At 53.4% G+C, this 57,671-nt stretch carries 47 protein-coding genes (2 of these 47 cut by a window edge); 20 read left to right on the top strand and 27 right to left on the bottom strand.

What is annotated here, in order from left to right; all coding sequences use genetic code 11:
- On the top strand, nt 1-558 hold the 3' end of the coding sequence (locus CX650_RS16260) for a LysM peptidoglycan-binding domain-containing protein (RefSeq protein WP_229799924.1). Its footprint begins 996 nt before the window's first position; the window shows 558 of its 1,554 coding nt (coding positions 997-1,554); its start codon lies beyond the left edge, outside the window; it ends in the stop codon at nt 556-558.
- Nucleotides 559-722: 164 nt separating this feature from the next.
- The gene (locus tag CX650_RS16255; RefSeq protein WP_101096426.1) at nt 723-2,273 is read left to right on the top strand and encodes a methyl-accepting chemotaxis protein; all 1,551 of its coding nucleotides are present in this window, start codon (nt 723-725) and stop codon (nt 2,271-2,273) included.
- Between the two features lie 191 nt (nt 2,274-2,464).
- On the opposite strand, the gene rnd is transcribed toward CX650_RS16255, so the two are convergent.
- From rnd to tsaB, 7 genes are all read right to left on the bottom strand, one after another.
- Nucleotides 2,465-3,574 carry a ribonuclease D gene (gene rnd / locus CX650_RS16250; protein ID WP_071476600.1) on the bottom strand — a complete coding sequence of 370 codons (1,110 nt, stop codon included), beginning with the start codon at nt 3,572-3,574 and terminating at the stop codon, nt 2,465-2,467.
- Nucleotides 3,575-3,645: 71 nt separating this feature from the next.
- Nucleotides 3,646-5,319, bottom strand: coding sequence for a long-chain-fatty-acid--CoA ligase FadD (gene fadD, locus CX650_RS16245; RefSeq protein ID WP_101096425.1), 1,674 nt, complete (start codon nt 5,317-5,319; stop codon nt 3,646-3,648).
- 204 nt (nt 5,320-5,523) lie between these two features.
- Nucleotides 5,524-6,417 carry an alpha/beta fold hydrolase gene (locus CX650_RS16240; RefSeq protein WP_039033215.1) on the bottom strand — a complete coding sequence of 298 codons (894 nt, stop codon included), beginning with the start codon at nt 6,415-6,417 and terminating at the stop codon, nt 5,524-5,526.
- A gap of 21 nt (nt 6,418-6,438) precedes the next feature.
- Nucleotides 6,439-7,284, bottom strand: a complete 846-nt coding sequence (locus CX650_RS16235; RefSeq protein ID WP_101096424.1) for a class I SAM-dependent methyltransferase — start codon at nt 7,282-7,284, stop codon at nt 6,439-6,441.
- A 126-nt stretch (nt 7,285-7,410) separates the two neighbouring features.
- Nucleotides 7,411-8,115: a M50 family metallopeptidase gene (locus tag CX650_RS16230; RefSeq protein ID WP_039033216.1), complete on the bottom strand. Its 705-nt coding sequence runs from the start codon at nt 8,113-8,115 to the stop codon at nt 7,411-7,413.
- Nucleotides 8,102-8,404 carry a hypothetical protein gene (locus tag CX650_RS16225; RefSeq protein WP_157823064.1) on the bottom strand — a complete coding sequence of 101 codons (303 nt, stop codon included), beginning with the start codon at nt 8,402-8,404 and terminating at the stop codon, nt 8,102-8,104. The genes CX650_RS16230 and CX650_RS16225 overlap by 14 nt, the downstream gene beginning before the upstream one ends.
- Before the next feature lie 59 nt (nt 8,405-8,463).
- The gene (gene tsaB / locus CX650_RS16220) at nt 8,464-9,180 is read right to left on the bottom strand and encodes a tRNA (adenosine(37)-N6)-threonylcarbamoyltransferase complex dimerization subunit type 1 TsaB (protein WP_071476593.1); all 717 of its coding nucleotides are present in this window, start codon (nt 9,178-9,180) and stop codon (nt 8,464-8,466) included.
- Nucleotides 9,181-9,349: 169 nt separating this feature from the next.
- On the opposite strand from tsaB, the gene CX650_RS16215 reads away from it, so the two are divergent.
- From CX650_RS16215 to hemB, 4 genes are all read left to right on the top strand, one after another.
- The gene (locus CX650_RS16215; RefSeq protein ID WP_101096422.1) at nt 9,350-10,645 is read left to right on the top strand and encodes an MATE family efflux transporter; all 1,296 of its coding nucleotides are present in this window, start codon (nt 9,350-9,352) and stop codon (nt 10,643-10,645) included.
- A gap of 160 nt (nt 10,646-10,805) precedes the next feature.
- Nucleotides 10,806-11,741: a zinc dependent phospholipase C family protein gene (locus tag CX650_RS16210; RefSeq protein WP_101096421.1), complete on the top strand. Its 936-nt coding sequence runs from the start codon at nt 10,806-10,808 to the stop codon at nt 11,739-11,741.
- Nucleotides 11,742-11,785: 44 nt separating this feature from the next.
- Entirely contained in the window at nt 11,786-12,220 is a 435-nt protein-coding gene (locus tag CX650_RS16205) for a hypothetical protein (RefSeq protein ID WP_101096420.1), read from the top strand.
- Between the two features lie 150 nt (nt 12,221-12,370).
- Nucleotides 12,371-13,381, top strand: coding sequence for a porphobilinogen synthase (gene hemB, locus CX650_RS16200; RefSeq protein WP_101056902.1), 1,011 nt, complete (start codon nt 12,371-12,373; stop codon nt 13,379-13,381).
- A gap of 113 nt (nt 13,382-13,494) precedes the next feature.
- Here hemB and CX650_RS16195 read toward each other — a convergent pair whose 3' ends face one another.
- Nucleotides 13,495-15,435: a DNA repair helicase YoaA gene (locus CX650_RS16195; RefSeq protein ID WP_101096419.1), complete on the bottom strand. Its 1,941-nt coding sequence runs from the start codon at nt 15,433-15,435 to the stop codon at nt 13,495-13,497.
- A 573-nt stretch (nt 15,436-16,008) separates the two neighbouring features.
- Here CX650_RS16195 and hisG point away from each other — a divergent pair.
- From hisG to hisIE, 8 genes are all read left to right on the top strand, one after another.
- On the top strand, nt 16,009-16,905 hold the full coding sequence (gene hisG / locus CX650_RS16190; protein WP_101096418.1) for an ATP phosphoribosyltransferase: 897 nt from the start codon (nt 16,009-16,011) through the stop codon (nt 16,903-16,905).
- Between the two features lie 3 nt (nt 16,906-16,908).
- Nucleotides 16,909-18,297: a histidinol dehydrogenase gene (hisD, locus tag CX650_RS16185; RefSeq protein ID WP_101096417.1), complete on the top strand. Its 1,389-nt coding sequence runs from the start codon at nt 16,909-16,911 to the stop codon at nt 18,295-18,297.
- A 5-nt stretch (nt 18,298-18,302) separates the two neighbouring features.
- Entirely contained in the window at nt 18,303-19,406 is a 1,104-nt protein-coding gene (gene hisC / locus CX650_RS16180; RefSeq protein ID WP_101096416.1) for a histidinol-phosphate transaminase, read from the top strand.
- Between the two features lie 43 nt (nt 19,407-19,449).
- Entirely contained in the window at nt 19,450-20,517 is a 1,068-nt protein-coding gene (hisB, locus tag CX650_RS16175; RefSeq protein WP_101096415.1) for a bifunctional histidinol-phosphatase/imidazoleglycerol-phosphate dehydratase HisB, read from the top strand.
- Nucleotides 20,517-21,179, top strand: coding sequence for an imidazole glycerol phosphate synthase subunit HisH (gene hisH / locus CX650_RS16170; protein ID WP_101096414.1), 663 nt, complete (start codon nt 20,517-20,519; stop codon nt 21,177-21,179). Before hisB ends, hisH begins: the two co-directional genes overlap by 1 nt.
- Nucleotides 21,176-21,913 carry a 1-(5-phosphoribosyl)-5-[(5-phosphoribosylamino)methylideneamino]imidazole-4-carboxamide isomerase gene (gene hisA, locus CX650_RS16165; RefSeq protein WP_039033226.1) on the top strand — a complete coding sequence of 246 codons (738 nt, stop codon included), beginning with the start codon at nt 21,176-21,178 and terminating at the stop codon, nt 21,911-21,913. Before hisH ends, hisA begins: the two co-directional genes overlap by 4 nt.
- Nucleotides 21,895-22,668, top strand: a complete 774-nt coding sequence (gene hisF, locus CX650_RS16160) for an imidazole glycerol phosphate synthase subunit HisF (protein ID WP_101096413.1) — start codon at nt 21,895-21,897, stop codon at nt 22,666-22,668. Before hisA ends, hisF begins: the two co-directional genes overlap by 19 nt.
- Nucleotides 22,669-22,805: 137 nt before the next feature.
- Nucleotides 22,806-23,456 (top strand): bifunctional phosphoribosyl-AMP cyclohydrolase/phosphoribosyl-ATP diphosphatase HisIE, encoded by a 651-nt coding sequence (gene hisIE, locus CX650_RS16155; RefSeq protein WP_039033228.1) that lies wholly within the window; start codon nt 22,806-22,808, stop codon nt 23,454-23,456.
- A 198-nt stretch (nt 23,457-23,654) separates the two neighbouring features.
- Here hisIE and CX650_RS16150 read toward each other — a convergent pair whose 3' ends face one another.
- Nucleotides 23,655-24,401 (bottom strand): DsbA family protein, encoded by a 747-nt coding sequence (locus CX650_RS16150; protein WP_101096412.1) that lies wholly within the window; start codon nt 24,399-24,401, stop codon nt 23,655-23,657.
- The gene (locus CX650_RS16145) at nt 24,395-25,258 is read right to left on the bottom strand and encodes an MBL fold metallo-hydrolase (protein ID WP_101096411.1); all 864 of its coding nucleotides are present in this window, start codon (nt 25,256-25,258) and stop codon (nt 24,395-24,397) included. Before CX650_RS16145 ends, CX650_RS16150 begins: the two co-directional genes overlap by 7 nt.
- Before the next feature lie 109 nt (nt 25,259-25,367).
- Here CX650_RS16145 and CX650_RS16140 point away from each other — a divergent pair, with 109 nt between their 5' ends.
- Nucleotides 25,368-26,246, top strand: a complete 879-nt coding sequence (locus tag CX650_RS16140; RefSeq protein WP_101096410.1) for a LysR family transcriptional regulator — start codon at nt 25,368-25,370, stop codon at nt 26,244-26,246.
- Nucleotides 26,247-26,296: 50 nt separating this feature from the next.
- Here the strand turns inward: CX650_RS16140 and CX650_RS16135 are convergent, their stop codons facing one another.
- From CX650_RS16135 to CX650_RS16075, 13 genes are all read right to left on the bottom strand, one after another.
- Nucleotides 26,297-26,830: a cell division protein ZapC gene (locus CX650_RS16135; RefSeq protein WP_039033231.1), complete on the bottom strand. Its 534-nt coding sequence runs from the start codon at nt 26,828-26,830 to the stop codon at nt 26,297-26,299.
- 186 nt (nt 26,831-27,016) lie between these two features.
- Nucleotides 27,017-28,036, bottom strand: a complete 1,020-nt coding sequence (gene pyrD / locus CX650_RS16130; RefSeq protein ID WP_039033232.1) for a quinone-dependent dihydroorotate dehydrogenase — start codon at nt 28,034-28,036, stop codon at nt 27,017-27,019.
- A 61-nt stretch (nt 28,037-28,097) separates the two neighbouring features.
- The gene (locus CX650_RS16125; protein WP_101096409.1) at nt 28,098-32,945 is read right to left on the bottom strand and encodes an NAD-glutamate dehydrogenase; all 4,848 of its coding nucleotides are present in this window, start codon (nt 32,943-32,945) and stop codon (nt 28,098-28,100) included.
- 265 nt (nt 32,946-33,210) lie between these two features.
- Nucleotides 33,211-35,520 (bottom strand): efflux RND transporter permease subunit, encoded by a 2,310-nt coding sequence (locus tag CX650_RS16120; RefSeq protein WP_101096408.1) that lies wholly within the window; start codon nt 35,518-35,520, stop codon nt 33,211-33,213.
- Between the two features lie 12 nt (nt 35,521-35,532).
- On the bottom strand, nt 35,533-36,573 hold the full coding sequence (locus CX650_RS16115; RefSeq protein ID WP_101096407.1) for a WD40/YVTN/BNR-like repeat-containing protein: 1,041 nt from the start codon (nt 36,571-36,573) through the stop codon (nt 35,533-35,535).
- 87 nt (nt 36,574-36,660) lie between these two features.
- A complete protein-coding gene (locus CX650_RS16110) occupies nt 36,661-38,028 on the bottom strand; it encodes a DUF1329 domain-containing protein (RefSeq protein WP_101096406.1) in 1,368 nt (455 codons plus the stop codon).
- A gap of 13 nt (nt 38,029-38,041) precedes the next feature.
- The gene (locus tag CX650_RS16105; protein ID WP_101096405.1) at nt 38,042-40,096 is read right to left on the bottom strand and encodes a DUF1302 domain-containing protein; all 2,055 of its coding nucleotides are present in this window, start codon (nt 40,094-40,096) and stop codon (nt 38,042-38,044) included.
- Nucleotides 40,097-40,411: 315 nt separating this feature from the next.
- Nucleotides 40,412-40,627, bottom strand: a complete 216-nt coding sequence (locus tag CX650_RS16100) for a DUF2835 domain-containing protein (protein ID WP_039033238.1) — start codon at nt 40,625-40,627, stop codon at nt 40,412-40,414.
- Nucleotides 40,628-40,635: 8 nt separating this feature from the next.
- On the bottom strand, nt 40,636-43,221 hold the full coding sequence (gene pepN, locus CX650_RS16095; RefSeq protein ID WP_101096404.1) for an aminopeptidase N: 2,586 nt from the start codon (nt 43,219-43,221) through the stop codon (nt 40,636-40,638).
- 125 nt (nt 43,222-43,346) lie between these two features.
- A complete protein-coding gene (gene prc / locus CX650_RS16090) occupies nt 43,347-45,410 on the bottom strand; it encodes a carboxy terminal-processing peptidase (RefSeq protein WP_101096403.1) in 2,064 nt (687 codons plus the stop codon).
- Between the two features lie 30 nt (nt 45,411-45,440).
- Nucleotides 45,441-46,097 carry an RNA chaperone ProQ gene (gene proQ, locus CX650_RS16085; protein ID WP_039033241.1) on the bottom strand — a complete coding sequence of 219 codons (657 nt, stop codon included), beginning with the start codon at nt 46,095-46,097 and terminating at the stop codon, nt 45,441-45,443.
- A 263-nt stretch (nt 46,098-46,360) separates the two neighbouring features.
- Entirely contained in the window at nt 46,361-46,819 is a 459-nt protein-coding gene (locus CX650_RS16080; RefSeq protein WP_101096402.1) for a GAF domain-containing protein, read from the bottom strand.
- 13 nt (nt 46,820-46,832) lie between these two features.
- On the bottom strand, nt 46,833-47,120 hold the full coding sequence (locus CX650_RS16075) for a YebG family protein (RefSeq protein WP_039033243.1): 288 nt from the start codon (nt 47,118-47,120) through the stop codon (nt 46,833-46,835).
- A gap of 195 nt (nt 47,121-47,315) precedes the next feature.
- Between CX650_RS16075 and CX650_RS16070 the strand changes: the two genes are divergently transcribed.
- Genes CX650_RS16070 through CX650_RS16060 form a run of 3 tightly spaced genes read left to right on the top strand, consistent with a single transcriptional unit; the run spans nt 47,316 to nt 51,190 of the window.
- Entirely contained in the window at nt 47,316-47,963 is a 648-nt protein-coding gene (locus CX650_RS16070; RefSeq protein ID WP_039033313.1) for a paraquat-inducible protein A, read from the top strand.
- Entirely contained in the window at nt 47,953-48,591 is a 639-nt protein-coding gene (locus tag CX650_RS16065; protein ID WP_101096401.1) for a paraquat-inducible protein A, read from the top strand. The genes CX650_RS16070 and CX650_RS16065 overlap by 11 nt, the downstream gene beginning before the upstream one ends.
- Nucleotides 48,569-51,190 (top strand): PqiB family protein, encoded by a 2,622-nt coding sequence (locus tag CX650_RS16060; RefSeq protein WP_101096400.1) that lies wholly within the window; start codon nt 48,569-48,571, stop codon nt 51,188-51,190. Before CX650_RS16065 ends, CX650_RS16060 begins: the two co-directional genes overlap by 23 nt.
- Before the next feature lie 63 nt (nt 51,191-51,253).
- On the opposite strand, the gene CX650_RS16055 is transcribed toward CX650_RS16060, so the two are convergent.
- Nucleotides 51,254-52,480: a nucleoside recognition domain-containing protein gene (locus CX650_RS16055; RefSeq protein ID WP_101096399.1), complete on the bottom strand. Its 1,227-nt coding sequence runs from the start codon at nt 52,478-52,480 to the stop codon at nt 51,254-51,256.
- Between the two features lie 71 nt (nt 52,481-52,551).
- On the opposite strand from CX650_RS16055, the gene rsmF reads away from it, so the two are divergent.
- Together rsmF and CX650_RS16040 are read left to right on the top strand one after the other, a co-directional pair.
- The gene (rsmF, locus tag CX650_RS16050) at nt 52,552-53,955 is read left to right on the top strand and encodes a 16S rRNA (cytosine(1407)-C(5))-methyltransferase RsmF (RefSeq protein WP_101096535.1); all 1,404 of its coding nucleotides are present in this window, start codon (nt 52,552-52,554) and stop codon (nt 53,953-53,955) included.
- A gap of 476 nt (nt 53,956-54,431) precedes the next feature.
- On the top strand, nt 54,432-54,851 hold the full coding sequence (locus CX650_RS16040) for a secondary thiamine-phosphate synthase enzyme YjbQ (protein ID WP_101096397.1): 420 nt from the start codon (nt 54,432-54,434) through the stop codon (nt 54,849-54,851).
- Between the two features lie 130 nt (nt 54,852-54,981).
- Here the strand turns inward: CX650_RS16040 and CX650_RS16035 are convergent, their stop codons facing one another.
- The 3 genes from CX650_RS16035 to CX650_RS16025 form a co-directional block, all read right to left on the bottom strand.
- Nucleotides 54,982-56,196 carry an RsmB/NOP family class I SAM-dependent RNA methyltransferase gene (locus CX650_RS16035; RefSeq protein WP_101096396.1) on the bottom strand — a complete coding sequence of 405 codons (1,215 nt, stop codon included), beginning with the start codon at nt 56,194-56,196 and terminating at the stop codon, nt 54,982-54,984.
- 220 nt (nt 56,197-56,416) lie between these two features.
- On the bottom strand, nt 56,417-57,334 hold the full coding sequence (locus CX650_RS16030) for a pseudouridine-5'-phosphate glycosidase (protein WP_039033250.1): 918 nt from the start codon (nt 57,332-57,334) through the stop codon (nt 56,417-56,419).
- On the bottom strand, nt 57,328-57,671 hold the 3' portion of the coding sequence (locus CX650_RS16025; RefSeq protein ID WP_039033251.1) for a PfkB family carbohydrate kinase. 748 nt of this gene lie beyond the right edge of the window; only the last 344 of its 1,092 coding nucleotides appear in the window; the start codon falls outside the window, past its right edge; the stop codon is at nt 57,328-57,330. Before CX650_RS16025 ends, CX650_RS16030 begins: the two co-directional genes overlap by 7 nt.

Raw genomic sequence — 57,671 nt, 5'->3', positions numbered from 1 at the left:
TACAAGATCCGCAAGGGTGACTCTCTTGGAGTAATAGCCAAGAAGCATCATACCAGTATCGATGTTATTCGTTCGGTCAACGGCATTAGTGGCAACAATATTGTCGCTGGCAAGCACCTGTTGATCCCGGTCGCCCTCAAGGACGCATCGGCCTACCCGCTCTCCAAGGAGCAACGCCTGGGTCAGAATAAGTCCGGCAAGAGCAAACGCAGCTACCTGGTCAAGTCCGGTGATTCCCTGTGGCAGATAGCCAAGGATAATGGCGTCAGTGTCAACGAGCTGGTGAAATGGAACGGGATCTCGACCAAAACGCCGCTGCGTCCCGGCAAACAACTGACCATCTGGACTAAAGCTTCCGGCAAATCCCAGAGTGCCAACGCCGTAATGCGCACCGTGAAGTATAAGGTTCGCTCCGGTGATTCGTTGGCAAGAATCGCCAGCAAGTTCAATGTCAGTGTGAATGATCTGCTGGAATGGAACCAGCTCAAAGCCAGTAAGTACCTGCAACCCGGACAGATGTTGACCCTATTCGTGGACGTGACCCGGGTCAAGACCTGATAAAAACTCCTACTCAAGCGGCACCCAAGGTGCCGCTTATGATCCCGTTCAAACTTTTGCAAGTTATTATATTACAATCATAATCCATTCGTGCCCTGTCACAAATTTGACACTTCTCTTTGTTGATAATCGTCCGCTGTATTAATCCAGCTTAAACAAACACGATGAACAGAGATTTGCCCATTACCGACATTGAAACACCTGTGACGGAAGATGCCCGCATTCTATCCACCACAGATCTCAAAGGGCGCATCACCCATATCAATCAAGAATTTATTGATCTTTGCGGCTTTTCTCGTGAGGAACTCTTGGGGCATGGTCACAACATAGTGCGCCATCCTCATATGCCCAAGGCGGCGTTTGCCGATCTCTGGCATCAAGTCAAAAATGGCAACAGCTGGATGGGCTTGGTTAAAAATCGCCGCAAAGACGGCGGTCACTACTGGGTCAATGCCTACGTCACCCCGATTCGCCGCAAGGGTAAAATAGTTGAGTATCAATCAGTACGTACCAAGGCGAGCCCTGATCTTATCGCCAGAGCCGAAAACTGCTACCAGGCCATCAATCAAGGAAAATCGATACTGCCACGCTTTCGAATAGGGCTAACGGCAAAGCTAGCGCTCTGTTGGGGCGCATCACTGCTATCCCTGGTGACCCTGCCCTGGCTAAGCGGTCTCTGGCTACTTGTGCCGGTCAGCGCAGCGGCAACTTTGATGGGCTGGAGTCTTTTCAGGCTCAAACAAAGGTTAAATAATGTCAGTCAACTCAGCCGCGGAGTACAGAATAATCCACTGATGCAGGCTATTTACTGCAACAGCACAGATGAACTCGCCGAGCTGGAATTGAGTTTGAGAATGCAGCAGGCCGAGATATTCGCCATCACAGGACGGATAAAAGACAGCGGTGAGATCCTCGATAACAGTTTAAGTGCCCATCAGGCCGCCGTCGATGCCAACTACCGCGAACTGTCACAGCAAACCGGTGCTCTGAAACAGCAAGGTGATGCCATCAACGAGCTCAGAGGTGCCGTGACCGAGATTGCTGATACATCAGCCGAAACGGCCAACGAGGTGACTGAACTTGAACAAAGCAACCGCCACACTCTAGAAGCTCTGGTCGCCAGCCGCGCCGCCAACAGCGAAGTCACCGCTCTGCTTGCGAAGGTTGAAGCACAGTTGCTGGCATTGGACAAACGCTGCAGTAGTATAAACACTGTGCTGGAAGTGATTGAACAACTTTCTGATCAAACCAATCTGCTGGCGCTCAATGCGGCTATCGAAGCGGCCCGAGCCGGTGAAGCCGGGCGCGGATTTGCCGTAGTGGCCGATGAGGTACGTAACCTTGCAATGCGCTCCTCTGAATCCGCCGGTGAAATACATCAAATTATTGCCGAGCTCAGTCTGCAAAGTCGCCAGACAGTGACCGAGATGGAGCGCAGCCAGCAACTGACCAAAGAAAGTCTGCAACTGGAGCAAAAGTTGGCGCAACGGTTGGACGAAGCCACCAGTGCACTGGGCCGAATTGCCGCCCATAGCCAGCAAATAGCCGTTGCCACCGAGCAGCAAGCCTGTGTGGTAGAACAGTTACACCGCCATTCAGAACAGTTACAACAGGGCGTTGGCTGTTTAACCGATAACAGTGAAGCCGCAAGCCATCACGGAAAGGAGCTCACCAGGCAAAGCGAACGTCAAAAAGAGCTCATCGCCCAGTTTTGACAACAAAGCAACGGCGTTATTTTTCCAGGTAGGCGCCATTTGCCAAAGCGTGTAAAAACACCTGTGTTTATCTATGGCATTCCCCTCATGGAAACCGCGCTAAAACATACAACGCGGCTCCCTGAAGGGAATGCCAAAAATTTACCAGTCAAGTGTATCTAAGTACCAAAGTAATATAAGTCAAACCTGGATCAGAGAGCCAATTTCGCCAATTTATCAGCTACAAGTTGGCCGCGCCATCCCAGCAACACCAAGGGAGTGGGTCCCTGTTTACCGTCCCATATCCACTCAAGATATTCATGAATATGGCGCTTGGAGCCAAGCAACTCCATAGGCACACTTTCGGATTCTGCAACCTCGCTCAAGCACTGCTTAATGCTCTTGAAAGCGCTCTTGTACCCTGGTTTGAGCGCCAGCACATCCAAGGGCTCAGGTAGATTACTCATATCCGCCTTGGCCATAACCTTGAGCACGTCTTTGGCGTAAAGACGCTTTTCATGATCCGTCAGCTCTTTCATGGCAAGCACGTCATTGATCCCTCTGGGCTGGCGTTTGGCCAAACCGATAAGGGCATGATCTTTCATGACAAAACCCAGCGCCATATCCTTTGCCAACGCCTTACGCAAACGCCAGGCCGCCAGTACCTTGAGCACAGCCAATTGGGGTGTACTCAACTGAAAGGCGTTCTTGACCCTAAGATAGGCCGTGTCTTCATCCGGCGGATCCAGACGCCCTTCGGTCATGCGTTGACTCTCTTCCAATGCCCACTCAATCCTGCCCTGCTGCTGCAGTTTCTGCTGCAACTGGGGATAGAGTTGGTAAAGATAATAGACATCATTGGCGGCGTAGCTGAGCTGCGCCTCTGATAACGGCCTTTTCAGCCAGTCAGTACGGGACTCGCCCTTGTCAAGCTCCACTCCCAGACATTCATGTACCAGCTTGGCATAACCCAAGCCATGACCCAGGCCGGCAATGGCCGCCGCCAATTGGCTGTCAAACAAAGGCTTGGGCTGGCACAAGCCCTGGCGGGCAAACACTTCCAAGTCTTCACTGCAGGAATGCAACAACTTGGTGATCTTCTCATCGGTCAACAAGGCCCAGAAGCCCGACAGATCCGAGATGGCCAAAGGGTCTATCAGCGCCAGAGTCTTGCCGTCATAGGCCTGAATAAGCCCTAAACAAGCATAATAAGTGCGGGTGCGTACAAATTCGGTATCCAGCACCAGCAGTTCAGCCTCACGGTATTGAGCTACCAACTGTGCCAGGGTGGCGTCATCTTTTACATACAGGTAATCTTGCAACTTCAACTCCCATCCTGCGCGAGTTTCCAGGTCTCGGAAACACAAGAGCCGGCTGGCGCCGGCTCTCTATATTATGCAGATTTGGCCTCATCTCTGAGTTCTCTGCGCAGGATCTTTCCTACATTGGTTTTCGGCAATTCGTCCCTGAATTCTATCAGCTTCGGCACCTTATATCCTGTTAAATGATGGCGACAGTGTTTGATAAGCTCTTTCTCGGTCAAAGATTTGTCTTTTGCAACCACAAAAATCTTCACCAGTTCACCACTGACCTCATGTGGCACACCCACGGCGGCTACTTCAACCACCTTGGGATGCAAGGCCACCACCTCTTCCACTTCATTGGGGAAAACGTTGAAGCCGGAAACCAGGATCATGTCCTTCTTGCGATCGACAATATAGAAAAAGCCTTTTTCATCCATATAGCCGATATCGCCTGTGGCCAGCCAACCATCCTTGTCGATCACCTTGGCCGTTTCTTCCGGACGTTGCCAGTAGCCAAGCATCACCTGAGGCCCTTTGGCAAAAAGTTCGCCCGTCTCCCCCTGAGGCAACACCTGACCATCATCGCTACGCACTTGAATTTGTGTCGAGGGCGCAGGCAAGCCGATAGAGCCGTTGTAACCGGCCAAATCATAAGGGCAGCAAGCAACCAGAGGTGAAGCTTCGGTCAGGCCATAGCCTTCGAGCAAGCGGGTCTTGGTGATGTTCTGCCATTTGTCGGCCACGGCGCGCTGCACCGCCATACCGCCACCAATCGAGAGTTTGAGGCGGGAGAAGTCCAAAGCAGCAAACTCTTCACTGTTGACCAGGGCGTTAAACAAGGTGTTCACCCCAGTGAGAGCAGTGAAAGGTGTTTTCTTGAGTTCGGCCACAAATCCCGGGATATCCCTGGGATTGGTGATCAGTAAGTTGTTGGCGCCTTTATGCAGGAACAGCAAACAGTTCACAGTTAAGGCGAAAATATGATAAAGCGGCAAGGCGGTTACCACAAACTCCTTGCCGTCGTTGAGCAAAGGGGCATAGGCACCGTTGGCCTGCAATACGTTGGCAACTATGTTGCCATGGCTGAGCATGGCCCCCTTGGAAACGCCTGTAGTACCACCGGTATACTGCAAAAAGGCGATATCGTCACTCTTGACCACAGGCTTGACGTATTGCGCCTTTTTACCCGCCCGAAGCGCACGACGCATGGATATGGCGTGTGGCAATGAGTATTTGGGCACCAGGCGCTTAATATACTTCACCACAAAATTAACCAGGGTACCCTTTGGGGTACTCAAAAGATCGCCAAGCCCAGTGATAATCACGTTTTTGACCGGAGTTTGATCGACCACTTGCTCCAGCGTGCTGGCAAAATTGGACACTACCACTATCGCCTTGGCGCCAGAATCGACCAACTGATGCTTGAGTTCTCTCGGGGTATAGAGCGGATTGACATTGACCACAACCATGCCTGCTCGCAACACACCAAACAGAGCGATGGGGTATTGCAGCAGGTTTGGCATCATGATCGCCACCCGATCGCCCTTCTGCAATTTGAGATCATTTTGCAAATAGGCGGCAAAGGCACGACTGCGCTCTTCCAGTTTTCGGTACGTCAGGGTTACGCCCATATTAACGAAGGCGGGTTGATCGGCGTAAGTATTGACCGCTGATTCCAACATCTCCAGCAAGGAAGCATAGCGGCTGGTATCAATTTCGGCAGGCACGTCGGCAGGCAAACTGTTAATCCAGGGCTGGTCCACAAATCTCTCCTAAAATTCCGTCTTCAGCGGAAACGACTCTCTCTGTCGTTAAAGCCCGCAGCGTCTGCGGGCAAAGCACTGAGTATTTTTATAAAGTTCTTATTAAGGCCTTGGGCCTCGACTCTTGGTAGTTAACTTTCGCGCCGCAAAAATCATACGGGCGTTTAAAATTTTGATCATCATCACATAAAAGCTTTTATTTGCCTAGTCCCCCGGATTGGATTTTCTACCTTGGAGAAATCCGGCCAGAGTTTGCGCTACCTCATCGGCATTCTCCATATGCAGATGGTGATCCCCTTGGAGTTGCACTACTTGCAACTCGCTGTACCAGGCGCGGGCCTGGGGTAAACTCTGCACCAATCCGGGAAATCCTTGCTCACCCGTGATAAGCAAGCTTGGGATGGCGATTCCCTGCATCAGGGATGCTACCTGCTCAAAACAAAGTCGCATCGGCGAGTCGAGCCTTAGCCTTGGGTCGCTGCGCCATCTGGCGCCGTATGCATCAATTTGCATATTGCGCGTCACCAATAATCTGGACCAAGGCTCGGCCAGTCCAGTCAACTGCACTCTGGCTTTGATGGCCGGCTCAATACTGTCATAAACCACTTGGCTACGTTTGCTGCCGAGCATACGCTTATGGGCAGCAAAGCTCTTTCTCAGCCTGGGTTTAGCCTGCTCCACCGCCTCATAGAGAGGAGCAAAGGCTTCAATCAACAGTAACTTATCGACACGCTCAGGAAACGCTGCGGCATAAGCACTGGCGACAATCCCTCCCAGCGAGTGCCCCAACAAAGTGACTGGCGCATCACCGGCCAAGCTGCCCAGCAGCAGCTCAAGATCATACAGATAATCAATCCAGTGCAGCGGATAACGCCCTGGCCTGTGATCCGATAAACCATGTCCCGGCCAGTCGATGGCAAGAATACGATAATCATTCATCAGCTTCTCGGCCAAAGGGGCAAAGCTGTTACTGTTATCCAGCCATCCATGCAATGCCAGTAACAGCGGCTTATCCTCCGCTCCCCAGCATTGTGCCGCCAGCGTGAGGTGCGGCAGCGGGAGCTTCAGTGCTTTTACGGGGGCGGAAGGTTGCCACATAATGCCTCTGTTGTCAGTGTATCAGTTCGCTTTTTTGATAAATTTGAGTGTCATACGGTCACTTTCTCCTATCTTGAGATAAGTGTCCCTGTCCTGCTCACCCAATCGCAATGTCGGCGGTAAGGTCCAAACGCCTTTAGGGTAATCCTTACTGTCCTTGGCATTGGCATTGATCTCACAGCTGGCTTCCAAGGTGAAGCCGACCTTTGCTGCCAGTGCTATCATCTCATCCTGCATCATGTAACCGCTGTCAGGGCCATTACCGGCTTTGCCCCTGTGCTCAACCACTCCAAAGACGCCGCCATCTTTAAGCACATTAAAGGCAGCCTGAAACACGGTTTGCAGTTGCCCCTGACTGGCCCAGTTATGCAGGTTTCTGAACGTCAGTACCGTATCGGCGCTGGCATCTTCTCCCAGTTTTACCTGTGCTGGAGGATCCAAAACCACCTGTTTGATTTTGCCGAGCTCTTTGGGGTGAGTTTGCAGCCATTCAAGATAACGCTTGCCCGCTTTGGCCCGATAACGGCTGCCCGGGGTGTCCTCTTGCGGCTCTGTGTTAAAACCGGCGGCAATATACTGCCCCTTATCCGCCAACATGGGCGCCAGGATTTCTGTGTACCAACCGCCGCCTGGCCAGAGTTCAATCACGGTTTGCTCCGCCGTGATCCCGAAAAAAGCCAGCGTCTGCTCTGGATGACGATATTGGTCGCGCTCGACATTGGCTTCCCGACGAAAGTCACTGTTAACCGCCTCCAGCAACGCCTGTTCGCCGGCCTGCGCCGCACCGCTGCCAAGCAGCATGCCTGCCAATAGCCACGCCTTGCCAAGCGGCGTTGCCAGCTTACGATTGAATTGCTTGTATTCCATTTCCCTTCTCCTTTGAATCTGGACTTATGCTGCGGCAACAGACCCGCCGACACGACTTTTTGGCACGCACTGGTGCCAAATAAGATTGGAGTTCAAGCTAACAGTGAGCGGCAGACTTGCCAAGGATCAGTTTGATTTTCCATCTATGCGGCGCCAGCAAAGCAGCAGCGCCAATAAGCCGGAAGCGAACCACAGCAATACCCAGACGAACGCAGGCACCCAACTGTGCTCGGCCAACAATACCGCATCCCCCCTGTCGTCCAGCCCCAGCAACACGGCAGGGCTGGCGAGCGCATTGAGCATCACCATCAAGGCCACCAGGCGCAGGCTACCGCTGAGCAGTCGGTTGCCGCCAAATTTCAACGGCAGCAGAAACAATACACTCAGACTAATGAGAATACTCAGGGTAAGTAAGTCCCGCCCCCACAGCAGTATGGTGAGCAGCACCAAGGCGCCGATAAAGGCAAAACTTACACGGATCCCCCGCGGCCAAGTGGCCAGGTGGTAAAGCAGGCAGCCCCAAAAGGCCGCGCCCAAATAACCACTGAAGCCGATAAGGAGCGGCCAACCGCCCTGACTGAAACAGAAACCGGCGCCATTCGGAAAGAGTTGGATATGGCTGACAATCCCGCCGCTCAACAGCGTTGCCAGCGCATGGGACAACTCATGAAAATAGCTTTCCAGCCATTTGAAAGGCACTGAGACATAGGGCAAATGAGTCAACATCAAGGCCAGCAAGAGTTCCAGCAGAAACTGGCCTCTTCCCGGTAATTGCGCAGAATGGCAAGGTTTTACAAACGCGTTATCGGCGGGGCTATCAGGCGTAGACATCTATGCCCACCATGGCTGAAATAGCGTCACGCTGCGCGGCGTGTTGAGTATGGAGATAGAGGGCGATTGCGTCTGAATAACCGGCAGTTTCCCGCTTCAGTTGCTCTCTTTGCTGGTATTTGTCATTAAGGGCTTGGCTGTCAAACTCGAGCAACTGTCTGGATGGGCTGACAAGGATTTCATTTTGAGTCTCAACGGTTTGCTGGGCACGCTCCGGAGGTCTATTGCCGGCTACCGCCTGCGACAGACTTTGAACTGCACCCGGATGTCCCGTCTGCTTGATCATCATGATACTGCTTTGCTCTCCGTTTGCCCCAAGCCCATGAGGCAGTTAACCCGCCTGAAGCCCTATTCCCTTCCCGGCAGTTTTTTCCAGGCAACTGTATCTCGCAAGTACACAGGCGCCAGCTCATCGACCGAGGTGGCCTGTCCTTGTTGCCAGCCAAGGCTTGCCAAAGCAAGCATAGCACTGGCTTGAGGATATTTCACCGCATCAAGCAAGGTCAAGTTCTCGGCATGTTGTAACAGTGCCGGGTAGGCGTCAAACCCTGTGCCACAGCAATACACCTTATCCGCATTGGCAAAGGGCGAGGTCATTGTCTCAGGGGCGCTCACTTGCTCTATGCCCACCAGTTTGGCCAGGCCGGATTCCTGTTCAAACGCCGCCCAATAGATTTCGCCCATGCGGGCATCTATGGCACAAATCACCTGCTGCGCACCATGTTCGGTTATCGCTTGCTGCGCCATGGCGGCCAAGGTAGAGATACCGATTACAGGTACATCCAGCCCCAGCGCCAGCCCTTGAGTCATAGAGGTGCAGATGCGGATACCGGTGAAACTGCCTGGCCCTCGGCCATAGGCGATAAGACCGATATCCTGCATCTTGAGCCCGGATTGGCTCAGCAAGTTCTCTATCATGGGCAGCAATCTTTGGCTATGTTCACGGGGAGCATCGACAGATTCGGCAATACTGCCACCTTGCCATGCCAGCGCCGCTGAGCAGAGTTCGGTACAGGTATCCAGAGCCAGAATAACAGGAGAATTGGCAAGTGTAGTCGATGTCATGGTTTAAACCTTGATAAGCGAAGGTATAGCCTTCGGCGAGTTAATAGCGGCGGGATCATACCATCAAATACGCCGAAACCAAGCCCGGATCTGCCCTTGTGATCCTTATCATGGACAATGAGAACAGTTCTCAACTAATATAGAGTCCCCTTTTCGGTTAGCGTCTGTTATGTCCAGCCTCTCTCAGTCTTCCAATGAAACCGCAGTTTCGCGGTTGAAACGTGCCTTTGTCGCCGGTATTTGGGCCACGCTCATCAGCATAGCAATCGGGTTTTCCTTTAAAGTCTGGCTCGCAAGCTGGGTTCCCAAGGCGGATCTGGCTATCTACCACACGGTTATCGATATCATCTCGCTGTCACTGATCCTGATGACAGGCTTTCGCTCGTCTATGGTGGTGTCTTACAGCCAGACCCGCAACGACAGGGATATCATCAATATTTTCCGCTATGTGCTGATCCTTGTAGTACTGCTGACCTGGGGCATCATACTGCCCTATATCAAGCACAAACTCGCCATAGATGTGGAGTACCTGCAACTGGTGGGCATTATAGTCAGCATGGGGCTCAAGGTGTACTTTACCAACCTGGTTGCCATGTATCGTCTCTATGAAATCAGCAACAAGGTAACCTGGATGGAGCCGCTGTCTTTGGTGCTGGCCTTTGCCATCTGTTACTACGGGCTGAGTATGGCGCCGCTGGGGGCACTCTTTTACGCCACGACGCTATCGTCTCTGATTATCGCGGCCTTTATGTATCTGAGAAGGCGGCGTCAAATCGCCACCGCGCCACTCGCCAAGGTCAATCTGGAGCCGGCGCTGAAAAGTTTTATGAAGCGCAGTGTCACCGCCTCGCTCGAGGCAGGCTCCAGCATTCTGATGATCTATATTACCGTACTGCTGACCATACGTTATTTCAGCGTCGAAGAGCTGGGGGATTTCCAAGTGGTGGTCAGGCCGGTATTTACCTATATGACCTTGCTGTTTGTATTCCCCATCTACCGCTTCGTATTGCCGGAATTGGCGGTATGTGTTCGCGCCCGGGACAATGAACAGATCCGCGCCATCAAACACTGGCTCTACAAGCTGGCGCTGATTGTCAGCATCAGTTTCTTTGTTGTCATGCTGCTGGGCGGCGAGAGCCTGTTCAGAATGCTGTTTCCGCCCCAGTATCACGGCGCCGTCCCGGTACTGTTGCACTATGCCATTTTCTTCATCTTTCTGATGCTCAACGGTTATCAACTGGCCTATATCAAGGCCGAAGGCTACTTCAATGCCAGTTTGCTGATCCGCCTGGCCGGCATCATTACTCTAATAGGCGCTTTCTTCCTGCTCAGGCAATTGACGGCCAATGTGGTGGCGGTGATCCTCGCTCTCGGCTGCGGTTACTTGATGATGTACCTGATAGGTGCTCTGGTGGAGCGCCATATCCGCCGCAGTAAAGCACCGGCTTCAGCGGCCATTTCCTAAGGAAGGTTTGCGTGTATCAACCAAGGAAAGCGGCCAGTCTGATTTACTCGTGAGTAAATTGTGCTTGATAGTAGCTTCGGGCTATGGCCGTTGTCACCTTAAGCGGCTAAGGTTAACCCCAAGGAACAGCACGCAATAGCAAAGGATTGGAGGCCAGGGAATGCCAGGCGCCTATGCACACCTCACAATGGTCAACAGCCTCAGACAGCCACTTGAGCTCGAGGCTGTTCCCCATATGCCCAAGGCCGCTATTCGCGCTTTACTGAAACACTTCAAGTACTGCGAGCTTGGGGCGGTCAGCCCGGATTATCCCTATCTTGCTCTCAATGATCGCCAACAGGCCAAAAGCTGGGCCGACAAGATGCATTACCAGCATAGCGGCGAAATGCTCAAAGCCGGCGTGCGTCACCTGGCATGCTGCGAAGGGGAAGAACGTGACAAGGGCCTGGCCTGGTTGCTGGGCTATTGTGCCCATGTGATCACAGATGTCACTGTCCATCCGGTTATTGAGATGAAGGTAGGCCCCTACGAAGACAACGCCGATGCCCACAGGCATTGTGAAATGCATCAGGATGCCTACATCTATCCCAAGCTCAATCTCGGGGCAATAGGTCTATCCGAACACCTGGATTCCGGCATTGCCGCCTGCTGCGATGCCACAGGCCAGAAGCTGGATCCTGTCATAGAGAGATTGTGGGACAACTGCTTCAGAGATGTTTATATCGAGGAATGGGCCAGTAACCCGCCGGCCATCAATGACTGGCATAAAGGCTTTATCACTGTGGTGGACAAAATTGCCGAGGAAGGCAACAGACTGCTGCCGTTTGCCCGCCACCTGGGCGTCAAGTTCGCCGTCCTCTACCCGGAGCAGGAGCAGATTGAAAAAGCGTATTTAACCCTAGCTACCCCTGAGGGCGAGATGCATTATGACGAGATTTTTCTGCGCGCCAGAGAAAAGGTCAAACACTTTTGGCAACTTATCGCCACTGGCGTGCTTGAGCAAGACAGCGCGTACCTGGAAAGTATCAAAAACTGGAATTTGGACACGGGCCGGAATGCCGCCGGTGAGCTGGCGTTTTGGCAGGAACAGACCTAACAGGAACTAGCGCCGACCTACTATTTATAGATAAGGATTCAAGGATGAAATCAATTTTCCATCAAGGCCCAATCGTTTGCCTGCTGCTGGCGCTGCTACCGACACTTGGTGGTTGCGGTCTTGGTGACAGGCATGATCAGGACTACCAACAACTGGCACCGGCACTGACCAAGGTAACCAGCGCCGCCGAAGCCACCATACGTTATGAAAATCATCCGGCCAATCTCGACGGCCAAACTTTATTGGCGTTGGCCACAGCCCATGACGCCTCCCTGCTCGAACCATTCAATCAATACCAACTGCACCTGTTTCGTATCGAAGATCATGCCCTCTTGTTGCTGTGCAGCGCAGATGGTGAACAGGCATTGATGGAAGACAGTGGCTGCACCGCCAAGCTCGACAAGCAGCAATGGCAACAAGGCACAAGTCCCTGTGAGACCAGTATTGCACCTGCCAACATCTGCCTGGGTGAACTGTGACCCCCGTCATAGTATCGCGTTTCCTGCAAAGGGTATCCTAGGCGCACTTGGGCGCTTGCGCCCTTTAACCTCAATAGCTTAGTGCTGGTTACCGAGTCTTGAGACAGTATTTGGCAACCACGCATCCGCCATAGCAGTAAAGGAACTCTCATGTCAGACAGTCATTGCCGTCACGGCAGCTTCACCAAACCTCTTCGTCGTCTTCGCCGTCTTCGCAGCTCAGAAGCCATGCGGGATCTGGTTCGCGAGCAGCAAGTTTCCCTGACAGATCTGGTGCACCCACTGTTCATCGAAGAAGGCATTACAGAGCCTGTGGCCATCAGCACCCTTCCCGGGATCAGCAGATTGCCCGAAAGCATGCTCGCAGCAGAGATCCGTGAACTGAAGGCCCTCGGGGTTCGCTATGTGATGCCCTTTGGTATTTCACACCATAAAGATGCCATCGGCAGCGATACCTGGAACGATGACGGGCTGTTGGCTCGGATGATCCGCACCATCAAGCAGGAAGCACCCGAGATGCTGGTGATCCCGGATATCTGTTTCTGCGAGTACACAGATCACGGCCACTGCGGTGTGGTCGAGCACAATGAAGTCTGTAATGACGCGACTGTGGAAAACCTGGTCAAGCAGTCTGTCTGCGCTGCCCGCGCCGGTGCCGACATGCTGGCTCCTTCGGCCATGATGGACGGCCAAATTCGGGCCATACGTGAGGGCCTGGATGCGGCCGGTTTTGAAAATGTCGCCATTTTGGCCCACTCGGCCAAGTTTGCTTCCTCTTTCTATGGCCCATTCCGGGCGGCGGTAGATTGTGAACTCAGCGGCAATCGTAAAGGTTATCAACTGGATAGCGCCAATGGCCGGCAAGCGCTGTTGGAGGCCCTGCTCGATGAAGAGGAAGGCGCCGATATTCTGATGGTTAAGCCAGGTACGCCTTATCTGGATGTGTTGTCACAATTGAGAGAGCGTACCGAGTTACCTTTGGCGGCTTATCATGTGGGCGGTGAATATGCCGGGATCAAGTTCGCTGCTCTGGCCGGCGCTCTGGACGAAAGGGCCGTGGTTACCGAAAGCTTTGTCGGCTTCAAACGCGCCGGTGCCAGCTTGATTGTCAGCTACTACACCAAGCAATTTGCTTCCTGGCTGGCCGCAGATCGCGGCTAATCGCTAGTACAGAGAGCAAAAAGGCGCCTGAAAGTAGGCGCCTTTTTGCTATCAATTTATTTGTCCCAAAAATTTGATAAACACTATCAATAACAGTATCCAACTGTTTTTAATCAATTTATACCTTCAAGAAAAGACAAGGCAGATTGCAAATTGCGGGTTCTGTACATGGGCGGCAAGGAGTTGAGAAATGCCTGACCATAGCTGCGATTGACGATGCGATTATCACAGAGAATTAGCACACCGCGGTCGCTCTCATCACGAATGAGCCGTCCAACACCCTGCTTGAGTGCTATCACCGCCTGGGGCAAGGCCAACTCCACAAAGGGGTCACCCTGTCGCTTGTTGATCTCTGCGGCTCTGGCGCGATAGAGATTATCGTCCGGAGACACAAAGGGCAGTTTGTCGATTATCACGCAAGAGAGTAACTTGCCGCGCACATCCACACCTTCCCAAAAACTGCCGGTGCCCAGCAGCACGGCATTACCCAGCTGACGAAACTTTTTCAGCAAGGTCTGCTTACCGGCGCTGCCTTGCACCAGGAGTGGATAACGACTGCGACCATGAAGCGCCTGCGCCACCCGTTGGAGCATCCTGTGACTGGTAAACAAAATAAAGGTTCGGCCCTTGGCCGCATTAATCGCCTGCTCACACACCTCAAGCAGGCGCCGAAACTGATAATCCCCTTCAGAGCGCACATCCCCAAGCTCCCTGGGGACACACAAAATTGCCTGGCGCCGATAGTCAAAGGGGCTGTCCAGAATAAGCTCCCTGGCCCCCTTAAGTCCCAATGTCCGGCAAAAATGGCTCAGGCTGCGATTCACCTGTAGCGTTGCCGAGGTAAATAGCCAACGGGTTTGCACCTCAAACAGCGCCTGACACGCCTTGGCAACATCAATAGGCGCCATTCTCAGCGTCGGCAGACGACTGCCCTGCTCTATGCTGTAAGCCGCACTTTGATCTTCACAGTTGAAAAACTGCTGCAGCAGCCCGCAGTAATCGAGCCATTTTTCCAGGCAATCATCCAGTTCATCACTGCGGCCGATATTGGCCAGCATCACCCGCTCCAGCGCCCGAAACTCTTCGAGCAGCTGCCAGCATTGCCTTGCAAGTTCTTTATCGGCCAACAAGGGACGCCAGTCGCTTTGCCCGGAAGCCTGGGTCATCTGCGCCCAATCCGCCAGGCGGGAGCCGCAGCGCCTGGCGAGATCGCTCAGTTGTGAAGTATCCCTGAGTTCCTGTTGATATACCGCTTCCACCCGCTCCAGCACTCGCTGCATGGCCGCGAGCGACAGCTGGCGCCCAAAGTAGGTTACGGCGATATCGGCAAGCAGATGAGCCTCATCGAAAATCACCGCATCGGCATCGGGCAATAACTCGGCAAAGCCGGTATCCTTGAGGATCCTATCGGCAAAAAACAGATGATGGTTAACCACGATAATCCTGGCTTCCAGGCTTTTCTGTCTGGCCTTGCGGGTAAAGCAGCTGTCATAGAAGGCGCAGCGCTTGCCGGTGCAGCGCTCTTTCGAAGAAGCCACCAGCGCCAGTGCCGGCGACTGCTCGGAAACCGTGGCCAGCGTGCCAAGATCGCCATCTGTGCTGGCCGCGGCCCATTGATTTATCCTGAGCAGATCATCAAGCACTTCCGGGCTGCGGCTCTGGGCACCATCCAACTGCTGCTCCAGCAATAACTGACACAGATAATTGTTGCGCCCTTTGAGCAGCGCCACCCGAACTTGCAGATCCAGCATCTGCAGCAAGGCCGGCAGATCTTTATAAAACAGCTGTTCTTGCAAGTTCTTTGAGCCGGTGGAGACAATCACCTGCTTACCGGAGAGCAGCGCCGGGATCAGATAACCGAAGGTTTTGCCAACCCCGGTGCCGGCTTCGAGCACCAAAGGCACTGCAGCACCGCTTGGGCCATGGAGTAACTGGGCCACTTCGCGGGCCATCTCCAGTTGCGGTTCTCTGGGCTTGAAGCCCCTGATATTGGAGGCCAAAGGGCCGCCCGGGGCGAAGGCCAGTGCCGTTTCGCTGACGAGTCGATTACGCATTGTGCTCCATTTTGCCCTGGGGTATGGCGTGCATTATCACTATTTGAGTGACGGATACAAGGGACAAACCTTATCGCCAAGCCGCTCTAGCCAACAGAATTGGCATTGATATAGTTAACATAACCACTTAAACCAAACTCTTCAGGCTAAGGATTCGCAAACTTATGCTCAAGCGGGACCGTAAGCCGACGCAGAGCACACATGGGACTTGTTCGCCCCTTCCCTTGATGAATCCTTTTCAAGCAGCAGATATTTTTTTGATTTTGGGTGTTGCAAATTCCTGCCAAAGGGATTAGCTTAAAAACACACCAGCCGAATCGGCTCAGAATTGAATGTTTATGCGCTGCCAAATTACAGCGTGAAATCACAGGATTTATTACATGACACAGCTTCGCAACGCTATCCATCATCACCACCACGAGCGGTAGCCTTCGGAGCTGACTGCCGAAGGTTCATTCCTTCTGGCGGTTGATTCATAAGATCTGAAAACCCCTGGAAGGAATTCCGGGGGTTTTTCGTTTCCGGATTTGAGTTTTTTAACCAAGATTGAATTGACCAACAGGAATGACCACTATGACTTCAAATCGACTGCGCATCGCCATCCAGAAATCGGGCCGGCTTTCGAAAGAATCACAACAACTGCTGAAAAACTGCGGCGTAAAATTCACCGTCAACGAACAGCGTCTGATAGCCCACGCCGACAATATGCCACTGGATCTGCTGCGGGTGCGTGATGACGACATTCCCGGCCTGGTCATGGATGGCGTGGTCGATTTGGGGATCATTGGCGAGAATGTGCTGGAAGAGGAGCAGATAGAACGGCAGACACTGGGCAAACCTTCGGCCTGCAACAAACTCAGACAACTGGACTTCGGCGCCTGCCGTTTATCGCTGGCGGTACCCAGTGAGTTCCCTTATCAGGACGCCGCCTCACTGGAAGGCTTGCGAATTGCCACCTCCTACCCCAACCTGCTTCGCCGTTTTATGCAAAATAAAGGCATAAGTTATCGCGACTGTATGCTCAAGGGCTCAGTAGAAGTCGCTCCCCGCGCCGGACTCGCCGACGGGATCTGCGATCTGGTTTCCACCGGCGCTACTCTGGAAGCCAATGGCTTGTACGAGACCGAAGTGATCTTTCGCTCTATGGCCTGTGTCATCCAATCACATCAAACCCAAACCCCGGCCAAACAGGCCTTGATCGACAAGCTGATGAGCCGGGTCAACGGCGTCATCCGCGCCCGTGAAAGCAAATATATCCTGCTGCACGCTCCCACTGAAACCCTGGAGCAGATTGTTGCCCTGCTGCCCGGCGCGGAGAACCCCACAGTGTTGCCGCTCAACGATGACAGCAACCGGGTCGCCATCCACGCGGTCAGCACCGAAGATCTGTTCTGGGACACAATGGAAGAGCTGACCAAGCTCGGTGCCAGCTCGATTCTGGTAATGCCAATTGAAAAGATGATGGGGTGAAGCATGCAGTATCTGGTATGGGACAAACTGAGCGAAAGCGAGCAGGCCGCCGCGCTCCAGCGCTCCTCCCTGGTGAGCAGCAAAGCGCTCGAGCAGAGCGTCAGCGAGATCATTGAGGCCGTCGCCGCCAAGGGGGACCAAGCCCTTAGGGAGTACAGCGAGCGCTTTGATAATATCCCCCTTGAGAATATCGCCCTCAGTCAGGCGCAAATAAAAGCCGCTGCCCAGGACGTTAGCCCTGAGCTCAAAGAGGCCATCAAGACCGCCATGGCCAACATAGATGTGTTCCACAGCGCGCAGCAGCCCCAGGCTTTGGATATCAATACCCAGGCCGGAGTGCGCTGTGAACTCAGAAGCGAAGCCATAGACAGCGTCGGCCTCTACATACCGGGCGGCAGCGCGCCGCTGATCTCTACGGTATTGATGCTGGCGCTGCCGGCCCGAATCGCCGGTTGTCGCCGCCGGGTCTTGATAAGCCCGGCACCGATAGACAGCGCCATCATCTACGCCGCCAGCGAATGCGGCATCGAAGAGATTTACCAATCCGGTGGCGCCCAAGCCATTGCCGCGCTGGCATTGGGCACGGAAACCATAGCGCCGGTGGACAAGATATTTGGCCCCGGCAACCGGTATGTCACCGAAGCCAAGCGCCAGTTGTCCCAGGATCCCAGGGCGCGAGTCAGTATCGACATGCCGGCGGGGCCATCCGAAGTGCTGGTCATCGCCGATGAGACTGCGAGTCCAGCCTTTGTGGCGGCCGATCTCCTGTCACAGGCCGAGCACGGTCCCGACTCTCAGGTGATACTGCTCTCTAGCTGTGAATCGCTGGCAAAAGCCGTCATCCAAGAGCTGGACAAGCAGCTTGCGGCCCTGCCCCGCGCCGACATTGCCCGCCAGGCATTGGCCGAAAGCCGTATTTTACTGCTGGATTCACTGGATAAGGCTGCAGCCGTTTCCAATCGCTATGGCCCCGAGCACCTTATCATCCAGACCCGTAGCCCAAGAGCGCTGCTGGCACAAATCCGCGCCGCCGGCTCTGTGTTTCTCGGCCCCTACACCCCGGAATCTGTGGGTGATTACGCCAGTGGCACCAACCATGTGCTGCCCACTTACGGCTACAGCCGCTCGGTATCCAGCCTGTCACTGGCGGATTTCTGCCGCCGCTTTACCGTGCAGGAGCTGAGCGCCGAAGGTCTGTGCGCCTTGGGGCCCTCGGTAATGACCCTGGCCCAGGCAGAGCAGCTTGACGCTCACAGCAATGCCGTTGCCCTGCGTCTGGCCTCTCTTGGGGTATCCGGCCCCGAAGGTTCAACAGAGAGTGTTTCATCCCCAAGTGCTTTCTCCGAGAGAGTTTCATCACCGAGCGCGCCGCCCGCGAGTGTAGAGGAATAACAACCATGCCTGCAGCCATCAATAGCCCCACAGCGGATCTCAAGAAGGTTACAGCAGCCGTTACCCGGCAAAGCCGCGAGCTTGCCGCCACTCTGGCTCGCCCCGAGCTTTTGGCACTCGAACCCTATCAAAGCGCCAGGCGCCTTGGCGGCCAAGGGGAAGTTTGGATCAACGCCAACGAGTCTCCCTTCAACCATACGGATATCGACCGGGTTAACCGCTACCCCGAGTGCCAGCCGCCAGAGGTGATTGCCGCCTATGCCGCCTATGCCGGAGTATCAGATTTGCAGCTCATCTGCGCCCGCGGCGCCGATGAAGCGATAGAGTTGCTGATCCGCACCTTTTGCACCCCGGGGGCAGACAGCATCGCCCTCTTTGGCCCCACCTACGGCATGTACGCCATCAGTGCCGCGACCTTCAATGTCGAGGTCAAGGCGCTGTCGTTGGATGACAACTTTCAGTTGCCCAAAGCGTTAACCCAGGCTCAAGGCGCCAAACTGCTGTTTATCTGCAACCCCAACAACCCCACTGGCACCTGGGTAAGCCGGGATGAAATCCTGCGGGTGCTCGAGGCCATGCCAGACACGCTGGTGGTAGTGGATGAAGCCTATATTGAATTCAGCCCCGAGCTGAGCGCCGCCGCTTTGCTCAAGGAGTATCCCAACCTGGTCGTACTGCGCACTCTCTCCAAGGCGTTTGCCCTGGCCGGAGCCCGCTGCGGCTTTATGCTGGCCAATGAAGGCATTATCGAGATGGTAAAACAGGTGCTGGCCCCCTACCCGGTACCTGTCCCTGTGGCACGCTTGGCGGCTTTGGCGTTAAGCCCTGAGGGCATAGCCAGAATGCAGGCCGATGTGGCGCAGCTCAAGACCCAGGGACAAAGAGTGGCTGCGGCGCTGGAAAGACTCGGAGCCCGGGTACTGCCAAGTGGCGGCAACTATTTGCTGGCGTATTTCGCCGATGCCCCCAAGGTGCGTGAGCAGTTGCAGCGCTTTGGCATAGTCGCCCGCAGCTACCGGGATCCGCGTCTTGTTGACGCCATACGTTTCAGTTTCAGCGATGACTCAGATACCGAGCGGTTGCTCGCCGCCCTGAGCCAGGTGCAATAACGATAATAATCAGCCCGGCAGCGGCCGGCACAAGGAAACATCAATGAGCCAGAAAATACTCTTTATCGACCGCGACGGCACCCTTATTGAAGAGCCGCAAACCGACAAACAGGTGGACAGACTGGATAAGCTGGTGTTTGAACCCGGCGTTATTCCGGCGCTGCTCAAACTGCAAAGCGCCGGTTACCGTTTGGTGATGGTCTCCAATCAGGATGGCCTGGGCACTCCCTCCTTCCCGAAAGAAGACTTCGATGCCCCCCACAATCTGATGATGCAGATTTTTTCAAGCCAGGGGGTCAACTTCAGCGAGGTGTTGATTTGCCCTCACTTCAACGATGAAAACTGCAGTTGCCGCAAACCCAAACTCGGGTTGGTAAAAGCGTTTCTGACCCAAGGTCTGGTGGATTTCACCCGCTCGGCAGTTATTGGTGATCGGCAAACCGATATTGCCCTGGCCGAGGCCATGGGCTTGACCGGCTATCGCTATGACAGGGAAAAGCTCAACTGGGGCGATATCTGTGATGCCCTCTTGAGCCGGGGTCGCCAGGCAACTGTGGTGCGCACCACCAAAGAGACCGATATTCGGGTCGAGGTAGATCTCGACCGCGCCGGCAACAGCGACATCAATACCGGCATAGGCTTTTTCGATCACATGCTGGATCAGATTGCCACCCACGGCAATTTCAAACTGGCAGTCAAGGTTGACGGCGATCTGGAGATAGATGATCACCACAGTGTGGAAGATACTGCACTGGCGCTGGGCGATGCTTTACGTCAGGCGCTGGGCGATAAACGCGGTATTGCCCGTTTCGGCTTTTCCCTACCCATGGATGAAGCCCGCGGCGATTGCCTGCTGGATCTCTCCGGCCGTCCCTTCCTCAAGTTCAACGCCGAATTTAAGCGGGAAAAGGTCGGGGAGCTGGCCACAGAGATGGTAGCGCACTTCTTTCGCTCCTTTGCCGACGGCCTGCGCTGCACCCTGCACCTTGGCTGCGAGGGCGACAATGACCACCACAAGGTAGAAGCGCTGTTCAAGGTGCTGGGGCGCACTCTGCGCCAGGCCATCAAGGTTGAAGGTGATGCCTTGCCTTCCAGTAAGGGAGTGTTGTAATGACCCAAGCCGTTGCCAAGACAGTGATAATAGATACCGGCTGCGCCAACTTGAGCTCGGTGAAATATGCCTTCGAGCGTCTCGGCGCCGACGTTTGTATCAGTGATGATGCCGAGGTTATCCGCAGCGCCGAAAGAGTGGTGCTTCCCGGAGTGGGCACAGCCAGAGCCGCCATGGCGGCGCTCACTGAAAAACAGCTAATTCCTGTTATCAAGGCGCTGAAACAGCCGGTGCTGGGAGTGTGTCTCGGTATGCAGCTCATGTGTGACAGCTCGCAGGAAAGTGGCGAGGATGCCGATGAATGTCAGTGTCTTGGGCTGATCCCGGGCACTATACGTTCACTCGACTGTAAGGGGTTGCCCAGTCCGCATATGGGCTGGGATCAACTGAGCCCCGTACTTGATGCAAACGGCCAAGCGCACCCGCTGTTTACCGGTATCGATGAAGGCAGCTACTGCTATTTTGTTCATTCCTTTTGCGCCGCGCCTTCGGCGGCCACCATAGCCGAATGCTGTTACGGCGAGCGTTTCAGCGCCGCCATTGCCAAAGACAACTTTATGGGAGTGCAGTTTCACCCGGAAAAGAGCGCCGCTATCGGCAGCCTTATCCTGGCTAACTTTCTCACTTTGACCCAGGATGATTTTAACGGAGCCGCAGCATGATTATACCGGCAATCGATCTTATAGAAGGTCAGGTAGTGCGCCTGTTTCAGGGCGATTACCAACAGGAAACCCGCTTCAATCTGCAACCTGAGGCTCAACTGCTCGCTTATCAGGCCCAGGGCGCTTCACTCTTGCATCTGGTGGACTTGACCGGCGCCAAAGACCCTGAGCGCTGCCAGAGCAGCCTGATAGCTTCGCTCGCAGCCGCCCTGGATACACCACTGCAAGTGGGCGGCGGCGTACGCAGTCAGCGTCAGCTCGATGAACTATTCAAGGCCGGGGTTTCCCGGGTAGTGATAGGTTCATTGGCGGTGCGTGAGCCCAAACTGGTTGGCGCCTGGCTCGAGCAATACGGCCCGGAGGCCATCTGTCTGGCGCTGGATGTCAATATCAATGCCACGGGCGAGAAAATAGTGGCGGTTCACGGCTGGCAGAGTGGCGGTGGTAAAACCCTGGAATCTCTGGTGGCCCAGTTTGCCCCTTTGGGCCTTAAACATGCCCTGGTCACCGACATCAGCCGTGATGGCACCATGACGGGGGCCAATACGGCCCTGTATCGCGAGTTGGCGCAGACCTTTCCCGATATCGCCTGGCAGGCTTCCGGCGGTATCGCCAGCCTGGATGATGTCGCCGCAGTCAGGGATTCCGGCGCCAGCGGCCTGATTATCGGCAAGGCCTTGCTCACCGGCGAATTCAGCGTAGAGGAGGCGATCGCATGCTGGCAAAACGTATAGTCCCTTGTCTCGATGTACGGGACGGTAAGGTGGTCAAAGGCGTGCAGTTTCGTAACCATGAAACCATAGGCGATATCGTGCCGCTGGCGGCCAGATATGCTGCCGAAGGCGCCGATGAACTGGTGTTCTATGATATCACCGCCAGCGCCCACTCGCGGGTGGTGGATAAGTCCTGGGTCAGCCGGGTGGCGCAGCAGATAGACATCCCCTTCTGCGTGGCCGGCGGCATCAAGACCCTGGCCCAGGCACGCGAGCTGCTGGCATTCGGTGCCGACAAGATCTCCATCAATTCACCGGCACTGTCGGATCCCAGCCTTATTCGCAGGCTGCAGGATGAATTCGGCCGCCAGTGCATAGTGGTGGGTATCGACTCTTTCTTCGATGCCAATGACAACAGCTATAAGGTGAAACAGTTTACCGGCGATGAAGCAGCGACCCGCGACACCCAATGGCACACCTTGGATTGGGTCGAAGAAGTGCAGCGCCAGGGCTGCGGCGAAATCGTGCTCAATGTGATGAACCAAGATGGGGTGCGCCAGGGTTATGATATCGAGCAGCTCGCCAAAGTGAGAGCCGTCTGCGATGTGCCGCTTATCGCCTCCGGCGGCGCCGGTACCATGGCGCACTTTCTCGAGGTCTTCGCCAAGGCCAAGGTCGATGCCGCACTGGCCGCCACCGTATTTCACAAGGGGATTATAGAGATCCAGGCGCTGAAAGCCTTTCTCAAGCAAAGCGGCGTCGCCATTCGCAGCTAAGGAAGGCTTCTTGCAAAGGACTAGGGCCATTTGCTGCGAACCACGCCTTGCATCCAGGCCCGTAAGCCGGCGCAGAGCACACATGGGACTTGTTCGCACCTTCCTTAATGCCCCACAACCCAATACAGGTATTTGATATGACAACCGAGACAAACAATGCCGACTGGCTCAAACAGTTGGACTGGGATAAACAACAGGGATTACTGCCGGCCGTAGTGCAGGACTTTCACAGCGGCAAGGTGTTGATGCTGGGTTATATGAACCGCGAAGCCCTGGATGTCACTCTGAGCAAAGGCCTGGTGACCTTTTACAGCCGCAGCAAACAGCGGCTGTGGACCAAAGGCGAAAGCTCGGGCAATCTGCTGCAATTGGTCAGCATAGGAGTTGACTGTGACAACGACAGCCTGCTGCTGCAGGCCGCGCCCTTAGGCCCCACCTGCCACAAGGGGACTGACAGCTGCTGGGATAATCCGGCCTGCGGCGAAGTGCACCCCTTTATCAATCGCCTGCAAAGCCTTATCGCCTCCCGTAAGGAAGAAGACCCCAACGAGAGCTATACCGCTTCGCTGTTTCAGCGCGGTACCAAGCGCATTGCCCAGAAGGTGGGCGAAGAGGGTTTGGAAACCGCGCTGGCGGCGGCCACTCATGATCGCGAAGAGTTGGTGAATGAAGCCTCGGATCTCCTCTATCACCTCTTGGTACTGCTGGAGGATCAGCAGCTGTCCCTCGATGATATCCATGCCAACCTGGCCAAACGCCACGCCCAGGCCAAAGCGGCACAGGAGTAGAGCAAAGCCAACATAAGGAAGTGGTAAAGCAGCAACCAATAAAGGCAAAAGCGAAGGGAATGAATGCAACTAACAGGTGTTCATCCCCTTCTGCTGTCAGCTTTTATCGCATCTTAGGATGCTCATTTTACTCAAGCCAAGACTAAGATTGCAGCCCCTTTGAACGCCCTTAAGCCCCCTCTAACCCATGCGGAAAGCTTAATCGCAGTCGCCTCCCCGGATACAAGCCGCCGGAGCACTTGGCACGGCTTTCGTATTATCCCTTTTGGCATCAATCCCAGAGAGCTGTTTGGCAAAACTTGAGTCAAACCAACCCAGCATTGCCTCTGTCTGGCCGTAGAAGCGGTGCAAAGGCACAGGGTGCCACTCACCGATTTCGCTTTCCAGAACCAGTGACGGAAAGCCTGCCAATCCGAATTTTGCCATCATGGCCCGGCTCTGGGCGATATGACTCGCCAGCGGCGAAATCTGCCCGGCTGAGTTTACTTCCATAACCGCCGTCAGATCGCTAGCCAATTTCTCGTGCCCCAGTGCCTGGAGACTTCTCAGCTCCATCAGCAGTTGCAGTAACACTTCAGGCTCGGCAAGCCTTAAACCTTGAACATAATGGCCACCCTGCAATATCTCCAGCAGCGCCAATCCCTGCCCTGCCACCTTTTCGGCGAGCAGGATAGCGGCAATGGCCGGTCCCGAGTCCAACACAGCGTCAGGGCATTGCAGCAAACCCTGAGTGTAACCGTCACCAAAGGGCTGCCCGGTCAGCTTGGCAATTTTGCTGTCGTGGCTGAGGAGATGTTGCCTGAGCCCGGGCGTTATTCTTGTTGCCGCCATCAGGCCGCCGGCGTGCAAAACTATCGGGAGTCTGGCACTCAGGGCATGAATGAGGGGCGCCGCACCATGGCACCAGCCGCACAAGGGGTCAAAAAAGTAGTGCAGCCTCACCATTTCATCTCACCCTTACTGACCTTGGCAGCTATCTCCAATGCCATAGCAAGCCCGGCATTCGGGTATAGACGCTGCATGGTGTCAATAAGCTCAGCGCTGGTTTGGGTGACGGCTTCGGCTTGTTCGAAATCCTGCAGGTACTTGAGTGTCGCGGCAATATTGTCCTGCTCGAGAAAAGATTCAGACAACATGTGCCCGGGGATCACCTTGGCAGGGTTAAGCGCCGCCATTTCCGCCAGCTGTGCCTTCCAGGCCGCTCGCTCACTCTGGCTCTGACTATCAGCCATCCACAGGTGCAAGCCTCCGGAGACGGCCACATTGCCGAGAATGGTTTTGCTGGAAGGTACCCAGAGGTATGGCCTGTCAGCCAGCATTCCCTGGTCACCTTTTATCTCAATCGCCTTGCCTTCAAGCATTAATTGACTGCCTTTAAATATCTCTGGCAGCTGCGCCTTGAGGGGGGCATTGCTACCCATTCTGGGGATCCAAAAGCTCAGCTTGTCTTCCAGCTTGGCCGAAATTTGTGCATGCACTGCCGGGGTCGTCAGATATTTTGCTTTAGGGAAAAACTGCTTGAGTGTGGCAACCCCGAAGTAATAGTCAGGATCCGCCTGGCTGACGAATACAGTGGTCAACTGCTTGCCACTGTCCAGAACCTCGGCGGCCAGTCGCAGGGCATCGGCGCGGGTGAAGCCTGTGTCGACCAAAATGGCTTCCTTGTCACCGCTTATCAGGGTGGCGTTGACATGAAAGCTGTTACCGTCGGCGTTATAGACTTTGAAGTCGAGGGCGTCCGATTCGGCGTGTAAAGAAAATGGCAACACTAAACTGGCAGCCAATACGAGTGATTTAAGCATGGTTTTACTCCGGTGAATTTCAACGTTGGCCAGTTTATGATTTCAACTAATGCAGATATACGGCTAAAATTGCGCAATATTGTTGCATAATCCGGACAAGTAATCGCAGATGGACAGATTAACCGCCGCCGAAGTTTTTGTGGATCTGGCCGCCAGTGGCAGCTTTACCGCTACCGCCGAGCGGCTTGAGATGTCGCGCGCCATGGTAACCCGCCATATCAAGGCGCTTGAGGATTGGTTGGGCGCCAGATTACTCAATCGCACCACCCGCAGTGTAACCCTTACAGATGCCGGGAATCAGTGCCTGACATATTGTCGCCAGTTACTCTCGACCTGTGAGGCATTGGAAATCAGCCTAAGCGAGAGACGCAGACAATTGACCGGCAAACTGAGAATAAGCAGTAGCATGTCGTTCGCACACGCACGGCTGGCAGCGAGCCTCGCGCAATTCATCAGGCTTAATCCCGGAGTGGAAATCGAGTTGGATGTGAGCGATCGCGCTGTGGATCTGGTGGCGGAAAGGGTCGATCTGGTGATCCGTATAGCGTCAAGCCCGGATCCCCTGTTGATTGGCAAGCCGCTTATCAAGGTGAATTCGCAGCTGGTGGCTTCTCCTGAATACCTCAAACAGTATCCAGCACCGCAGCATCCCAGAGATCTTCGCCGCCACCTGTGCCTTGGATACCGCCATTTCAATCGTAATCTTTGGCATCTTTCCAAGGGAGAACAGAACGAATCTGTGGCGGTCAACTGCCAACTGGTGGCCAATGAAGCGACAGTATTACTCAGGGCGGCTCAGGCAGGCAGCGGTATCGCCCAACTGCCCGATTATCTGCTGGATGAGGCACTCAAAAATGGCAGCTTACAACGCTTGCTGCCGGATTGGACACCGAGAGTCATGACGGCCTACGCTCTCTATAGCTCCAGAGAGCATATGCCGGTGGCGCTGAGGGCCTTGATTGACCACTTGAGTCAGGCATTCAGCTGAAAAACCCAAAACGAGGCCATAAGCCCCGTTGATACTCGCTGACAAAGTTGTCATGCAGCAACTATCTGTTGCTGTGCCCTTAGCGGATGCAGACGATCGTGCATCACCTTGATGGTTTCAAAGCGGGTCAGGGTTTTAACATCGCTGAGTCGACATTCGTTGGCCAACATCATCACCAAAGAAGCCTGCAACCCGGTCTCAACCACCATCACCAGCACGCGTTCTCCACGACATTTGAGGTCAAATACCTTTCCCGGCTCACTGTAAACACAGACAGCACTGGTGTCAAAAAACCATGACTTGGGCATCTGCGGCTTTTGCATAAAGTGAGCGGCGGTGGCGTTTAACGCCAACTGAACCACTTGTGCATCCGTCAATGACAGTGACTTGGTTAGACGATCAAGCAGGTCAATATAGAACTTGGCGTGCTCGACGCTAAATTCTGCTTCTTTCATTGCATCCGGTATCAAAGTTTTGGCTTTATAAGGAGTCAGAAATTCCATTTCCGAACCTAACGATACGCTAAGGACACCGTACGAATCGTTATATCTCCATTGCCAATCTCTGTTTGGCATTAATAACATAACGCAATCCAATAAGACCTGTGATTTATTACCAACCGAATAATAGATGATATTTTACCCAATATCAAAAAAAGTTTTAAATATTAGACTGAGATAACAATATCTTAGGCAGATCTTTCAGATCAAAAAACGATCGATTCAAATAAAAAAGGATCGCCAAGGCGATCCCTTTGAGTGTTTTTTAACTTATTTAGATCTATAAGCGTCGACAATATCTTTAATTAATTTTGGCCCTTGATAGATAAAACCGGAATAGATCTGCACCATGCTTGCTCCTGCATCCAATTTATCCAGAGCATCCTCGGCGCTATTAATACCACCTACCCCCAGGATCGGGATCTCGCCTTTCAAGCATTGCGCGAGATACTTGATCACCTTGGTCGACAACTGGTTCAGCGGCTTACCGCTAAGGCCACCTGTCTCATTGGAGTTAGCCAAGCCACTGACCCCATCACGGGTCAAAGTGGTATTAGTGGCTATGGCGCCATCAAACTTATGTTTCAATAATGACTCGGCTATCTTTTCGATCTCTTCTTCAGTCAGATCCGGCGCTATTTTTAATGCAATGGGGACATACTTGCCATGCTTTTCTGCCAGTTCTGTTTGTTTGTTTTTTAAGCTAGATAACAAGTCGTCCAGTAATTCGCCATATTGCATGGTACGCAGGCCGGGAGTATTGGGTGAGGAAATATTAACCGCGATGTAATCAGCATAGGCATAAACCTTATCCATACAGATCAGATAATCATCTTTCCCTTGCTCTACCGGTGTATCTTTATTTTTACCTATATTGACACCAACCATGGCATTGGATTTTTTAGCCTTGAGATTGGCCACCAGATTATCCACGCCGAGATTATTAAAGCCCATACGATTAATAATCGCCTTGGCCGGTTTAATCCGGAAAAGCCGAGGTTTATCGTTACCGGGTTGCGGCCTTGGAGTCACGGTTCCCACTTCAACATGACCAAATCCCATGGCATGAAAGGCATCGATACATTCACCGTCTTTATCCATACCGGCGGCCAAACCGACGGGATTAGGGAATGTCAGCCCCATGAATTCGACCGGGGCCGGGGCAAGATGCTGCGCATAAAAGCAGTTCAGCGGTGAGTTACCCGTGGTTCTGAGACTACTGATGGCAAAGTTGTGGGCGCGCTCAGGATCCATCTGAAACATGACTTTTTGTGCGAGTTTGTAAAACATGGTTTCTCCTAGACCTAAAAAAAGCCCCGGCGTTTGCCAGGGCTCTTATTGTTATAATAGCTTACTTCTGCCCTTCGCAGTGCAGGATCAGCAGATTCAGTTCACGTAGCGCTACTGAGAACTTCGCAAATTCATGGGTTTGCGAGGTCTTGAAGTCAGCCAGCATGTGGAACCAGCGCTCCAGCAAGCCCTGATTGAGTTCGACCCATTGTTCGATAATGGCATCGGACTCACAGCTGTCGGTACAGCTGCGCAGTACCGCTGATGTCAGCGCTCTTTGCTGCCAATCCAGCTCCTCACGGAAGGCTGCTCTGGCCAGTGCCTGCCAGTGGTTGGCCACCGGCTGACCACCGATCTGCTCCAGGAACCAATGCAGATCGATTCTTGCGCCCAACTTGAAGTAAGTTTCTGCCACCAGTGAAACCGGCTTGGACTCCAGCTGAGCTATCTGAGCAATATCCAGCGCCGAGAACAGCGTACTCATGTTGGCAACCAGATTGGCGACCTCATGAGGCACGGCTTCTTTTTCCAGTGCGGCGATATCCTCTTCAATACCCGCCAACTCGTCAGCTACCAGGTAAGAGCGGATATTGGCTTTCAGCTCGTCGAACACCGGCTTATAGAAGGCAACAACCTGCTCTATGCTCATGGCGCGGCTACGGTTACGCAGGAACCAGCGACAGGCACGGCGCATGTTACGGCGCAACTGGTGCAGCATCTCGCCCTGAACAACCGCGGGTACTATGCCGTTCAAATCAGTAATGGCTTTGGTTAAATCTGCCAAACCAAACACTTCGCGGGCCATAGTGTAACAAATGGCGGCATCAGCAACTGAGGCGCCTGTCTCATCCTGCATACGCTGGACGAAATTGAGCCCCATATCGTTAACCAGTTCGTTCGCCAACGAAGTAGCAATGATCTCACCGCGCAGCGGATGTTGAGTCATCTTGTCGGCATACTTCTGCTGCAACTTGCCAGGAAAATAAGCAACCAGCAGTTGGCTCAACCAGGCGTCATCTGTGATAACAGGTGTCAGCAGTTGTTCCTTGAGCACCATTTTGGCGTAGGCCACCAATACCGACAGCTCAGGACGGGTCAAACCTCGGCCGTTGGCCAAACGCTCGGACAGCTCCTCTTCTGTAGGCAGGAATTCCAGAGCCCGATCCAACTTACCCTCTTTTTCCAGGTAGTTGATAAAGCGGATCTGCTCTTTGAGCTGTTCGGCGCCGCGCACCTGAGTCACAGAGATGGTGCGAGTCTGATCTTTACAGTCCTGTAGCACTATCTGCGCGACTTCGTCAGTCATCTCTTCCAGCAGGCGGTTACGCTGCTTAAGGGTCATCTCACCTTCGGCCACCAGAGCGTTGAGTAAAATCTTGATGTTAACTTCGTTGTCCGAACAGTCCACACCACCCACGTTATCGACAAAATCAGTGTTGATACGGCCACCATTGGCGGCGTATTCAATACGGCCAAGCTGAGTACAACCCAGGTTACCGCCTTCACCTATGATCTTGGCCTTAAGCTCGCCACCGTTGACCCGCAAACCGTCGTTGGCGCGGTCGCCGACTTCGGCATGGGTTTCACTGCTCGCTTTGACATAAGTACCGATACCGCCGTTCCAGATCAGGTCAACCGGCATTTTCAGCAGGCATTTGATCAGCTCAGTCGGCGTCATAGCATCCTTGTCGGTCGCCAGCATCTTCTTGATTTCAGGCGTCAAACTGATGGATTTTGCGCTACGGGCAAACACACCACCGCCTTTGGAGATAAGCTCCTTGTTATAGTCTTCCCAGCTGGAGCGAGGAAGATTAAACAGACGCTTACGCTCGACAAAGCTGGTCGCTGAGTCAGGCGTTGGGTCGATAAAGATATGCATGTGGTTGAAAGCAGCCACCAGCTGGGTATGCTCAGACAAGAGCATGCCGTTACCGAATACGTCACCGGCCATGTCGCCTATCCCCACACAGGTGAAATCTGTGGTTTGGCAATCGATACCCACTTCGCGGAAGTGACGTTTTACTGACTCCCAAGCGCCGCGGGCGGTAATCCCCATCTTCTTGTGGTCATAACCGTTGGAACCACCGGAAGCGAAAGCATCACCCAGCCAGAAGCCATATTCGGTGGCAATGGCGTTGGCGGTATCAGAGAAGGTCGCAGTGCCCTTATCAGCGGCGACCACCAGGTAAGGGTCGTCTTCATCGTGACGCACAACATCCGCAGGGGGAACCAGGTCGCCGTTGACGATATTGTCTGTGATATCCAGCAAACCACGGATAAAGATCCGATAGCATTCCTGACCTTCGGTGAAGAAAGCTTCACGTCCGCCTTCGGTCGGCAGCTGTTTACAAACAAAGCCACCCTTGGCACCTACGGGCACAATCACAGTGTTCTTAACCTGCTGTGCCTTCACCAGACCCAGCACTTCGGTACGGAAATCTTCGCGGCGATCAGACCAGCGCAAACCACCACGGGCCACTTTACCACCGCGCAGATGCACACCTTCAACCCTTGGGCTGTAGACGAAGATTTCAAACTTCGGCAGTGGCTTGGGCATTTCAGGGATCTGATTGGGGGCAAACTTGAAGGAGATATAATCCTTCGGCTGGCCGGCGGCATCTTGCTGATAGAAGTTGGTTCTCAGCGTGGCGTTGATAAGATCCAGATAGCGGCGAATGATACGGTCATCATCCAGGCTGGATACGTCATCGAGACGCAGATTGATCTGCTCGATAAACTTGTCCAGCGTGCGGGTCTTCAGCTTGGGATTGAACTTACGAATAAACATCTTCACCAGCGAATCGGCTATCTGCGGATAGCGGCTGAAGGTTTCTTCGATGTAAGCCTGGCTGAAGGTCGCATCTATTTGACGCATATACTTGGCATAGGCGCGCAGCACTGACACTTCGCGGCCGGAAAGCCCGGTAGCCAGTACCATGCGGTTGAAGCCGTCGTCTTCCAGCTTTTTCTGCCAAACCTGAGCCAGCGCGGTCTGAAATCTATCCTGGCTGTCTGCCAGGTTTTCAGTGGCGCCGCCCTGTACTGTCATCAGGAAGTCGAGGATCCAGAAGGTCGCGCCATCTGTGCTCTTCACTTCATAAGGGCGCTCATTGATCACCCTGAGACCGAAGTTTTCCAGCATAGGCAGCACATCCGACAGATGGATAGGCTCATCCTTGTGGAACAGCTTCAAACGTACCTTGTTGCTGCCAGGCGCCGCTTCCTGTGGCTGATAGAACAACATGCCCAGCTTATGGTCATCATCTAACGCTTCCAGTTGTTGCAGATCCACCACGGCCGACGTCGGCAACACATCGTCTTTGTAACTCTGTGGGAATGCAGTCAGATAACGCTTGAACAGGCGAGTACCCTGCTCTTCACCCAGTGAATTGTTGAGCGCGCTCTGAAGTTTATCTTCCCATGAGCGAGCGGCTTCAATCAGATTGTTTTCTATGGCAGCCACATCGAGTTCCAAATTATTGTTGTTGTCGACTTTAACTATGTAGTGGGTACGGGCCAAGCTCGACTCGGAGAAGTAAGTGGTAAACTCCACCTCTTCATTGCTGTTAAAGGTTTGGGCAAAGATCCTTTGGGTATCTTCACGCAAACGGGTGTTGTATCTGTCTTTAGAGACATACACCAAACAGGACAGGAAGCGGCCGAAACCGTCTTTACGGACAAACAGCTTGAGTTTATCTCTGTCCTGCATCTCCAACACGCCGTGAGCCATGTGCGACAACTCGTCGACGCTTGCCTGAATAATCTCGTCCCTTGGCAGGTTTTCCAGAATATTCATCAACGCTTTATAGTCGTGGGAGCGCGGTGCCAGACCTGACTTGTCCATCACCCGCTGGACTTTCTCGGCCAACAGTGGGATCTCTTTCGGACTACGGTTATACAGATTGGAAGCATACAGGCCGATGAATCTGTCTTCACCGACGACATTACCGGCCTCATCGAAACGTTTGACGCCGATATAGTCGACATAGGCGGGTCTGTGAACCCGACTCTTGGCACTGCTCTTGGTCAGGATCAGCAGGCTGTTGTCCAGCGCTTCACGGCGAGCCGATTCAGAGAAAGAAGACAGCATCAAACCATGCTCTGGCTGCGCCTTACCGGGTTTGTTCATCAAGCCCAGGCTACTGGCCATATCCGGTACCAGCTCAACGTCACCTTCTACTTTACGCAGGTCGTAGCGACGATAGCCCATCAGAGTAAAATGATGGTTGTTCAAATAACTAAGGAAGCGAGTCGCTTCTTCGAGTTCGGCTTTCTCACCGGGGAACGGGCGCTTCGGCAACTCTTCAACCACTTCAGCCAGCTTATCGGACATGGCGCGCCAGTCATTGACGGCGGCGGCGACATCACCGAGCACGGACTCTATCTCTTTTTCGAGTTGTTTTATGTCCTGGTCGCTGCTTTGGCGGTCGATTTCAATCAGGAATACCGCTACCTTGTCGCTGTCTTCCTTGCTGTCGTTAACAAAGCTGACCCGCTTGATGTCTTTGCCCTGGCGCTCAATGGCCAGCGGCGTATGTAACATCATATGGGCGGTGATCCCCAAACGGTTGAGAGCCATCCCCACAGAATCCACCAGGAAGGGCATATCGGGCTGCACAACTTCGATGATGGAGTGGGTTGATTGCCAGCCGTGCTTGGCCTGGCTTGGGTTGAATACCCTTAAGTGAGTTTCCCCACACGGCGTGCTGTTCAGAGCATTCCACAAACTCAGGACGGCACCGTAGAGATCGCTATCGTTACGGGCCTGGAGATCGTCCTTGGACATGTGAGCGTAGAGGCAGGTGGCGAACTGTTCCACCTGATTTGCTTGTGTTTTAGGGACTTTGGAGTGGATTAAACTAACTACCTTTTCAAGCAGTACTGAAGGCATTGCATCTTTCAAGGCCATTTTGCTGTTTCCTTAAGCGTCTATGGCAGCGCTTTTTTCATTATATGGATGCTTCGTCGAATGACCCGGGCCTGAATTTTTTGTGACCGAGGTCATGCCGCGCAGTGTATTACTAAACAAACCATAATTCGAGCAAAATTTTAGTGGTACATCCTGTACAAATCCAGCAATAACGGGATATTGAAGGGAGTGGTGAAGAAGTAATCGGAATAACAGACTAACTATTCAGCAGGGGCAGGAGAAACTTCTTCCCCTGCCCCTATCACTAGCTGTGTTTGCGCCAGAAAAGTGCCACCAGTGCAGGCAGGATAATTATGGCCCCCAGCATGTTGACCACAAACATGAAGGTAAGCAAAATTCCCATATCCATCTGGAACTTAAGAGCAGAGAAGAACCAAGTACTCACCCCAATGGCCAAGGTCAGACCGGTGAAGATGACCGCACTGCCTCGCTCCATCAAGGCTTCGAAATAGGCCTGCTGCACTGCCATGCCATCGCGCAGTTTCACCGCCATGGTCGACAGGATATAGATGCCATAGTCCACCCCGATACCCACCCCGAGGGCAATAACCGGCAAAGTGCTTACCGTCAGGCCGATATCCAGCCAGGTCATCAGTGCCTGCGCCAATGTCGATACCACATACAGAGGCAGGATCACCGCAACCGTGGCTTTCAGTGAGCGGAAGCTTATCAGGCAGAGAATAAACACCGCGCCATAGACATACAGCATCATAGGCAGCTGAGCCTCGGCGACCGCCTCGTTGGTCGCTGCCATCACCCCCACCGGGCCGGAGGCGAGTTTAAAGCTCAACTTGTCGTCGTCCATTTCGGCGGCCAGCAGCTTCACCTTGCTCACCACTTGCTCTATGGTTTCCGCCTTGTGATCTTTAAGGAACAGATACACGGGCATCACAGAGCAATCGCCATTCAGCAAACCTGTGCTGGTAGGAATTTGTGACACCAGTTGCGCCAGGCTCGCCGGGCTTCTTGGTAATACCTGCCACTTGGGGCTGCCCTCGTTGAACCCGGCATTCACCTGGCGTGCCACCGAGGCGATACTGGCGGTAAACTCAACCCCTGGTGTGTTGCGCGCCAACCATTCAAACCTGTCAATCTTCTCCAGCGCCGAGTGATAGGTACAGGCCTCGGGATAGGCTTCCACTATCACACTCATCACGTCTGTGGTGATAGAGAAATGATCGGTAATAAAGAAGATGTCCTGGTTATAACGGGAGTCCTGATGCAGCGCCGGTGCTCCGCCCTGAAGATCGCCGATTTGCATCTTGCCCGCTTGCTGCAATCCGCCCAGATAAAGCAGCGCGGTGGCCGCCACTACCACCACAGCATATTTGGGCGTAGCAAAACAGGTGAGCTTTTGCCAAAAGGCCGCTGTCTTGGCCTCGGTGACCGCATTCGCTTTCGCGGCCTTTATCTGGAAGAAGGAGATCACCAAAGGCAAGAGTATCAGGTTGGTCAGGATGATCACTGCTACCCCAAGCGATGCGGAAATCGCCAACTCACGTATAATGCCGATATCGATTGCCAACAAGGTCATAAAACCTATGGTATCCGACAGCAAGGCGACCCCGCCCGGTACCAAGAGGCTACGAAACGCCGAAGCCGCGGCCACCTTGGTACTCAGACCATCGGCGACCCGCTTGCGGATGGCGTTGATCATCTGTACCCCGTGGCTGACACCTATGGCAAATACCAAAAACGGCACCAGAATCGACATGGGATCCAAGCCAAAGCCCACCACGGTCAAGAGCCCAAGCTGCCAAACCACGGCTATCAAGCTGCACACCAAAGGCAGCAGGGTCAACACCATGGAGCGGGAGAAGAGATATACCATCAGGGCCGTGACCAAAATGGCTATCAGGAAAAACAGCAGCACTCCTTTGGCCCCGTCTGCCACATCACCGGCCATCTTGGCAAAGCCTATGATGTGAATCTTTATGCCATCTTTTTCAAACTGGCCTCTGAGTTGCTCTTCCAGTTGCGCGGCAAACGCCAAAGTATCCAATGGCTCGCCGGTTTGCGGATCAAAATCCATCAGTTGCGCTGTCACCATGGCGGCGCTGTAATCCTCTGCCACCAGACGGCCGACTATGCCGGCTTTTTCGATATTGCCTCTAACTCGTTCAAGCCCAGCTTCTGTGGTGCTGAAATCCGCCGGGATCACCGGCCCTCCGGCAAAGCCGTCTTCCACCACTTCGGTAAAACGTGTCGACGGCGAAAACAGGGATTTCACCTGAGAGCGCTCTACCCCGGGAATAAAAAACAGTTGATCATGCACATTCTTGAAGGTGTCGAAAAACGCCGGATTGAAAATATTACCGCTGCTGTCTTCTACCGCCACCATGATTGAGTTGGCGCCGCCAAACTGCTTCTGGTGTTTGAGGTAGGTCTGCATATAGGGATGATGCAGCGGAATGTTTTTGACAAATGCCGCATCCATTTTCAGCTGACTGGCCTGAAAGCCCAAAAATACCGTGGTCAGCGCAAACAGCAGTATCACTCCGATACGATTGCGAAAGAGAAAACTCTCAATCCCATTGACCAATCTGTCTAACATAATAATGGCCCTTTATTGTTGTTTTAGTTCGAAAAGCCCTTTGGTCCCGGCTATCCATAACCGGCCCTTGGGGTCAACAGCAACTGCCGTTAAGTTTTCCCCTCTGCGCTGGGTTACCAGCTCAGCGTGTAAGTTGTTATCCAGACGAATAACGGCGCCGCCATTGCCGACCAGTAACAGACCCCCTTTGACCGCCACCGCCGCATTGAGGGTCGATTCAAGCGGCATCTTTATCTCCTGCCACTGACCCATATCTTTCGGGGCGCTGAAGGCATGCCCTCGCAGACCAAACACATAGAGCTGGTTATCCCCTTCTATGGCATTGAACAAAGAGCCGTCATAGATAAAATCCTGTCGCTGCCACAAACGGCCGCCATCTTCGGAAATGGCTACCATCCCCAACTCGCCGACCATGAGTAAACGCTGATCATCAAGGGCGATGACCCGATTGAAATGGGGCAAAATTGAGTCGGATTCGGCCCGATAGGCCTCTTCATCCTGCTGTTTAAGATCCGCCAGATAATCGGCGTCATCTTGGCTCAAGAGCTCGGGATGAAATTCTTTCTGCCAGCTTTGGCCGCCATCTGTGGTGCGCAGAAATAAACCATAGGCACCAACGGCTATGCCGTTTTGCGAGTCGGCAAACCAAACATCCAGCAAGGGCCGGGCAAGCTCAGGCGAACTGAACTGTTGCTGCCAGGAGAGCCCGCCATCTTGGGTGACAAGAATGGTGGCATCATGGCCCACTGCCCAGCCATGGTTGGCATCGAGAAAAAATACCTTGGTCAACTGCGCCTGACTCGGTGTCGCCACCTGTTGCCACTGATTGGCATCGGCGCTGAGCCTTAAGATATGACCGCGCTCACCAACCGCCACCATAGTGCTGCCGGCCTGAGCAATATCCAACATCAAAGAGTGAACCGCCAAAGGCTGCAGCTGGCCGGTCAGAGCCCGGGTTGCAGATTGCGTTTCGGCGTGAAGGGGCGAAATCGCGCCCTGGAATGTGAGTATGCCAAGGCCCAGAGCCGCTGCTTGAAGCATGCGATACGACATTACAGACTTCCTTAGGGTTAAAAGGGGCGCACGCGCCCCTGGAATTTTCTACTGGGCGACCTTAGCCTCCCATTAGATAACGAAGGTTTAACGTATTCCCTCGCGGCGCAGCGCAGCCGGGGTGAAGTTGGCCTCGGATAACTTGGCATCGAAGTCATACATACGGCCTTCGTTATCCAAACCTATGGCGATATAACGACGAGACTGCAGATCGTAATACACCTCGAGAGTACTCCAATGAGTCGGCACCTCGTAATAGTTCAGACCATGGGCCATGGCAACCCGATACAGTTCGTCACGGTTGTCGTACAGATCGGCGATTGAGACCTGCCAGGAGTCCTCATCCAGATAGAAGACCCGAGTCTTGTAAATATGACGCATGCCCTCTTTCAAGCTGGCCTTGACCACCCAGACTCTGTGCTTTTCATAGCGAATATAATCGGGGTTTAGGTGACCGGGCTTGAGTAGCTCACTGTACTTGACCTTATCCGAATGCAGACGGTAGTCGTTGTAAGGAATGAAGATCTCTTTCTTGCCCAGCAACTCCCAGTTGTAACGGGAAGGCGAGCCATTGAACATATCGAAATCATCCGTGGTACGCAGACCATCAGAAACCGTGCCGGGCGTGTCAAAGGCCACGTTGGGCGCCTTTCTCACCCGGCGCTGCCCGGTGTTGTAGGTCCAGGCCTGGCGGGGTTCCTTCTCCTGATCCATGGTTTCTTTCACCAACAGCGCAGTACCGGCCAAACGCGCGGGCTGCGTCACCACCTGTTTGAATTCAAACAGAATGTTGTTCTTTTTCAGCTCTTCCAAGTTTGCTTCAGGGCGAGAGTATTCGAAACGTATCTCTTCGGCCATTTCCACCAGAGTGTAATCGCCGCTGGCGGTAGGCGCCGCCTGATTACGTTCGGTTTCGATATCGACACCGCGGAATCTGAGAATATGGTTCCAGATGGCTTCCAATCCATTGGCAGGAATGGGAAAAGGAATACCTATAGACGCGCCATCGACACCATTGCCCTCTGAGACCAGAGTCGCTCTCGGCGCATTGGCCTTGGTGGCATCATAAATAAACTGCGGCACAGAAGCGGTACGCCGGGTCTGATAGATGTTCATTTTGAAACTATCAGGATAGGTTTCAAACATCTTCAGTTGTCCCGGCGTCAGGAACTCCTTGTATTGATCCTTATTGGCTGCGGTAACAGTCACCAGCGGCTTGTCATCCGGAAAGGGATCGGGGTGATGCATGCCTTTTTTATAACTGGCAGGAGGTGTGGTAATGCCGCCGTCCCAAGCCGGAATACTACCATCGGCATTGGGGCCCTTTTCAGCCCCGAGTGGTGTCAGGCTGGTACCCAGTTTGGCCACGTCGGCCTCGGAAACCTTGGCTTCTACAGCTGTGGTGGCCCCCAAAGCCAGGATTACAGCAGCAGACAATATAGCTATCGTTCTCATTTTATTGTCCTTATCAGATCGAAAACTTAACGTTGAAAGACACATAATCGCGATCGGCCATCGCATTGGTTGTGCCTACCCCACCAAAGAAACTGTTATAGGAAAGATCGGCGCCCCAGCGGCTCTGGTAGTCAAAGCTGAGCCCCAGCGCCACAGACTTGCGACCTTCGGTAAACAGAAACATAGGATCCGGGGTGATACCATCAACGTCATGGGAGAAAATCACTCGAGGTGACATATTGATGCCGGAGAACACGTTGTTGAAATCAGCCTTGGCAACAATCCGGTAACCCCAGGCGAAATCTGTCGGGAACGGATTGGTTTCAGGACCATTATGCAACGCTTCAATGATGCCTGGCATATTCGGATTGCCGCCGCTGCGCCCTGTGCCTGGACCATTGAGTCTGAGTTCATCGAAACCCGGCATATCATGGATCCATACCCCGCCGACTTCGGCGAGCATCACCAGGTTATCGGTACCCAGCGTCGGGCCAAACAAGTGGGTAAAGGTCATCTGCGCCTGAGTAGTATCGAGACGGATATAACCTTCGGCGTATTCACCCGGACCGACATCCTTGACATGGGAAGTGTACTGAGACAATCCATCAAGATCCGGCCTCAGTCCTGCGTTGGCCAGCTGTTGTGGCATAGCGGCAAACAAGAGTTCCACATCATCAATCTGCAGTGGCTCATCCTGGCGGTGCGCAATTTCACCGGCCACAGAGGTATCGCCTATCAAGGTATTAAAACTAAAGCCGTAAAGTTTGACATCTTCCGGATAAACCACCTGGGCCTTGGAGAAGCTATCCAGGCTAAGCAGCACTTCGCGGTTGATATTGCCGGCGTTTTGCCCAAGCACAGCCATATCAGACAGCAGTGCGCCTGTGCTGAAGTCCGCCGTGGTACCACTGATCAGTGGACGGCGGCTATGGTAATTCATGTAATAAAAACCAAACTCGGTTTCACCCAGCTCCGGGGCGTAGTAACCCAGCTTGATGCCGTACTGACCGGAATCGCTGGGAGCAGCTTCATCTTCCACCAATGTCACCTTGGTGGGATAAGCCAGCGCCATCTGCACCAACTGCTCCGTTGGAATGCTCTGCCCTGAGGCTATCATGTTGGACAGGCGGTTATATTCCTGGGTCAGGAAATCGAGATTGATATCCGGGTTGGCGTTGAAGCCGAGCTGGGCGTTTTGGTTGTAGCCACCGTAACCGACAAAGTCGTTGGTGCCGAAAATCGACCCGGGAGTCGGAACCCAAATAGGCTCCCAGTCATATTGATAGAAAGCTTCCAGCGACAGGTTTTCTGTCACCCCAAAAGAAGCCCACACCATACCTTGCGGCCTGAAGGCCTCTTTCAATTCGGCGCCCGGTGCGTTGAGTATGTTCAAATCAACCGGGTTAATTACCGCAATACCATGGGAAATAAGCGTACTTTCCCCCCATGAGACCACCTGATTACCCACACGGATAGTCAAGGGATTGGCGCCATCGTTAAAATCAAAGTTGGCATAGGCAAAAGCATCCAGCAGACGGATATCCTTACACTGCACTTCTTTGGCGCGCTTGTCGGCGCAAGGGTCGTAGCGGTTGCCGGTCAGAGGGTCATTAAAATCGTAAATTCTGTCGTTCAATTTACGATCGTAAAAATACATTCCACGGGCGAAAATACCGAAATTCTCATACTTGAGCGACAGCTCGTGCAATCCCTTGAAAATTTCCGAGGTAGTATCACCCTTAGAATACAGCAGGTTACTCAAGTCATTGTTACTGGAATAGGAACCGGGTTGCGCCCAGATCTCGGCGGCCGTGTACTTGGTATCGGTGAAAGCCGAATAGCCGCTCCAATCGAATCTTGGATGGTTGACTTTCCCTATCTGACCATCCCAGTCTCGTCCTTCCACGCGCCAACTGGCGCCCAAGGTCCAGGTCGAATCAAAGGAGCCATCCACTTCGCCCCATTTGAACGATACCGCTTCGACACTGGGGATCATCCCTAAACTCAGTGCCGACGCCACCCCCAAAGCGAGCGCCGACTTGTTAAAACGGTTTATCACTGTTTTCATTTATCGCTTCTCCGTAACCTGCTGGATTAATTGTTATAGGAGTCTCAACCAACATCTTGTTAGCTCACAGGCAACACCATTGTTACAGCAATTAATGCTGATGAGCAAGGCAGAGACGGAGAAATTTATTGTGCAGATTTGGGGACTTAAGACGGATCCGTCATTCAGGAAAGGCGTGGAAATTTAAATTTTTATCGAGTGTGGAAAGGATATCGGAGGTTAACAAATATAACCCAATTGATTTCAATGGATTAACCTTTGTTACCTGGATACAAAACAGCCGACTGATTAAGTCGGCCGTTTTAAGTAATTACTCTAAATTTGTTTCAAGGAAATGAACTTTCCATCCCGGTCTAATCTGAGATGGAATTCACCATAAATACCATCGGCAGTCAGAAAAGGACGTAAGCGGCGGCCGTTGATCCAGAGGATCTTGCCACCCTTTTCCCTGACCTCAACATTTTCAGCAATACCTTGATAGTAAGGCAAAAAGTCCTGATAACTCAGATTGAGGCGAAAGTAAAATTCCATCTTTGTACTCAGTCTTCCAGTGCGCGGCTGACCTTCTCATAAAGATCCCGTGACAACTCAGGCATGGCCAACAACTCCTGCAGACAAGCCTTCATTTTGGCCTGGCGCTCGTCATCAAACTTGGCAAACTGGATCAGCGGAGTGATGATCCGTGCTGCCACTTGCGGGTTGAGGCTATTGAGCTGTTTGAGCATGGCGGTAAGGAAAGCATATCCCTTGCCGTCCAAGCGGTGGAATTGACGCACATTGGCCGCGGCAAAACTCCCCACCAGAGAACGAACCCGGTTGGGATTATTCAGACTGAAGGCCGGATGTTGCAACAGGGTCTCGAGTCTGGCGATCACCTCATCATCTGTCGCCATCGCCTGCAGACTGAACCACTTGTCCATCACCAGAGGAGTCTTATTCCAGCGCTGCTCGAATGCCTGCATCAGGGCATCACGGCACTGACAATCGGCATCGTTAGCGGCAAGCAGCGCGCCCAGCGCATCTGTCATGCCAGAGGCCGAGGCAAACTGCTGTTCAATCAAGGACTCATATTCATCAGAGACTTTGGCCAGCAGCCAAAGCAGAGTGTTTTTCAAACTGCGGGCGGCAGCGTCATCCAGCGACAGTAATTGACGATAACGGGCCAACAGCTCATCTTCACAGCCACTGGCGATGGCTTCAATCACAAAGTCGCGGGCCAGCAACAGGGCATCCAATTCCACCTTATCGGCCTGTTCAATCAAGGACGACACTGAAAGCAGCTTGAGAATTTCGGCCGCAAGGCCCTTATCCAAGGATTCGTCCAGCATCACACCTCTGAAGCCGTCGACAACCCGAGGATCCAGATGCATCCCCTGCCCCTGTTCAAGTAAGGTCACATTGGCCCACACGGCGCGGCTGAAGAGGCTCATAGCCGCTTCCCAACGGGCCACTTCACTGCCGGCATGGCGCAGTAAGCAGAGCAGCTGCATTGTGCTGTAGTCATACTTGAGCTTCACCGGCGCCGAAAAGTCCTGCAACAGCGAAGGAATTGGACGGGCACTGATACCCTTGAACTCCAATGTCTGCTCGGCCTGAGTAAAATCAAACACTTGGTTGACCAAGGAGCTGCCATCATTGCCCAGCAGTTCCAGACTGAACGGAATATGCAATGGTGCCTTGGCCGCTTCTCCGGCGCGCACTGGAGTGAACTGTTTGAGGTGCAGGCGGTAAGTCTCTGTGCTTGCATCATACTCATCAGTCACTGCCACCTGAGGGGTGCCCGCCTGGCTATACCAGAGGCGAAACTGAGTCAGATCTTTACCTGAGGCATCTTCCATAGCAGCGACAAAGTCATCACAGGTAACCGCCTGGCCATCGTGACGCTCGAAATAAAGCTTCATCCCCGCCTGGAAGGCCTGCTCACCCAGCAGGGTGTGCATCATGCGGATCACTTCGGCGCCCTTGTTGTAAACAGTGACTGTATAGAAGTTATTCATCTCTATCACGCTTTCGGGGCGAATAGGATGCGACATCGGCCCCGAGTCCTCGGCGAACTGCTGATTCTTGATGACCTTGATGGCATGAATACGGTTGACGGCCCGGGAGCCGAGATCTGAGCTGAATTCCTGATCGCGAAATACGGTCAGACCTTCTTTCAGGCTCAGCTGAAACCAGTCACGGCAAGTTACCCGGTTGCCGGTCCAGTTGTGAAAATATTCGTGACCAATAACGGACTCTATGCCGTGGAAGTCATCATCGGTCGCAGTGTCATTATCTGCCAACACATACTTGGTGTTGAAAACATTCAGGCCCTTGTTTTCCATGGCGCCCATGTTAAAGAAGTCTACTGCCACCACCATGTAGATATCGAGATCATACTCGAGGTCAAAGCGTGACTCGTCCCAGGCCATCGCCTTTTTCAATGAAGCCATGGCGTGTCCGGCCTTATGCAGGTTGCCCTTGTCGACAAACACCTGCAGTTTAACCTCTCTGCCGGAACGGGTGGTAAAACTGTCTTCCAACAGGTCAAAATCACCGGCAACCAGCGCAAACAAGTACGCGGGTTTAGGAAAAGGGTCTTGCCAGACGGCGAAATGACGACCATCGTCCATCTCCCCTTTTTCCAGCAGATTGCCGTTGGAAAGCAGGAAAGGAAACGCCTTGTCGGCTTCGATACGTACCTGGTATTTGGCCAGCACATCGGGACGGTCGAGAAAATAGGTGATGCGTCTGAAACCTTCCGCCTCACACTGGGTGCAATAGGCCCCATCAGACATGTACAGACCTTCCAGTGCCGAGTTATCGGCCGGGCTGATACGAGTCACCAGAGTCAATTCAAATTCGTTGAGTTCAGTTTCAAGCAGCAGTTTACCCGGCTCGAGGCGATAGTCGGCCGGTTCACCGTTAACCAACAGCTGTTCCAATTCCAGCTCGTCACCGTCAAGCTGCAGAGGTTCATTGTGATTGCCGTTGCGCTTAACCTGGCTGACCGCAGTCACCCGGGTTTGCTTGGGTTCGAGCTGAAATGAGAGGGACAGTTCTGGGATCAAAAACGCCGGTGGACGATAATCAGCCAGGCGCTTGGCTTGCAGTTGGTCCGGGGAAAGGTTTTGTGCTTCAGACATAGGTCATCCTTAATTCGTTGGGCACTGGCAGTCGCTGAGTTCGTTGACTGATCTTGCCTCTGTGAGCGCTGGGAGCAAACAAAAAACGCGCAATCAGCGCGTTTTTATGTTTCCTGGATCCAGCATCAATTTGCGCTGTTTTTTGCCAATTTCTGATAGTCCACCATATCCAAAGTGATATAGACGGCTTCATCGAGGAAGGCATCCGGAGTCTCGATTTTTTTCTCATCTTCGGAGACATTTTCATCGTCATCCAGAGACTTCAAGGGCTCGAGACCATGGTCAACCCGACGTTCGTTGAGGCGGGCCAACTGTTTTTGATCGTCCTTATCCCGTTCGGCCAGACGCTCGCTTTCCACCAGAGAAACACTCTTCTCTTTATGGTGTTTCTTGAACTCGCCTATATCCTGCAGTATATAACCGAACTCAACGTCCTGCTGTATCCTACTCTGGTGGCGTTTCGCAAGATTGCTGACCATCTCTGCGCCAATTTCACCCAAAGGCTGGTACTTGGCGACAGGGACCTTATCCCATGGCAGAGCATTGTCTTCTTCCGCTTCACCGTATTCACCCGGCTCCAACGCACTGGGGAACGGGATATCCGGAGTCACCCCTTTCAACTGGGTGCTGCCACCATTGATACGGTAGAATTTGGCTATGGTGTACTGCACATGACCAACCGGCTTTTCATACAGGTCGTAGATACGGCCAAGGCTCTTGTGCTGCTGCACTGTGCCCTTACCGAATGTCGATTCACCAATAATCAAGGCGCGGCCATAATCCTGCAATGCAGCGGCAAAAATTTCCGAGGCCGAGGCCGAGTAACGGTCAACCATCACTGTGAGTGGGCCGTCGTAATAGCTCTTGCCGTCGTTGTCACGGTTTTCACTGATGCGACCATTGGCGTCACGAATTTGCACCACAGGTCCCTGGTCGATAAACAGCCCAGTGAGCAAGGTTGCTTCAGTCAAGGCGCCACCACCGTTACCGCGCAGGTCAACAATCACACCTTCAACCTTAGCTTCATTAAGGGTTTGTAACTCTTTGGCCACATCGCGGGATAAGTCCATATAGAAGCCAGGGATCTGAATAACACCGATTTTGCGCTGGGCGTAAGGACCGGTATCCGGCTCAACTATCTTGGAAGTCGCCGCCCTGTCTTCGAGACGGATTTTGTCCCGCACCACAGTCACATTGATGGGTTTAGCATTGGAGCCACCTTTTTTGGGCAGCACCTGCAGGGTTACTTTGCTACCTTTGGGGCCCTTGATGAGCTCAACCACATCATCCAGACGCCAGCCGATAACATCGACCATCTCCTTGCCTTCCTGACCCACACCGACAATTTTATCTTCCGGCGCCAACTTCTCACTCAGCGCCGCCGGGCCACCAGCCACCAGACTCTTGATAACCGTGTAGTCATCTTCCATCTGCAGCACGGCACCTATCCCTTCCAGGCTCAGGTTCATCTCCATCTGGAAACGTTCGGCATTACGGGGAGACAAATAACTGGTGTGCGGCTCGACACTGCGGGCAAAGGCATTCATCAGCCCCTGGAACACGTCTTCGCTGTTGGTTTGCTTCAGGCGTTTGATGGCGTTGTTGTAGCGCTTACCCAGCACTTCAACAATCTCCGGCCACTCTTTACCGGTAAGCTTAAGGTTAAGGGCATCGTACTTGACCCGCTGACGCCACAGCTCATTGAGCTCTGCCTCGTCCTTGGGCCAGGCGGCATCTTTACGATCAAAGACATAAGCATCGCCTGCCTGATCAAAGTCCATCTCTTTATCGAGCAAACTCAAGGCATAGACAAAACGCTCATAACGGCGCTGCTGCACCAGATCGTACATCTTGTACGCAGGTTCCAGATCGCCGCTACGCACCATATCGTCAAACTGGTTGGCATAGACTTTAAAGCTGTCGATATCGCTCTGCAATAATACATTGCGGCGATAGTCAAGCTGTTCGAGGTAGCGCTTGAAGATCTGCTGAGAAAAAGCATCATCCAGATCGAATCTGTGATAATGGGAGCGACTGAACAGGCCGGTTATCCTTTTACTGGCAACCTTGTGTTGCGGCTCCTGTTGCAGATGGGGTAACTCGCTGACCGGGACTGCCGGTGAGATAGCCAGCGCCTGGGAACCCATAAAGACACTGGCGATCGATGCAGCAAGAATAAATTTTCGCATCAGCAAGTTACTCCTTTCTATTTGATGATTTTACAGCAGAATATGTTCCACACGGACCTTGACTGACAGGCCGGAATCCAGTTGAACGTGAACATCTTCTTTATTGATGTCGAGGATCACACCGGCTACCGGCGTCATACCCAATTTGACATTCACTCGCTGTGAAGGTTTCAGCTCTTCCAACACGGCTGGAACCAGTTCCACGGCTGGAGCAGCGGGCTTCGGCTTACGGGCCACTTTCTTGTCACTACGAGGACGCTCGTTGCGGGGCTTATCCCCCTGAGGACGTGGCTTGCGCGCAGGCCTGTTTTTCTTGGCTTCGCCTTCTTTGGCAGGCTCAGCCGCACGGCGGGCCTTGGCCTTTTCCTGGCTCTCTTTCAGCGTGGCCTTGGCATGTTCAATATGCTCCGGATCCAGCTCGCCGCAAGGGTTACCATCGAGATCCACTCGCTGTGCGCCTTCCTTGATGCACTTAAGATAACGCCAACTGTTGGTGTAGCGTCTCAGGGCGACCCTAAGTTGGGTCTTACTGACTTTGGAATCATCAGCCAACCTTTCAGCCAAATCCTGAAACAGTCCTATCTTCAGTGGTTTGGTTTCTCCTTCAGCGATAAAGCACAAAGGAAATGTTTCATACAAATACGCCAGAATAGCGTTGGTGTCGGTCAACTTTTCTGTTGATTCCATCATTACTTCCACAGTTAACAGGGGACGTCAGTGGTCAGTTAGGTCTGCTGTACTCACGGCGTCGTTCATCTTCGTTAACCCCTTGGGGGATAACGTACAAATTAGCATGCATTCAGCCATAGCCAAAGGCATGACACAAAACTTAACATTTCAGCCTGATACGACCAAGCACCACAAACGGTCATTTGGCCCTCAGAGCAGCCGCCTATTATAAGCTGCGTGCGCCTTATTGCGACCATCAATTGTGGCAGATTGTACGGGAATTAACCAAATAAGCACTTTTCCAGACTCTGCACCAGGCTCTCCAGTCCGGTTTGATCCTCTTTATCGAAACGCGACAGGCTGGGGCTGTCGATATCCAGTACGGCAATCAGCTCACCCTTTTGGTAAACAGGGATCACAATTTCCGAGTTACTGGCGGCATCACAAGCGATATGTCCGGCAAACTGATGTACATCCTCAACCAACTGAGTCTCGGCCTTGGCAGCCGCGGTGCCACAGACACCTCTACCCATTGGAATTCGGGTGCATGCCAGTTTGCCTTGAAACGGCCCAAGCACCAATTGCTCGCCTTTGAGCAGATAAAAGCCCACCCAATTGATGTCCTCAAGGTGTTCATTCAACAAAGCAGAGAAGTTGGCCATGGCACAAATCATATCGTCTTCACCGGCAAACAGTGCCTGTACCTGACGGTTGAGCGTATCGTAAAACTGAGCTTTCATCTGGGGTTCCGGGTTATGCTTTTTCTGATTCCGTCTTTTTCTTGCTGCTCTTGGCGGGAGCCGGCGCTTTTACCGGGGCGCCCTTGAGCAGATTCGCCAATGTATCTTTATGAGAAGCTAAATAAAAAGCAAGTTTTTCCGTTGTATTATCATCCAATTCCAATTCACTACCTTGGATAAAGGGGATTAAGTTATCCGCGATGTCGAGCATCTTATCGTAGGCGTCAGCCTCCTTCTTAGATGTAAATGTCATCTTCTCAACCCCTTCTCTGACCACAACGTACTGAGTTATAACGGCCATGACCTTCCTCACACTGTTTAAATATACAGTAAATAGATTGACATAAAATGCGCTATAGATGCAAGAGACGCGCTCTTTCTGATAGTATTTGCGAGTTTGTTTTGTCGACTCACTCCAATGGACCACAAGCAGCGCTGTTAGCGTGTTGACGATTAAGCTTGGGTCACCATGGCCAGAACAGGACATATCCAGCATTTGAAAGCGTATAATCCAAGCGACAACAAACCGGACTGCAGCATAGTGCTCTGCCGCGCCTGTGATCTGGCGGTGAGCAAACGTGCCCTGCCCTCCGGCGTCAGAGCGCTTTGTCCAAGATGCCATACGGCGCTTTATGATGCCCCCTACTGCTCCATCAATGGCATGCTGGCGCTATGTATCAGCGCCCTGCTGTTTTATCTGCCCGCCATGCTGCTACCCGTGCTGGAAATGCACTTTCTCGGCAGTGTCAGAACCACGACCGCATACCAGGGCGCCTTGGCGGTAATGGACCAAGGTTATTGGATAGTGGGGATTGCTGTGTTGGTGGCGGCCGTCATCGCCCCCGGAGTGCTCAACCTATCGATTTTTATCCAAGTGCTGATCATCAAGGCAGGTCTGGTGCAGCATCACTTCTGGCGAGGGGTTCTCACCTGGCTGCTCAAGAAGCAAGGCCTGCTGTCGCAAATGACCATGCTGGAAATTTATGTGATCAGTTTCCTGGTTTCCGCCTTTCAGTTGTCCGACTTCTCTGATGTTTACTTTGGCATGGGAACCTTTTGTTTTACCATGCTGTTCTTGGTGACTCTCTTCCTGCAGCGCGAATATAACCTGGAGCATATGTGGAGTTTTCTCGATGAAAGCTAAAAAGCAGCTCCAGGGCAAAGACATGGGCCTGTGCAGCTGCCCCGCCTGTAAAAAACTCAATCAGATAGAAAATGAGTATTGCAGCCGCTGCCAAAACCCGCTCAGGCTAAGGGATGAAACCAGTCTGCAAAAAAGCTGGGCCTTGCTGATCACCGCGGCCATCTTGTTGATCCCGGCCAACATCTATCCCATTACTATGCTCACCAAACAGGGCAAGGTCACCTACGACACCATTTTTTCCGGCATCACCCATCTGGTACAGTCGGACATGTTACCCATCGCCATCATAGTCTTTACCGCCAGTATTCTGGTGCCCTGGCTGAAGATTATCGGCCTGGCTTTCTATCTGACGGCGATCAGTTTCAACCTGCCTATCCCCAAACGGCCAATGATGGCCGGGTTTCATATCATAGAATGGATTGGACGCTGGTCTATGCTGGATCTGTTTGTCATATCCATTACCGTTGCCCTGGTTAATATGGGGCAATTGCTGGACGCCAAACCGGCGCCGGCGGCAACCGCGTTTGCCTTGGTCATCCTCTTTACCCAACTTGCGGCCAAGGTGTTGGATACACGTTTACTTTGGGATCAACTGGACACTGAAGATGACGCAAATCGAAAAGCCTAAAATAGTCAAAAAGAAGCTTTTTTCCCCCATCTGGCTGTTACCTATAGTAGCGTTGGCTTTGGGCGCATGGTTGGGGCTGAAGAGCATTAAGGAGTCCGGCATCGAGGTGCGGATCCACTTCCCCAGTGCCAGTGGTATGGATGTGGGCAAGACACTGGTGCGCTATCAGGGCCTGACCGTCGGCAAGGTGGTGGATATCTCCATCGATGAAGAGCTGCAGGGCGTTAACGTCGATGTCTTGATGGACTACCGCGCCGAGCCTTTCCTCAAGGATGAAACCAAATTCTGGCTGGTGACACCCAAGGCATCCATCACAGGTGTCGAAGGTTTGGATGCCTTGTTCTCGGGGAACTATATAGGCATTCAACCCGGGGATGGCGATTCGCGTTACCGCTACGAGGCCGAGCGCTCTGCCCCGCCGGTGCTGCCCAGTAATGATGGTTTAGTGATTGAACTGAGCGCCGACCGCCTTGGCTCACTGGATGTGGGCTCTCCGGTATTCTATCGCCAGGTACCGGTCGGCAGTGTGGTCAGCTATCGACTCGACAACAGCGACAAATTGCTGCTGAGCGCCTTTATTCAGGAACAATATGCCTATCTGGTCAAAAAGGATTCCCGCTTCTGGAATGTCTCCGGCATAGAGATCAACGCCTCGCTTTCCGGCGTCAAAGTCAGCGCCGAGAGCTTGGCGGCGATACTCGCCGGCGGCATCAACTTTGATTCCCCAGAAAACTCAAAGCATGCAAAGAACGGCGACAACTTCACCCTATACGACAATGAAATAGAAGCCAGTGGCGGCGCCAGCTTTATTCTGTCGGCAAACAACGCCGATGGCCTTAACAAGGGCAGCCCCATTCTCTATCGCGGTTTGCCCATAGGGGAAATCGAAGAGATAGCGCTGGCCGATGACGGCGTGGCGCTGCATGCCCGCCTGGACGCCCCCTACTCGAGTCTTTTGACTGGCACGGCTCAGTTTTGGCGTGAAGGTGCCGAGCTGTCACTGTCCGGCATAAAACACCCGGGCCGATTGCTGAGCGGCGATGCCATCGCCTTTCTCCCGGGTACGGGCGAGGCTCAAACCCGTTACGCCTTGGCCGATCAGGCGCCGGATCTCAGCAAGGCCAAGGCGCTAAAGATAACGCTTAGAGCCGATGAAAACCCCGGCATCAGCCCTGAGGCCGAGCTGAGATACAAAAAGATCGCCATAGGCAAGGTCACTTCAGTTGCCCTGAGCCGGGACTTCAATTCGGTAGAGTACCAGGCCGAGGTGTTGCCCGAATTTGCCCCGTTGCTGACTCAAGGCAGTGACTTCATCGCCGAAGCCGCACTGGACTTCAACGCCTCACTGGATGGCGTCAGCCTCAAGAGCGGCGATTTTGCGACCCTCACCAAGGGCAGTATCAGCTTAAGACGCGGCCAAAGCCGCAAGGGCGCCGATCTTTCCAAACCGCTGCCGCTGTTTGCCTCGAGTGCCGAGGCCGGCCACTATTACCAAGGCATGGAGCAGCTCAAATGGCAACTCTACAGCGATGATGGCGCCGACTTGAGCCCGGGCGCACCTGTCTACTACAAGAAGATGCAGATAGGTCAGGTGAAACAGGTCAGCTGGCAGAGCCAGGATGACAGATTTGCCATTGCGCTCGCCATAGACCATACCTTTGCGCCCCTGCTCAAACCCAATGCCGTGTTTTGGCGCAACCAGGCGGTGTCAATCGATGCCGGACTTTCGGGAGTCAAGCTGGATGTCGCACCGCTGGCCGGTGCCATCAAGGGCAGTATCAGTTTGGGCTTTTTGGAGCAAGGCGAGCCCAACAATAAGCAGCTTTATGCCTCCGAGTCACTGGCACGCAATCAGGCCGTTGCCATTGGGCTGAGTTTCCCGGCCAGTGCCACTATCAAACCAGGTGCCGCTATCCGCTATCAGGGGCATCAGATTGGTGAAGTCACCCGGGTAACCTTGAGTGAGGATCTCCACAGCCAGCAACTCAGTGCCTTTCTCTATGGCCGCTATGCCGAGCCGTTTCTCAAAAGCGACAGTCGCTACAGCTTGGTCAACGCCGAAATATCCCTTAAGGGCATAAAGGCACCGGAAACCCTGCTGACCGGCGCCTATATCAGTGCCCTGCCGGGCCAAGCCGCCGAAGTAAGCCAACAGTTCAATGGCCAAGTACACACGGCGGTTGCCCCAGAGGCCGATGCGCTGCAACTGGTGCTGAGCAAGCCCAGCCTGGGCTCGGTCAACGTAGGCACAGGGATCTTCTTTCGCGGCATTCAAATTGGCGATGTAACCAGTTACCGGTTGGCGCCCAAGGGCGATGAAGTCTGGATCCAGACTCAGATTGCCGCGCCCTATCGGCATCTTATCAACCAGAGCAGCAGGTTCTACGACTTGTCCGGTATTCGGGTCGATTTGGGGCTGTTTTCCGGAGCCCAAATCGAAACCGGCTCATTGGAAACCATACTCGCCGGCGGCATAGGAGTGGTCACTGAACTCGACAACCAAAGCAGTAAACCGCTTGAAAACCAGAGCCTGATGCCACTTCATGATAAACCCGAGCGCGACTGGCTCGATTGGCGTCCAAGACTCAGCCAGCCATAAAACCCAAACGGGGCTCATCTGAGCCCCGTTTTTTTAACTCTGCAATCCTACCTATGTTTCACCTCAGCCATAAAACCAATAACACACCGCAATAGCAGTGCAGATACCCGCCAGATCGGCAAACAAGCCACAGGCCAGCGCATGGCGGCCATTGCGGATACCGACGGCACCAAAATACACCGCCAGCACATAAAATGTGGTTTCAGTACTGCCCTGGAAAATGGCCGCCAGCCTGCCGGCAAAAGAATCGACGCCGTAATGGGCCATGGTTTCCAGCATCATGGCTCTGGCGCCTGAGCCGCTCAAAGGCTTCATCAGGGCGGTTGGCAAGGCATCGATAAAGCGGCCATCCATCCCCATATGGCTCACCAAAGCGGCAATCACCCCGAGTAGATAATCCAGCGCGCCGGAGGCGCGCAGTAAGGCTATCGCCAGCAACATGGCCAGTAGATAAGGAATCAGCCGCACCGACTGTTCAAACCCCGACTTGGCCCCTTCGATAAACTCATCGTAAACCGCCACCCGCCGCAGCAGCGCCACCAGCACAAAGGCAAAGATGATCCCCAGCAGCAACCCGTTCCCCAGCATGGCGGAGACTTCGCCGATCCGCTCGGCTCCCTGGGTCAACAGGTACATCACTCCGGCGCTGAGACCGCCGAGCAGTATCGCGCCATAACCCAGCACCACCCAATCCAGCAAGCGTATCCTTTGCACCAGCGCCACCACACTCAAACCCGCCAGGGTCGAGCCCAGGGTCGAAAGCAAAATAGGCAGGAAAATATCGGCAGGATCAGCCGCCCCTTGCTGCGCCCGGTACAGAAAAACCGTCACGGGTACCAAAGTCACGGAAGAGGTATTGAGCACCAAAAACAGGATCTGGGCATTGGTGGCGGTCTTCTTGTCGGGGTTCAGGCTTTGCAGATCCGCCATCGCCTTAAGTCCCAATGGTGTGGCTGCATTGTCCAACCCCAGCATATTGGCGGTCAGGTTCATGGTGACGCTGCCATAGGCGGGATGGCCTCTTGGTACCTCCGGCATCAACTTGCTGAGCAGCGGCTCAAATACCCAGGCGATGGCGGCAACCACTCCGGCTTTTTCCCCGAGACGCATCAGCCCCATCCACAGGGTCAACACCCCAATCAATCCCAGAGCTATTTCGGCGGCCAGTTTGGCGCTGTCAAACATCGCCGTGACAGACTCATTGAGAACGGCCGCATCGCCGCTCGTCAAACGCAGCAAAATCGCTCCCAGCGCGATAATAAAGAACAGACTCCAAACCCGGTTCAACACCTAAAACACCCCACAGTCGCCGCGCCCGAGTGTGCTATACTGCCGCCATCCCGGGGTCACCCTTTTTGTTTATGGTTCAATTAAATCAGAATTTTATCAACAGTATCGCCAAGGATCTGCCAGAACATCTCAAGCTCGAGGATTTTATTCACTTTTGCAGCTTACCACTGAGAGCCGCCTTGCGGGTCAACACCCTCAAAATCAGCGTCGATGAATTCCTCTCGAGAATGCAGGCCAAAGGCTGGCAGTTCGAAACCATTCCCTGGTGCCCTGAAGGCTTTTGGTACCAGGCGGGTGATAGCCAACCCGGAAACTGTATCGAACATCAGCAAGGGCTGTTTTACATTCAGGAGGCGAGCTCCATGCTGCCGCCTATGGCGCTGCTGGAGCCGGGAATGGAGCGGGTGCTGGATATGGCCTCGGCGCCGGGATCCAAGACCACACAAATGGCGGCCATGATGGCCAATGGAGGCGTGCTGATCGCCAACGAATACTCCTCCAGCCGCGTCAAAGTGCTGCATGCCAATCTACAGAGAATGGGGGTCAGCAATACCGCCCTGACCCACTTCGATGCCAGGGTATTCGGCCAATACCAGTATGAATCCATGGATGCCGTGTTGCTCGATGCCCCCTGTAGCGGCGAAGGCACGGTACGTAAGGATCCGGATGCCCTCAAACACTGGGATCCACAGGAGATAGCCGACATTGCCGCCACCCAGAGGGATCTGATAGATTCCGCCTTTCTGGCGCTTAAGCCTGGCGGGGTAATGGTGTACTCCACCTGTACCCTCAACAGCCAGGAAAACCAGGCGGTACTGCAACACCTCAAGCAAAAATATGGCGCTGCCGTGGCCTTTGAGTCACTTGAATCACTGTTTGCCGGAGCGGAAAAAGCCTGCACGACCGAGGGCTTCCTGCATATTTGGCCGCAAATCTATGACAGCGAAGGTTTCTTTGTTGCCAAGGTGCGTAAGCTGAGTTCAGTGGCGCGCGAAAGTGATGAACCCAAACAGCAAAAGCAGTTTCCTTTCAGTCCCGCCAGTACCAAACAGCAACAGGCCATCGCCACCGAACTGCAGCGGTTGCTCGGCAAAACGCTTCCCGAAGGCAGCCTCTGGATCCGGGATCAGGAGTACTGGCTGTTTCCCAGCGGCTTTGAGCCCTTTATCGGCAAGATGCGTTATCAGCGTATCGGCCTTAAGCTCGCCGATGACAGTAAGCATGGGTTGAAACTGCGCCATGAAGCCTTAATGGCCTTGGGAGTAACCGCCGACAAGGGTTATGAAGTTACAGAGCCTGAGGCTCAGGCTTATCTGATGGGCCGGGATATCGCGCTTGATGGCAGTGAAAAGGCCCGTGGTGAGCTGGTATTGACCTGGGGCGGGCAAGTGCTTGGGTTGGGTAAACATCTGGGCAACCGGCTGAAGAACAATCTACCGCGGGAACTGGTCAAAGACAAAATTTGTCTGTCCTGACTCCAAACACTAAGCTGTTATAGTTAGTATTCCATTAAAAAGAGTGATTTACCCAGTCAATCTGTTTGAGCGCTCGCATTTTGGTTATACCTTATAACAATTGGTGCTAACAAATCCGCTGTCTGAATGCATCTTTCAGCGGTTATCGGCTAATATTTATTCAGAGATAGCCAATCCTGTCGGATCTCAACATTAGCGCACGGCTCAACCATGAGCCATTCCCCTAGGCCCAAAACAATTGGAATAGTTTTGGGCCTTTTTTTGCCGACTTTCCAGCTGAATAACAGCTCATAACTTTTATTTACTGTCACTAAGGTTACAACAAACCAGGTAAACACCTTATCACCCGGGCATTTAATATCCTGCTCTGCGGTTAAGGCTGGCACCTCTTCTTCATGGAGTGACAACATTGAAAGAGATACAATGCATTGTCTAAAGGTTGTTTCTTTTGATGTTAACCGTTTTAAGGAGTGCCAATGTGGCGTCAGCAACAATTGACCTTAAGCCCCAAGCAACGTGGTTTTCATTTAATAAGCGAGGATATTGCCAAAGCTCTTGATGATATGCCTTACGTCAGTTGCGGCCTATTGCACCTGCAACTGCTGCATACCTCTGCCTCGCTGACGCTCAACGAAAACGCCGATCCCACAGTGCGGCAGGATTTTGAGGCCTGGTTCAATCACGCCGTGGCCGAAAATACCTCTTACTTTCGCCACACCTATGAGGGCGCCGATGATATGCCGGCCCATATTAAATCCAGCCTGCTGGGTACCAGTCTGCTGCTGCCTGTCAGCGCCGGACAGCTGGCATTGGGCACCTGGCAAGGGATCTATCTTGGCGAGCACAGAGACAATGGTGGTCGGCGCCGTCTGCTGTTAACCCTACAGGGGGAATAAAGCGGCAAGGCTAGGCAAACCGGTAAGAATGAGCGGCGCGGTTTTTGTTGAGATGCTTTTGTTGAGATGCTTTTTGAGGCGGGTGTGAAACCGCCTGTTTAAGTCAATATGACTCAAACAGGCCTGATTGTTACTCGGCTATCCGCTCAATTCTTGCCAGATAGAAGCCATCGAAACCGGTTTTGGCCGGGCTGATGGTTTCCTCATCGAGTAAGCGGAAATGGTTTTGCTGCTTCAGAAAACGCGCTACTTGCTGCTCGTTTTCCTGCGGCATGATCGAGCAAGTGGCATAAACCAGGATCCCGCCCACCTTCACCATGCGGCTGTAACTGCCGAGAATATGCTCCTGCAGTTCCATCAGCACAGGTAAGCGCTCAGGGGTATCACGCCATTTGGTGTCCGGGTTGCGTTTCAGCACCCCAAGTCCTGAGCAAGGCACATCCAAAAGTACCCTGTCGGCGCTGAGTTTCAAACGTTTGATGGTCTTGCTTGATGCAATAAGCCGGGTTTCCACATTGTGGGCGCCGGCGCGGCGGGCCCGCTGCTTAAGGTTATCCAGCTTCCACTGCTCGACATCCATCGCCAGTAATCGTCCCTTGCCCTGCATTTTGGCGGCCAGGTGCAGCGTCTTGCCGCCGGCACCGGCGCAGGCATCAATGACCCGCATCCCGGGTTCAACCCCAAGGGCTTCGGCAACATGTTGCGAGCCGGCATCCTGCTGCTCAAACCAGCCCGACTTAAAGCATTCGGTGCGAAACAGCGCTGAATCGGAAATCACTTCAAGAGCGCTGGCAACCTCGGGGACTTCACAAGTCTCCACCCCTTCCTTGGCAAGACGAGCCTTGAGTTCTTCCCGGCTGCACTTAAGTAAATTGGTGCGCAGATAACGTTTGGGGGCCTGAGTCAAGGCGTGGCGCTCCGCCGGCCAGTTGTCCCCCAGTTGTTCACTCCCTAGCGCTTCGAGCCATTGCGGGCAACCATCGAGCAGTGCAGGCTGTGCCTGGGCCTCAGTCATCCGCTGCTCAAGCAGTTCACTGTTCATCTGCAGCGCGTAGCGCATTTTCGGCAGCTCAAGGCCATTGGCCATATGCCAGGCGTTGATGAGCCGGGTGCCTTCACGCTCAATTTGCTCCGCTGCAACATCAGCCAGAAAGCTGTAATAACTTAAACGGCGCAAAATATCCCCGGTGACCAGAGCAATTCTGGCTTGCTCCCAAGGCTTGAGCCGCTCAGGTGCAAACTGCTTTGAGTAGGCGCGGTCCAGTGGCGCACCTTGAGTCAGTACCTGATTGAGAATCGCAATGACCAGCTCACTGGCATGTTCACTAAGCGGGGAGTTAAGCATATTTGGGCCTCGGGATGGAAAACCGCTGGATCATAGGAGTTCGCCCCCGGCTCTGCAAGGGGCTTGAGTGGCTTTGGCCGGATTAATCCCGTTTTAAGACACTATTTACCCGATTTGAGCTTTGGCATGCTTTGGCTCAGGGGCGATATGTCATCCCAAAAGAAACCCGGCAATCGCCGGGTTGGTTGAGTTAGCTCAAGTAACCTTGAATGCCGTCTTGTTAACGAGCCACGTACTCGCGGGCAATCTCAGCCGCCAGCTTGGCATTGTTGTATACCAGCTCTATGTTGGCAGTCAGGCTGTGACCTTCGGTAATTTCGGCAACTTTGGCCAACAGGAACGGCGTTGAAGCCTTGCCGCCTATGCCTTTCTCATCCATTTCAGTCACTGCGCGGGCGATGGCACCATCGATCAGTGCTTTATCCAACGCATGCTCATGGGGAATTGGGTTGGCAATCACCATACCGCCCTTAAGACCCATGTCCCACTTGGCTTTCATGGCAGCAGCGACCTCTACCGGCTGCTCCAAGCGATAGTCGACGCCGAAGTCACTCTCGCGGGTGTAGAAAGCCGGCAGTTTATCGGTTTGGAAACCAACGACAGGCACGCCTTGCGTTTCCAGATATTCACGGGTCAGGCCCAGATCCAGAATAGACTTGGCACCGGCACAAACCACGGCCACATCTGTGTTGGCCAGCTCCTGCAAATCGGCAGAGATATCGAAAGTTTGCTGAGCACCGCGGTGTACACCACCGATACCACCGGTAGCAAACACCTTAATACCGGCCATTGCGGCCAGGATCATGGTAGAAGCAACCGTGGTGGCACCGTCTGCACCTTTGGCGACAATAAAGGGAATGTCGCGGCGACTGGTTTTAATAACGGCTTCACCGGCCTTGCCCAGGTAATTGATCTCTTCCTGGCTCATGCCCACTTTAAGGCGGCCCTTGAGAATGGCGATAGTTGCAGGCACAGCGCCATTATCACGGATGATCTGCTCCACCTTGAGCGCTGTCTCAACGTTCTGCGGATACGGCATACCATGAGAAATAATGGTCGACTCCAGTGCGACCACCGGCTTGCCTTGTTCCAGGGCTGCTTGAACTTCAGGATGAATATCCAGATACTGCTTCAGCATAACGACTCCTTGATAATACGGTTTACAGAGATTTCAGACATATTGGGGTTGATAGTCGCGATATGAGACAGCGCCAAACGGGCCGCTGCCATCGCAAATTCTGTGGTTTCCAGCAATGGCCACTGCTTGAGCCAACCGTGAGCCAATCCGGCCAGGAAGGCATCTCCGGCGCCATTGGCGTTGACCATCTCCACCTGCTTGGTGGGCACCATCTGCGACTCGCCGCCATCACTGACAAATACCCCTTCACTGCCCATACTGAGGAAGATCCGCTTGACGCCCTGTTCATGGAACCAGTTAGCGATGGCGCTTAAGTCTTCTTTGCTGCGCATTTCGA

Origin of the sequence: Shewanella indica, from assembly GCF_002836975.1 — a bacterium.
GTDB classification, from domain to species: domain Bacteria; phylum Pseudomonadota; class Gammaproteobacteria; order Enterobacterales; family Shewanellaceae; genus Shewanella; species Shewanella indica.
Note: the sequence above shows the minus strand (reverse complement) of the source record. Positions and strands in the feature narration are given on the sequence as shown.

Excerpts from the sequence above, each read along its gene's own strand:
- CX650_RS16255 (WP_101096426.1), top strand. The coding sequence starts at position 723 with ATGAACAGAGATTTGCCCATTACCGACATTGAAACACCTGTGACGGAA.
- CX650_RS16240 (WP_039033215.1), bottom strand. The coding sequence starts at position 6,417 with ATGTGGCAACCTTCCGCCCCCGTAAAAGCACTGAAGCTCCCGCTGCCG.
- CX650_RS16235 (WP_101096424.1), bottom strand. The coding sequence starts at position 7,284 with ATGGAATACAAGCAATTCAATCGTAAGCTGGCAACGCCGCTTGGCAAG.
- CX650_RS16230 (WP_039033216.1), bottom strand. The coding sequence starts at position 8,115 with ATGTCTACGCCTGATAGCCCCGCCGATAACGCGTTTGTAAAACCTTGC.
- CX650_RS16225 (WP_157823064.1), bottom strand. The coding sequence starts at position 8,404 with ATGATGATCAAGCAGACGGGACATCCGGGTGCAGTTCAAAGTCTGTCG.
- tsaB (WP_071476593.1), bottom strand. The coding sequence starts at position 9,180 with ATGACATCGACTACACTTGCCAATTCTCCTGTTATTCTGGCTCTGGAT.
- CX650_RS16215 (WP_101096422.1), top strand. The coding sequence starts at position 9,350 with ATGTCCAGCCTCTCTCAGTCTTCCAATGAAACCGCAGTTTCGCGGTTG.
- CX650_RS16210 (WP_101096421.1), top strand. The coding sequence starts at position 10,806 with ATGCCAGGCGCCTATGCACACCTCACAATGGTCAACAGCCTCAGACAG.
- CX650_RS16205 (WP_101096420.1), top strand. The coding sequence starts at position 11,786 with ATGAAATCAATTTTCCATCAAGGCCCAATCGTTTGCCTGCTGCTGGCG.
- hemB (WP_101056902.1), top strand. The coding sequence starts at position 12,371 with ATGTCAGACAGTCATTGCCGTCACGGCAGCTTCACCAAACCTCTTCGT.
- CX650_RS16195 (WP_101096419.1), bottom strand. The coding sequence starts at position 15,435 with ATGCGTAATCGACTCGTCAGCGAAACGGCACTGGCCTTCGCCCCGGGC.
- hisG (WP_101096418.1), top strand. The coding sequence starts at position 16,009 with ATGACTTCAAATCGACTGCGCATCGCCATCCAGAAATCGGGCCGGCTT.
- hisD (WP_101096417.1), top strand. The coding sequence starts at position 16,909 with ATGCAGTATCTGGTATGGGACAAACTGAGCGAAAGCGAGCAGGCCGCC.
- hisC (WP_101096416.1), top strand. The coding sequence starts at position 18,303 with ATGCCTGCAGCCATCAATAGCCCCACAGCGGATCTCAAGAAGGTTACA.
- hisB (WP_101096415.1), top strand. The coding sequence starts at position 19,450 with ATGAGCCAGAAAATACTCTTTATCGACCGCGACGGCACCCTTATTGAA.
- hisH (WP_101096414.1), top strand. The coding sequence starts at position 20,517 with ATGACCCAAGCCGTTGCCAAGACAGTGATAATAGATACCGGCTGCGCC.
- hisA (WP_039033226.1), top strand. The coding sequence starts at position 21,176 with ATGATTATACCGGCAATCGATCTTATAGAAGGTCAGGTAGTGCGCCTG.
- hisF (WP_101096413.1), top strand. The coding sequence starts at position 21,895 with ATGCTGGCAAAACGTATAGTCCCTTGTCTCGATGTACGGGACGGTAAG.
- hisIE (WP_039033228.1), top strand. The coding sequence starts at position 22,806 with ATGACAACCGAGACAAACAATGCCGACTGGCTCAAACAGTTGGACTGG.
- CX650_RS16150 (WP_101096412.1), bottom strand. The coding sequence starts at position 24,401 with ATGGTGAGGCTGCACTACTTTTTTGACCCCTTGTGCGGCTGGTGCCAT.
- CX650_RS16145 (WP_101096411.1), bottom strand. The coding sequence starts at position 25,258 with ATGCTTAAATCACTCGTATTGGCTGCCAGTTTAGTGTTGCCATTTTCT.
- CX650_RS16140 (WP_101096410.1), top strand. The coding sequence starts at position 25,368 with ATGGACAGATTAACCGCCGCCGAAGTTTTTGTGGATCTGGCCGCCAGT.
- CX650_RS16135 (WP_039033231.1), bottom strand. The coding sequence starts at position 26,830 with ATGTTATTAATGCCAAACAGAGATTGGCAATGGAGATATAACGATTCG.
- pyrD (WP_039033232.1), bottom strand. The coding sequence starts at position 28,036 with ATGTTTTACAAACTCGCACAAAAAGTCATGTTTCAGATGGATCCTGAG.
- CX650_RS16125 (WP_101096409.1), bottom strand. The coding sequence starts at position 32,945 with ATGGCCTTGAAAGATGCAATGCCTTCAGTACTGCTTGAAAAGGTAGTT.
- CX650_RS16120 (WP_101096408.1), bottom strand. The coding sequence starts at position 35,520 with ATGTTAGACAGATTGGTCAATGGGATTGAGAGTTTTCTCTTTCGCAAT.
- CX650_RS16115 (WP_101096407.1), bottom strand. The coding sequence starts at position 36,573 with ATGTCGTATCGCATGCTTCAAGCAGCGGCTCTGGGCCTTGGCATACTC.
- CX650_RS16110 (WP_101096406.1), bottom strand. The coding sequence starts at position 38,028 with ATGAGAACGATAGCTATATTGTCTGCTGCTGTAATCCTGGCTTTGGGG.
- CX650_RS16105 (WP_101096405.1), bottom strand. The coding sequence starts at position 40,096 with ATGAAAACAGTGATAAACCGTTTTAACAAGTCGGCGCTCGCTTTGGGG.
- CX650_RS16100 (WP_039033238.1), bottom strand. The coding sequence starts at position 40,627 with ATGGAATTTTACTTTCGCCTCAATCTGAGTTATCAGGACTTTTTGCCT.
- pepN (WP_101096404.1), bottom strand. The coding sequence starts at position 43,221 with ATGTCTGAAGCACAAAACCTTTCCCCGGACCAACTGCAAGCCAAGCGC.
- prc (WP_101096403.1), bottom strand. The coding sequence starts at position 45,410 with ATGCGAAAATTTATTCTTGCTGCATCGATCGCCAGTGTCTTTATGGGT.
- proQ (WP_039033241.1), bottom strand. The coding sequence starts at position 46,097 with ATGGAATCAACAGAAAAGTTGACCGACACCAACGCTATTCTGGCGTAT.
- CX650_RS16080 (WP_101096402.1), bottom strand. The coding sequence starts at position 46,819 with ATGAAAGCTCAGTTTTACGATACGCTCAACCGTCAGGTACAGGCACTG.
- CX650_RS16075 (WP_039033243.1), bottom strand. The coding sequence starts at position 47,120 with ATGGCCGTTATAACTCAGTACGTTGTGGTCAGAGAAGGGGTTGAGAAG.
- CX650_RS16065 (WP_101096401.1), top strand. The coding sequence starts at position 47,953 with ATGAAAGCTAAAAAGCAGCTCCAGGGCAAAGACATGGGCCTGTGCAGC.
- CX650_RS16060 (WP_101096400.1), top strand. The coding sequence starts at position 48,569 with ATGACGCAAATCGAAAAGCCTAAAATAGTCAAAAAGAAGCTTTTTTCC.
- rsmF (WP_101096535.1), top strand. The coding sequence starts at position 52,552 with ATGGTTCAATTAAATCAGAATTTTATCAACAGTATCGCCAAGGATCTG.
- CX650_RS16040 (WP_101096397.1), top strand. The coding sequence starts at position 54,432 with ATGTGGCGTCAGCAACAATTGACCTTAAGCCCCAAGCAACGTGGTTTT.
- CX650_RS16035 (WP_101096396.1), bottom strand. The coding sequence starts at position 56,196 with ATGCTTAACTCCCCGCTTAGTGAACATGCCAGTGAGCTGGTCATTGCG.
- CX650_RS16030 (WP_039033250.1), bottom strand. The coding sequence starts at position 57,334 with ATGCTGAAGCAGTATCTGGATATTCATCCTGAAGTTCAAGCAGCCCTG.